Annotated in this window: 52 protein-coding genes and 1 tRNA gene (1 of these 53 only partly in view); 25 read left to right on the forward strand and 28 right to left on the reverse strand. The window is 73.1% G+C overall.

The annotated features are described in order from the left end of the window. Together IE217_RS29685 and IE217_RS29690 are read right to left on the reverse strand one after the other, a co-directional pair. Window positions 1-357 carry the 5' portion of an ArsR/SmtB family transcription factor gene (locus IE217_RS29685; protein WP_190181044.1) on the reverse strand. 354 nt of this gene lie to the left of the window's left edge, so the window shows 357 of its 711 coding nt (coding positions 1-357); its start codon is at window positions 355-357; its stop codon lies beyond the left edge, outside the window. A gap of 46 nt (window positions 358-403) precedes the next feature. Continuing rightward, window positions 404-1,054 (reverse strand): TetR/AcrR family transcriptional regulator, encoded by a 651-nt coding sequence (locus IE217_RS29690; protein WP_190181045.1) that lies wholly within the window; start codon window positions 1,052-1,054, stop codon window positions 404-406. A gap of 68 nt (window positions 1,055-1,122) precedes the next feature. Between IE217_RS29690 and IE217_RS29695 the strand changes: the two genes are divergently transcribed. The 3 genes from IE217_RS29695 (at window position 1,123) to IE217_RS29705 (ending at window position 3,367) form a co-directional block, all read left to right on the forward strand. Beyond that, window positions 1,123-2,274 (forward strand): acyl-CoA dehydrogenase family protein, encoded by a 1,152-nt coding sequence (locus IE217_RS29695; RefSeq protein ID WP_190181046.1) that lies wholly within the window; start codon window positions 1,123-1,125, stop codon window positions 2,272-2,274. A gap of 60 nt (window positions 2,275-2,334) precedes the next feature. After that, a complete protein-coding gene (locus tag IE217_RS29700) occupies window positions 2,335-2,622 on the forward strand; it encodes a YiaA/YiaB family inner membrane protein (protein WP_190181047.1) in 288 nt (95 codons plus the stop codon). 97 nt (window positions 2,623-2,719) lie between these two features. Further along, window positions 2,720-3,367 carry a TetR/AcrR family transcriptional regulator gene (locus IE217_RS29705; RefSeq protein ID WP_190181048.1) on the forward strand — a complete coding sequence of 216 codons (648 nt, stop codon included), beginning with the start codon at window positions 2,720-2,722 and terminating at the stop codon, window positions 3,365-3,367. Here the strand turns inward: IE217_RS29705 and IE217_RS29710 are convergent. The 3 genes from IE217_RS29710 to IE217_RS29720 all read right to left on the reverse strand — a co-directional run bounded on the left by IE217_RS29710 (window position 3,358) and on the right by IE217_RS29720 (window position 5,379). Then, window positions 3,358-3,819: a MaoC family dehydratase gene (locus IE217_RS29710; RefSeq protein WP_190181049.1), complete on the reverse strand. Its 462-nt coding sequence runs from the start codon at window positions 3,817-3,819 to the stop codon at window positions 3,358-3,360. The genes IE217_RS29705 and IE217_RS29710 overlap by 10 nt on opposite strands. A gap of 789 nt (window positions 3,820-4,608) precedes the next feature. Next, entirely contained in the window at window positions 4,609-5,211 is a 603-nt protein-coding gene (locus tag IE217_RS29715; RefSeq protein ID WP_190181050.1) for a hypothetical protein, read from the reverse strand. A 15-nt stretch (window positions 5,212-5,226) separates the two neighbouring features. Beyond that, a complete protein-coding gene (locus IE217_RS29720; protein WP_190181051.1) occupies window positions 5,227-5,379 on the reverse strand; it encodes a hypothetical protein in 153 nt (50 codons plus the stop codon). 91 nt (window positions 5,380-5,470) lie between these two features. On the opposite strand from IE217_RS29720, the gene IE217_RS29725 reads away from it, so the two are divergent. Next, window positions 5,471-8,272 (forward strand): penicillin acylase family protein, encoded by a 2,802-nt coding sequence (locus IE217_RS29725; protein WP_190181052.1) that lies wholly within the window; start codon window positions 5,471-5,473, stop codon window positions 8,270-8,272. Window positions 8,273-8,307: 35 nt separating this feature from the next. Here the strand turns inward: IE217_RS29725 and IE217_RS29730 are convergent, their stop codons facing one another. Both IE217_RS29730 and IE217_RS29735 read right to left on the reverse strand, forming a co-directional pair. Next, window positions 8,308-9,630, reverse strand: coding sequence for a serine-threonine protein kinase (locus IE217_RS29730; protein ID WP_190181053.1), 1,323 nt, complete (start codon window positions 9,628-9,630; stop codon window positions 8,308-8,310). Between the two features lie 84 nt (window positions 9,631-9,714). After that, a complete protein-coding gene (locus tag IE217_RS29735; protein WP_190181054.1) occupies window positions 9,715-10,959 on the reverse strand; it encodes an exo-beta-N-acetylmuramidase NamZ family protein in 1,245 nt (414 codons plus the stop codon). A gap of 197 nt (window positions 10,960-11,156) precedes the next feature. On the opposite strand from IE217_RS29735, the gene IE217_RS29740 reads away from it, so the two are divergent. From IE217_RS29740 to IE217_RS29750, 3 genes are read left to right on the forward strand one after another with little or no spacing between them, the layout of a single operon-like run. Further along, window positions 11,157-11,921 carry an SDR family oxidoreductase gene (locus tag IE217_RS29740; RefSeq protein WP_190181055.1) on the forward strand — a complete coding sequence of 255 codons (765 nt, stop codon included), beginning with the start codon at window positions 11,157-11,159 and terminating at the stop codon, window positions 11,919-11,921. Next, on the forward strand, window positions 11,918-13,612 hold the full coding sequence (locus IE217_RS29745; protein WP_190181056.1) for a class I adenylate-forming enzyme family protein: 1,695 nt from the start codon (window positions 11,918-11,920) through the stop codon (window positions 13,610-13,612). Before IE217_RS29740 ends, IE217_RS29745 begins: the two co-directional genes overlap by 4 nt. Window positions 13,613-13,660: 48 nt before the next feature. Continuing rightward, on the forward strand, window positions 13,661-14,254 hold the full coding sequence (locus IE217_RS29750; RefSeq protein ID WP_190181057.1) for a TetR/AcrR family transcriptional regulator: 594 nt from the start codon (window positions 13,661-13,663) through the stop codon (window positions 14,252-14,254). Between the two features lie 98 nt (window positions 14,255-14,352). Here the strand turns inward: IE217_RS29750 and IE217_RS29755 are convergent, their stop codons facing one another. The 6 genes from IE217_RS29755 to IE217_RS29780 form a co-directional block, all read right to left on the reverse strand. Further along, a complete protein-coding gene (locus IE217_RS29755) occupies window positions 14,353-15,567 on the reverse strand; it encodes an acyl-CoA dehydrogenase (protein WP_190181058.1) in 1,215 nt (404 codons plus the stop codon). Window positions 15,568-15,573: 6 nt separating this feature from the next. Beyond that, complete coding sequence (locus IE217_RS29760; RefSeq protein ID WP_190181059.1) at window positions 15,574-16,608, reverse strand: phosphotransferase family protein; 1,035 nt, start codon at window positions 16,606-16,608, stop codon at window positions 15,574-15,576. A 103-nt stretch (window positions 16,609-16,711) separates the two neighbouring features. Continuing rightward, the gene (locus IE217_RS29765; protein WP_190181060.1) at window positions 16,712-17,071 is read right to left on the reverse strand and encodes a DUF202 domain-containing protein; all 360 of its coding nucleotides are present in this window, start codon (window positions 17,069-17,071) and stop codon (window positions 16,712-16,714) included. Continuing rightward, on the reverse strand, window positions 17,068-17,460 hold the full coding sequence (locus tag IE217_RS29770) for a YidH family protein (protein WP_190181061.1): 393 nt from the start codon (window positions 17,458-17,460) through the stop codon (window positions 17,068-17,070). The genes IE217_RS29765 and IE217_RS29770 overlap by 4 nt, the downstream gene beginning before the upstream one ends. A 129-nt stretch (window positions 17,461-17,589) precedes the next feature. Then, window positions 17,590-18,126 (reverse strand): NUDIX domain-containing protein, encoded by a 537-nt coding sequence (locus IE217_RS29775; protein WP_190181062.1) that lies wholly within the window; start codon window positions 18,124-18,126, stop codon window positions 17,590-17,592. Between the two features lie 53 nt (window positions 18,127-18,179). Beyond that, a complete protein-coding gene (locus IE217_RS29780; RefSeq protein WP_190181063.1) occupies window positions 18,180-19,073 on the reverse strand; it encodes a DMT family transporter in 894 nt (297 codons plus the stop codon). A 502-nt stretch (window positions 19,074-19,575) separates the two neighbouring features. Between IE217_RS29780 and IE217_RS29785 the strand changes: the two genes are divergently transcribed. The 4 genes from IE217_RS29785 (at window position 19,576) to IE217_RS29800 (ending at window position 23,559) form a co-directional block, all read left to right on the forward strand. After that, entirely contained in the window at window positions 19,576-20,526 is a 951-nt protein-coding gene (locus tag IE217_RS29785; protein WP_190181064.1) for a hypothetical protein, read from the forward strand. Between the two features lie 22 nt (window positions 20,527-20,548). Then, the gene (locus IE217_RS29790) at window positions 20,549-22,114 is read left to right on the forward strand and encodes an APC family permease (protein ID WP_190181065.1); all 1,566 of its coding nucleotides are present in this window, start codon (window positions 20,549-20,551) and stop codon (window positions 22,112-22,114) included. 64 nt (window positions 22,115-22,178) lie between these two features. Then, window positions 22,179-22,946 (forward strand): molybdopterin-dependent oxidoreductase, encoded by a 768-nt coding sequence (locus tag IE217_RS29795; RefSeq protein ID WP_190181066.1) that lies wholly within the window; start codon window positions 22,179-22,181, stop codon window positions 22,944-22,946. Next, window positions 22,930-23,559, forward strand: coding sequence for a cytochrome b/b6 domain-containing protein (locus IE217_RS29800; protein ID WP_190181067.1), 630 nt, complete (start codon window positions 22,930-22,932; stop codon window positions 23,557-23,559). Before IE217_RS29795 ends, IE217_RS29800 begins: the two co-directional genes overlap by 17 nt. Before the next feature lie 34 nt (window positions 23,560-23,593). On the opposite strand, the gene IE217_RS29805 is transcribed toward IE217_RS29800, so the two are convergent. The 4 genes from IE217_RS29805 to IE217_RS29820 form a co-directional block, all read right to left on the reverse strand. Continuing rightward, entirely contained in the window at window positions 23,594-24,619 is a 1,026-nt protein-coding gene (locus tag IE217_RS29805) for an L-idonate 5-dehydrogenase (protein WP_190181068.1), read from the reverse strand. 14 nt (window positions 24,620-24,633) lie between these two features. Further along, on the reverse strand, window positions 24,634-25,398 hold the full coding sequence (locus IE217_RS29810) for an SDR family oxidoreductase (protein ID WP_190181069.1): 765 nt from the start codon (window positions 25,396-25,398) through the stop codon (window positions 24,634-24,636). Window positions 25,399-25,433: 35 nt separating this feature from the next. After that, a complete protein-coding gene (locus IE217_RS29815) occupies window positions 25,434-26,831 on the reverse strand; it encodes a GntP family permease (RefSeq protein WP_190181070.1) in 1,398 nt (465 codons plus the stop codon). 131 nt (window positions 26,832-26,962) lie between these two features. Next, on the reverse strand, window positions 26,963-27,508 hold the full coding sequence (locus IE217_RS29820) for a gluconokinase (RefSeq protein WP_190181071.1): 546 nt from the start codon (window positions 27,506-27,508) through the stop codon (window positions 26,963-26,965). A 143-nt stretch (window positions 27,509-27,651) separates the two neighbouring features. Here IE217_RS29820 and IE217_RS29825 point away from each other — a divergent pair, with 143 nt between their 5' ends. Beyond that, window positions 27,652-28,353 (forward strand): FadR/GntR family transcriptional regulator, encoded by a 702-nt coding sequence (locus tag IE217_RS29825; RefSeq protein WP_190181072.1) that lies wholly within the window; start codon window positions 27,652-27,654, stop codon window positions 28,351-28,353. A gap of 147 nt (window positions 28,354-28,500) precedes the next feature. Here IE217_RS29825 and IE217_RS29830 read toward each other — a convergent pair whose 3' ends face one another. After that, window positions 28,501-28,875 carry a YchJ family protein gene (locus IE217_RS29830; RefSeq protein ID WP_190181073.1) on the reverse strand — a complete coding sequence of 125 codons (375 nt, stop codon included), beginning with the start codon at window positions 28,873-28,875 and terminating at the stop codon, window positions 28,501-28,503. Window positions 28,876-28,978: 103 nt separating this feature from the next. On the opposite strand from IE217_RS29830, the gene IE217_RS29835 reads away from it, so the two are divergent. Continuing rightward, on the forward strand, window positions 28,979-29,290 hold the full coding sequence (locus IE217_RS29835) for a dsRBD fold-containing protein (protein WP_190181074.1): 312 nt from the start codon (window positions 28,979-28,981) through the stop codon (window positions 29,288-29,290). 10 nt (window positions 29,291-29,300) lie between these two features. Continuing rightward, window positions 29,301-30,656, forward strand: coding sequence for a phosphoribosyltransferase (locus IE217_RS29840; RefSeq protein ID WP_190181075.1), 1,356 nt, complete (start codon window positions 29,301-29,303; stop codon window positions 30,654-30,656). A 98-nt stretch (window positions 30,657-30,754) separates the two neighbouring features. On the opposite strand, the gene IE217_RS29845 is transcribed toward IE217_RS29840, so the two are convergent. Further along, window positions 30,755-30,842: transfer RNA gene (locus IE217_RS29845), tRNA-Leu, on the reverse strand. 217 nt (window positions 30,843-31,059) lie between these two features. Between IE217_RS29845 and IE217_RS29850 the strand changes: the two genes are divergently transcribed. From IE217_RS29850 to IE217_RS35290, 3 genes are all read left to right on the forward strand, one after another. Then, window positions 31,060-32,385, forward strand: a complete 1,326-nt coding sequence (locus IE217_RS29850; protein WP_190181076.1) for a M20/M25/M40 family metallo-hydrolase — start codon at window positions 31,060-31,062, stop codon at window positions 32,383-32,385. A 156-nt stretch (window positions 32,386-32,541) separates the two neighbouring features. Further along, a complete protein-coding gene (chpH, locus tag IE217_RS29855; protein WP_190181077.1) occupies window positions 32,542-32,775 on the forward strand; it encodes a chaplin ChpH in 234 nt (77 codons plus the stop codon). 149 nt (window positions 32,776-32,924) lie between these two features. Then, window positions 32,925-33,761: a chaplin gene (locus IE217_RS35290; protein ID WP_190181078.1), complete on the forward strand. Its 837-nt coding sequence runs from the start codon at window positions 32,925-32,927 to the stop codon at window positions 33,759-33,761. 69 nt (window positions 33,762-33,830) lie between these two features. On the opposite strand, the gene IE217_RS29865 is transcribed toward IE217_RS35290, so the two are convergent. Then, the gene (locus IE217_RS29865) at window positions 33,831-34,019 is read right to left on the reverse strand and encodes a DUF5703 family protein (protein ID WP_030244084.1); all 189 of its coding nucleotides are present in this window, start codon (window positions 34,017-34,019) and stop codon (window positions 33,831-33,833) included. Between the two features lie 47 nt (window positions 34,020-34,066). Here IE217_RS29865 and IE217_RS29870 point away from each other — a divergent pair, with 47 nt between their 5' ends. Next, window positions 34,067-34,756 carry a hypothetical protein gene (locus IE217_RS29870; RefSeq protein WP_190181079.1) on the forward strand — a complete coding sequence of 230 codons (690 nt, stop codon included), beginning with the start codon at window positions 34,067-34,069 and terminating at the stop codon, window positions 34,754-34,756. A gap of 64 nt (window positions 34,757-34,820) precedes the next feature. Here IE217_RS29870 and IE217_RS29875 read toward each other — a convergent pair whose 3' ends face one another. Beyond that, on the reverse strand, window positions 34,821-37,082 hold the full coding sequence (locus IE217_RS29875) for a helix-hairpin-helix domain-containing protein (RefSeq protein WP_190181080.1): 2,262 nt from the start codon (window positions 37,080-37,082) through the stop codon (window positions 34,821-34,823). Next, window positions 37,079-38,062 (reverse strand): aldo/keto reductase, encoded by a 984-nt coding sequence (locus IE217_RS29880; RefSeq protein ID WP_190181081.1) that lies wholly within the window; start codon window positions 38,060-38,062, stop codon window positions 37,079-37,081. Before IE217_RS29880 ends, IE217_RS29875 begins: the two co-directional genes overlap by 4 nt. Before the next feature lie 177 nt (window positions 38,063-38,239). Here IE217_RS29880 and IE217_RS29885 point away from each other — a divergent pair, with 177 nt between their 5' ends. Together IE217_RS29885 and IE217_RS29890 are read left to right on the forward strand one after the other, a co-directional pair. Further along, the gene (locus IE217_RS29885; RefSeq protein WP_190181082.1) at window positions 38,240-39,295 is read left to right on the forward strand and encodes an LLM class F420-dependent oxidoreductase; all 1,056 of its coding nucleotides are present in this window, start codon (window positions 38,240-38,242) and stop codon (window positions 39,293-39,295) included. A gap of 284 nt (window positions 39,296-39,579) precedes the next feature. Further along, window positions 39,580-40,368, forward strand: a complete 789-nt coding sequence (locus IE217_RS29890) for a ferritin-like domain-containing protein (protein ID WP_190181083.1) — start codon at window positions 39,580-39,582, stop codon at window positions 40,366-40,368. A 28-nt stretch (window positions 40,369-40,396) separates the two neighbouring features. On the opposite strand, the gene corA is transcribed toward IE217_RS29890, so the two are convergent. Beyond that, window positions 40,397-41,398: a magnesium/cobalt transporter CorA gene (gene corA, locus IE217_RS29895; protein ID WP_190181084.1), complete on the reverse strand. Its 1,002-nt coding sequence runs from the start codon at window positions 41,396-41,398 to the stop codon at window positions 40,397-40,399. Between the two features lie 62 nt (window positions 41,399-41,460). Between corA and IE217_RS29900 the strand changes: the two genes are divergently transcribed. The 4 genes from IE217_RS29900 (at window position 41,461) to mshC (ending at window position 45,086) form a co-directional block, all read left to right on the forward strand. Beyond that, window positions 41,461-42,147: a histidine phosphatase family protein gene (locus tag IE217_RS29900; RefSeq protein WP_190181085.1), complete on the forward strand. Its 687-nt coding sequence runs from the start codon at window positions 41,461-41,463 to the stop codon at window positions 42,145-42,147. 109 nt (window positions 42,148-42,256) lie between these two features. Then, window positions 42,257-42,847, forward strand: coding sequence for a DUF3090 domain-containing protein (locus IE217_RS29905; protein ID WP_190181086.1), 591 nt, complete (start codon window positions 42,257-42,259; stop codon window positions 42,845-42,847). Beyond that, the gene (locus tag IE217_RS29910; RefSeq protein ID WP_190181087.1) at window positions 42,811-43,653 is read left to right on the forward strand and encodes an SCO1664 family protein; all 843 of its coding nucleotides are present in this window, start codon (window positions 42,811-42,813) and stop codon (window positions 43,651-43,653) included. Before IE217_RS29905 ends, IE217_RS29910 begins: the two co-directional genes overlap by 37 nt. Window positions 43,654-43,856: 203 nt before the next feature. Next, the gene (mshC, locus tag IE217_RS29915; RefSeq protein ID WP_190181088.1) at window positions 43,857-45,086 is read left to right on the forward strand and encodes a cysteine--1-D-myo-inosityl 2-amino-2-deoxy-alpha-D-glucopyranoside ligase; all 1,230 of its coding nucleotides are present in this window, start codon (window positions 43,857-43,859) and stop codon (window positions 45,084-45,086) included. 85 nt (window positions 45,087-45,171) lie between these two features. Here the strand turns inward: mshC and IE217_RS29920 are convergent, their stop codons facing one another. From IE217_RS29920 to IE217_RS29940, 5 genes are all read right to left on the reverse strand, one after another. After that, complete coding sequence (locus IE217_RS29920) at window positions 45,172-46,188, reverse strand: PAC2 family protein (protein ID WP_190181089.1); 1,017 nt, start codon at window positions 46,186-46,188, stop codon at window positions 45,172-45,174. 216 nt (window positions 46,189-46,404) lie between these two features. Then, a complete protein-coding gene (locus IE217_RS29925) occupies window positions 46,405-48,021 on the reverse strand; it encodes a glycerol-3-phosphate dehydrogenase/oxidase (RefSeq protein ID WP_190181090.1) in 1,617 nt (538 codons plus the stop codon). A gap of 9 nt (window positions 48,022-48,030) precedes the next feature. Next, complete coding sequence (glpK, locus tag IE217_RS29930; protein WP_190181091.1) at window positions 48,031-49,569, reverse strand: glycerol kinase GlpK; 1,539 nt, start codon at window positions 49,567-49,569, stop codon at window positions 48,031-48,033. A gap of 103 nt (window positions 49,570-49,672) precedes the next feature. Beyond that, the gene (locus IE217_RS29935) at window positions 49,673-50,467 is read right to left on the reverse strand and encodes an MIP/aquaporin family protein (RefSeq protein ID WP_190181092.1); all 795 of its coding nucleotides are present in this window, start codon (window positions 50,465-50,467) and stop codon (window positions 49,673-49,675) included. Between the two features lie 729 nt (window positions 50,468-51,196). Continuing rightward, complete coding sequence (locus tag IE217_RS29940; RefSeq protein WP_190181093.1) at window positions 51,197-51,961, reverse strand: IclR family transcriptional regulator; 765 nt, start codon at window positions 51,959-51,961, stop codon at window positions 51,197-51,199. Between the two features lie 297 nt (window positions 51,962-52,258). On the opposite strand from IE217_RS29940, the gene IE217_RS29945 reads away from it, so the two are divergent. Beyond that, the coding region (locus tag IE217_RS29945) for a homocysteine S-methyltransferase family protein (RefSeq protein WP_190181094.1) at window positions 52,259-53,395 on the forward strand (1,137 nt) is incomplete at its 3' end.

Genomic DNA, 53,395 nt, shown 5'->3' on the forward strand with positions numbered 1-53,395 from the left:
GGTGCGTCCCCGCGCCATCGCCGATCCGGCGCTCGCCTCCCGCAGACCGCGCGGCGGCCGGACCGCCCCTGGCGCGACCTGCGCGGCGAGGTCCTCCACGAGCTGGGCCACCCGCGCGTCGGCCAGCCGCACGTACCGGTGCCGCCCCTGCCGTTCCTCGACGAGCAGCCCGCCCGCGACCAGCTTGCCCAGGTGCTCGCTCAGCGTGGACGCGGCGACGCCCGCGTGCCGGGCCAGTTCACCGGCCGTCCACGCCCGCCCGTCGAGCAGCGCCAGCAGACAGGCGGCCCGCGTCTCGTCGGCGATGAGAGCGGCGAGGGCGGCGAGTCCGGGCGCCTGGGGGTTCTTGGCGGTCATGCGACCAGCATGCGGCACGCACGCTTCGGCGCCCGCCGAAGTGTCCTTACGCCTGCTGCCCGGCCCGCTCGTACTGCCGCGCCAGCCCGTCGAGCAGCGCCGTCAGACCCGCCTCGAAGGCCCGCTCGTCGATCTTCTCCTGCTGCTCGGCCAGCAGGTGCGCCTGCCCGAGGTGCGGATAGTCGGCCGGGTCGTAGGCGCTGGCGTCGTCCACGAAACCGCCGGCGAAGGAGCCGAGCGCGGAGCCCATGATGAAGTACCGCATCAGCGCGCCGATGGAGGTCGCCTGGGCCGGCGGCCAGCCCGCCTCGACCATCGCGCCGTAGACCGCGTCGGCCAGCCGCAGCGCGGCGGGGCGGCGGCCGGGGCCACGGGCGAGCACCGGCACGATGTTCGGGTGGTCGCGCAACGCGGCCCGGTAGGAGACCGCCCAGTCGTGCAGCGCGGTCCGCCAGTCCCGGCCGTCCTCGAACATCGACAGGTCGACCTGCGCGCTCACCGAGTCCGCGACCGCCTCCAGGATCTCGTCCTTGGTGCGGAAGTGGTTGTAGAGCGACGGGCCGCTCACCCCCAGTTCGGCGGCGAGGCGGCGGGTGGAGACGGCCGCCAGGCCCTCCGCGTCCACGAGGTCCCGCGCCGTGACGACGATGCGGTCGGTGCTCAGCAGGGGCTTGCGCGGTCGGGCCATGGCGCACATAGTAGGGCTGCGGCATTAAACTAGCAGTGCTAATTTAAAGGTTCAGCGTTCAACAGGGGTGATCCGTCATGAATCTCGAACTCAGCGAGGAGCAGGCCGCGGTCCGCCGGCTCGCCCGGGACTTCGTCGAGCGCGAGATCGCCCCGAACGTCGTCGCCTGGGACCGCGCCGAAGAGGTCGACCGGTCCCTCGTGAAGAAGCTCGGCGAGGTCGGCTTCCTCGGCCTGACCGTCGACGAGGAGTACGGCGGCTCGGGCGGCGACCACCTCGCGTACTGCCTGGTCACCGAGGAGCTGGGCCGCGGCGACTCCTCCGTGCGCGGCATCGTCTCCGTCTCGCTCGGCCTGGTCGCCAAGACCATCGCCGCCTGGGGCGACGAGGAGCAGAAGAGGCGCTGGCTGCCCGGCCTGACCTCCGGCGAGTACGTCGGCTGCTTCGGCCTCACCGAGCCCGGCACCGGCTCCGACGCCGGCAACCTCGCCACCCGGGCCGTGCGCGACGGCGACGACTACGTCATCAACGGCACGAAGATGTTCATCACCAACGGCACCTGGGCCGACGTCGTCCTGCTCTTCGCCCGCTCCACCGACGCGCCCGGACACAAGGGCGTCTCCGCCTTCCTCGTCCCCACCGACACGCCCGGCCTGACCCGCAGGACCATCCACGGCAAGCTGGGCCTGCGCGGCCAGGCGACCGCCGAGCTGGTCCTGGAGGACGTGCGCGTGCCGGCCTCGGCGATGCTGGCCCCGGAGGGCAAGGGCTTCTCGGTGGCCATGTCCGCGCTGGCCAAGGGGCGGATGTCGGTGGCCGCAGGCTGCGTCGGCATAGCCCAGGCCGCCCTGGACGCGGCGGTGCGCTACGCGGGGGAGCGCGAGCAGTTCGGGAAGACCATCGCCCACCACCAGCTCGTACAGGAGCTGATCAGCGACATCGCCGTCGACGTGGACGCCGCCCGGCTGCTGACCTGGCGGGTCGCCGACCTCGTCGACCGGGGGCAGCCCTTCGCCGTGGAGTCCTCCAAGGCCAAGCTGTTCGCCTCCGAGGCCGCCGTGCGCGCCGCCAACAACGCCCTCCAGGTCTTCGGCGGCTACGGCTACATCGACGAGTACCCGGCGGGCAAGCTGCTGCGCGACGCGCGCGTGATGACCCTGTACGAGGGCACCAGCCAGATCCAGAAGCTGGTGATCGGCCGCGCGCTGACCGGGGTCTCGGCTTTCTGAGTACGTCCCTGAGTATTCCGGCGGATGTGGCGGGGGCCACGTCCTCCGATGATCGGTGCCATGAGTGACACACCGGTCAAGCAGCAGAACACGGCCGCCTTCTACGGCCAGGCCGTCGCCTCCTTCGCCATCGCCATGGTGGCCACCGCGATCGGCATCTTCCGGCTGAGCGCCGACGCCTGGGTGCGGTCCTTCCTGGCGATCGCCGTCCTCTACCTCGTCACCTCGGCCTTCACCCTCGCCAAGGTCGTACGGGACCGCCAGGAGGCCGGGCAGATCGTCAGCCGGGTCGACCAGGCCCGGCTGGAGAAGCTGCTCGCCGAGCACGACCCCTTCGAGAAGCTGTGAGAAAGTGACGCGATCGCCCCGCTGCCGGGCGATCGCGCTAAGCGCTCGCTCACCCATCCCGGTATGGTGTTACTCCTGCCAGTGAATGAGGTGAGCGATGAGTATGGCGGAGGAGACGGCCGGCACCGAGGCGTCGCCGTGGGGTGAGGTCACGCCCGACGCGGCCCGGCGGCTGCTGCTCGCCGCGGTGGAGGCGTTCGCGGAGCGCGGCTACCACGCCACGACGACCCGTGACATCGCGGGCCGCGCCGGCATGAGCCCGGCCGCGCTCTACATCCACTACAAGACCAAGGAAGAGCTGCTCCACCGCATCAGCCGGATCGGCCACGAGAAGGCGCTCGACATCCTGCGCACGGCGGCCCGCGCCGAGGGCAGCCCCGCCGAGCGGCTCGCCGAGGCCGTCAGCTCCTTCGTCCGCTGGCACGCCGGCGGACGCACCACCGCGCGGGTCGTGCAGTACGAACTCGACTCGCTCGGCCCCGAGGCGCGCGCCGAGATCCTGGCGCTGCGCCGGCAGGTCGACGCCGAGGTGCGCGGCATCATCGAGGAGGGCGTGGCATCGGGGGAGTTCGACGTCCCCGACGTGCAGGGCACCACGCTCGCCGTGCTGTCCCTGTGCATCGACGTGGCCCGCTGGTTCAACGTCGACGGCCCCCGCACCCCCGAGGAGGTCGGCGCGCTGTACGCCGATCTCGTCCTGCGGATGGTGGGCGCGGGGGAGCCGTCCGGGACCGCTCAGAGGTAGTAGCGGGCCACCGACTCGGCCACGCACACCGGCTTGTCGCCGCCCTCGCGCTCCACGGTGAACGCCGTGGCGACCTGCACGCCGCCCGGCACCTCGTCCACGGCCGAGATCGTCGCGGTGGCGCGCAGCCGCGAGCCGACCGGCACGGGCGCCGGGAAACGGACCTTGTTGGTGCCGTAGTTGACGCCCATCTTCACGCCCTCGACGCTGATCAGCTGCGGTCCGAACAGGGGGAGCAGCGAGAGGGTCAGATAGCCGTGGGCGATCGTCGTGCCGAAGGGACCGGAGGCGGCCTTCTCCGGGTCGACGTGGATCCACTGCTGGTCGCCGGTCGCCTCCGCGAACAGGTCGATCCGCTTCTGGTCGATCTCCAGCCAGTCGGTGTACCCCAGCTGCTCGCCCACCGCCGCCTTCAGCTCGTCGGCGGACGCGAAGATCCTCGGCTCTGCCATGTCCCCGGCCTCTCCCATCGCAAGTCAACATCCCTAAGCAACTGCTTAGCATGGTCTCCGGGACGGCCTCTGTCAACGGGACACGACCCGATGGCGGCACGCCCTCGCCGCCGCGTGAGCCCGGTTCGCCCTGCCCGCGTCCGGCGCCGGCGTGTCCGCGCGGCGCGGCCGTCGGCAACTCGGCGTCGGCCGGGGCGCGTTGGCCGTCGGGGGGGGGGTGGAGGGTGTCCGCCAGGCCGATGCGGGCGGTGAGTCCCAGGCTTTCCGCCAGGCGCGGGACAGGCCAGGCGGTGGCGTCCTCACTGTGGGGCGGGAGCGGGCGGCCGTGGGCGTCGCCGAGCGCCGACAGGCTGCGTACGCGGACCGCTCGGCCGTATCCGGTCAGGCGCCCGTCACCCCGTATCCGGTCAGGCGTCCGTCACCTTCGCCGCCACCCGCCGCCCCCTCGCCCCCAGCGGCGAGGCCGCGAACCGGGCCGCACCGTCCGTGCCGGAGCGGACTGCCGACGGGCGTCGCCGCGACCACGCGCGGGAACAGGCTCTCCCGGTCGCACGGCGTCCTCGGACGGACGTGGACCAAAGTGGCCCCGGCCGTGACGGCCCCGGCGGCGAACTTTGCGAGGGCCGCGGGCGTCAGCGGCACCACCGCGCCGTCGGTGGCCCGCCGGGACCCGTGCGGGCACGCCCGCACCACCGTAAAGCCCCCGTTCGATCGTGAAGCCCCCCGTTGTCGATCGTGAAGCCCCCGTTGAGAGGGGTGCGGCATCCCCCAGCGCACCCCTCGCCGTTCTCAGGCGGACACCAGCAGTCGCCCCCGCCTGGCGTACGCCAGGGCCTCGGGGGTGAGGACGGGACGCGGCACCAGGATCCCGCAGTCCGCGCAGACCGGACCGGACGAGGGCTCGTGGTCCAGGTCGTACCGCCAGACCAGGCGCTCCCCGGCGCACACCGGGCAGGACGCGCCCGGGTCGCGCTCCAGCGCCGCGATCAGCCGGCGCAGCACCTCCGCCAGCGGCTCGCCGGGGTGCACGCGCGGGTCGTCGCACCAGGCGACCCCGAATCCGCCCCAGGTCAGCCGGTGCCAGTCGTCCACGCTGCCGGGCCTGCGCAGCCCGTCGTGCTTCTCCTTCCTGCGGCGCCTGGCGAACTCGACCTCGTAGTCGAGCCACACCGAACGCGCCTCCTCGAGCTCCTCCAGCGCGGCCACGAGCCGCACCGGATCGGGGGACCTGTCCTCCGGGCCGAACCCGGCCCGTGAGCACAGATGGTCCCAGGTGGCCCTGTGCCCGTAAGGGGCGAAGCGCTCAAGGCACTTGCGCAACGAGTAACGCCGCAGCGCCAGATCGCACCGCGGGTCGCGCACCTGTCTCGCCAGACTCCGGAAACCGGCCATCGCCCTGCACCTCCGTCACACCTGCACCTGTACTCCGGTCACTTCGGTCACTTCGGCGTCGTCGTGCGGAGTCGTCGTAACGACGTCGCCGAGTAGACGTATCGACATGCGATCCGGCTCCATCCGTTTTCCGATGGCCCCCATAACGCCTCCCTTGCCGACCTCCACGAGGCAACTCCAAAAAGTGACGCATGTTCATCTTCCAACTCGGGGATACCGGCGGTAACGTCCCGCACCACCACCGTCGGGAGGAGCTGCCATGCCACGGCGCACCCCACAGTTCGCGCTCGACAGACTGAGAACTCCCCGCAGATTCCACGGGTTCCTGAAGACGGCATCCGTATGCGTCCTCATTGCCGGTCTTTTGTCGCCCTTTTCCCAGGCGATGGCCGCCGAGGCCGCCCCTGTGAACGCGGCCGCGGCCGCCAACGACTACTGTGGCGGCCAGTGTTCGGACATCCTGCCGCCCGGCGAGAACGGCAACGCCACCCTTGCCCAGATCCTCCTCAACCAGGCCTTCGGCACCCAGCCCGGCCATGCCGAGGACCAGCTCGGACCGTACGCCGGACTCCCCACCGGCTACTCCTCGCTGACCGACGCGAAGATCAACGACTTTTTCAACGACGCCTCCTTCGGGGTCCCCTCCGACCAGGTCGCGTCCACCGAGAAGCCCGCCGGCCGCGGCGACGTCACGATCGTCCGCGACAAGAAGAGCGGTGTGCCGCACATCACCGGCACCACCCGCTACGGCACCGAGTTCGGCGCCGGGTACGCGGCCGCCGAGGACCGGCTGTGGCTCATGGACGTCTTCCGGCACGTGGGCCGCGGGCAGTTGACCGCCTTCGCCGGCGGCGCGGCCTCCAACCAGGGCCTGGAGCAGGAGTTCTGGCGCAACGCGCCCTACACCGAGGCCGACCTCCAGGGGCAGATCGACAACGCGGTGGCCAAGGCGGGCCCGCGCGGTCGGCAGGCCCTCGCGGACGTCAACGCCTACCTCGCCGGCGTCAACGCCTACATCGACGCCTCCGACTCCGGCCGCTACTTCCCCGGCGAGTACGTCCTGACCGGCCACAAGGACGCCATCACCAACGCCGGCACCATCGAGCACTTCAAGGTCACCGACCTGGTCGCGCTGGCCTCCGTGATCGGCTCGCTGTTCGGCTCCGGCGGGGGCGGCGAGGTCAACAACGCGCTCTCCCTGCTGGCCGCGCAGGCCAAGTACGGCGTGCAGGAAGGCACCAAGGTCTGGGAGTCCTTCCGTGAGCGCAACGACCCCGAGGCCGTCCTCACCGTCCACGACGGCCGCAGCTTCCCCTACGCCACGAAGCCGGACAGCGCCCAGGGGGAGGCCCTGCCCGACGCCGGCTCGGTGACCCAGGAACCCCTGGTCTACGACCGCACCGGCAGCGCGGCGACCTCCGCGGCCAAGGGCGCCTCCACGACCGCCGCGAAGACCTCCCTGTCCTCGGCCAGGCGCGGGATGTCCAACGCCCTGGTGGTCGGCGGCAAGTCCACCGCGAGCGGCCACCCGGTCGCCGTCTTCGGCCCGCAGACCGGCTACTTCGCCCCCCAGCTCCTCATGCTCCAGGAGATCCAGGGCCCGGGCATCAGCGCCCGCGGCGCCTCCTTCGCCGGCCTGAGCATGTACGTCGAGCTCGGCCGCGGCCAGGACTACTCCTGGAGCGCCACGACCTCCGGCCAGGACATCATCGACACCTACGCCGTCGAGCTGTGCCAGGACGACTACCACTACCTGTACCACGGCGCCTGCACGGCGATGGACAAGGTCGAACAGACCAACTCCTGGAAGCCCACCGTCGCCGACGGCACCGCGGCCGGCTCCTACACGATGCGCGTGTGGCGCACCAAGTACGGCCCCGTCGAGTACCGCGCCACCGTCGGCGGCAAGAAGGTCGCCTACACCACCCTGCGCTCGTCGTTCCTGCACGAGGCCGACTCGATCATCGGCTTCCAGATGCTCAACGACCCGGACTACGTGAAGGGCCCGCAGGACTTCCAGCAGGCCACCCAGCACATCAACTTCACGTTCAACTGGTTCTACGCCGACTCCTCGCACGTCGCGTACTACAACAGCGGCGACAACCCGGTGCGCGCGAGCGGTGTCGACGCCGAGTTCCCGGTGTGGGCGCGGCAGGGCTACGAGTGGCGGAACTGGGACCCGGCGACCAACACCGCCGACTACACCCCGGCTTCGGCCCACCCCAACTCCGTCGACCAGGACTACTACGTCTCCTGGAACAACAAGCAGGCCCTGGACTACGCGACCGCGTCCTGGGGCGACGGCTCCGTGCACCGCGGGAACCTGCTGGAGGACCGGGTGAAGAAGCTGGTCGCGGCCGGCGGGGTCACCCGCGCCTCCCTGACGCGGGCCATGGCGGACGCGGCCCTCGCCGACCTCAGGGCGGAGGACGTGCTGCCCGAGCTGCTGAAGGTGATCGACAGTTCGGCGGTCACCGACTCCACGGCGGCGGCCGCGGTGAGCAAGCTCCAGGCCTGGGTCACCGCGGGCGCCAAGCGCACCGAGACCTCGGCGGGCTCGAAGGCGTACGCGAACGCGGACGCCATCCGCATCCTGGACGCCTGGTGGCCGTTGCTGGTGAAGGCCGAGTTCGAACCGGGCCTCGGCAGCGACCTCTACGCCGCGATCACGAACAATCTGCCCATTGACGAGTCGCCGTCCGCCGGGCACGGCCCGACCGGCTCCCACGCGGGCAGCGCCTTCCAGTACGGCTGGTGGAGCTATGTCGACAAGGACATCCGCACGGTGCTCGGTGAACAGGTGAGCGGCCCGCTGGCGCAGAAGTACTGCGGCGGCGGCAGCCTGAGCGCCTGCCGGGACGTCCTGATCAGCACCCTGAAGCAGGCGGCGGGCATGACCGCGGCCCAGGTCTACCCCGGCGACGACCAGTGCTCGGCGGGCGACCAGTGGTGCGCCGACTCGATCGTGCAGCGCGCCCTCGGCGGCATCAAGCACGGGAAGATCAGCTGGCAGAACCGGCCGACCTTCCAGCAGGTGGTCGAGTACACCAGCCACCGCTAGAGCACCAGAGCGGTGACCTGCTGCGGCGGGCCGTGTCAGTGGACGCGGCCCGCCGCCAGCACGACCCGGGCCAGTTCGGGGTGCACGATGTCGCTGTGGGCGCCGCTCGGCGGACCGCCGCGTCTGACCACCTCGGCCGCGTCCACGTTCACGCAGCCCGTGACGGGCAGGGGCGCTGCCAGCGCCTCGGTGAGGGTGCACGCGCGCGTGCCGGGCACGGCCTGCACGCCGTTGTGCCCCATCGCGCCCCACCGGTCGCCGAGCAGGCTCCCCACGTCGACGCCGAGCACCGACCGGTCGTCGTCCGCCATCCGCGAGGCCAGCGGGTACAGCGTGCCGAGCGCCGAGTCGTAGCGGGAGTAGCAGCACACCAGGGGGCCGTCGACGCGTCCCTCCTGGCCCTGGAGCACACCGCACGCGCCCGGGTCGCCGGGCACCCGGGCCGCGAACGCGTAGTGGGAGAAGGCCCCTTGGAACAGGGTCACCGACTTCACGGCCCGCACGCCCTCGGGCAGCCCGCGCAGCGCGAACGACACCAGCCGGCCGCCGAAGCTGTGCCCGACCAGATGGACCCGCAGACCGGGCGCCGACCGCGCGAGCAGGCCGACCACCGGTCCGAGGCCGCGCTCGCCGACCGTGCCCGCGCGGCGCTTCATCGCGTAGTACGTCGCCTGCCGCAGCAGCTCCTTGGCGCCGTCCCACGGGTTCGGCAGGCTGAACGACTCCTGCCCGTCCGGGGCCCGGAGTCCCGCCACGGCCCGCGCGAACTCGCCGCACACCTCCCGCGCGGGCCGGGCGAACATCTCCGGTTCGCCCTCCGGCACCCCTTCCGCCTCGGTGTCCGCCGAGAACAGCGCCTGCGGCCCGGGCGGCACCTCCTCCACCAGCAGCCGCACCAGCCGCCCGAACTCGTCCAGACCGCCCTCGTCCTCACTGCCGGGGCGCTCGTCCAGCAGTCGCGCGATCCGGTCCACGACCGTGGCCCGTCCGGGGAAGCTCTCCAGCAGCGCGTGCCGGGTGTCCTTGTCGAGCGCGGGGGCCGGCACGGGCCCGGCCGCGGTGGAGCGCGGGAAGTCGGGGATCGGCTCGTCGCAGAACCGCATCGACGGCCAGATCACGCCCACGTACCCGATCCGGGCGGTGGGCGCGAGGCGCGGGACGGGCGCGAAGAAGTGACTGTAGAGCGCGGTCGCGCCCGAGCGGTCGTTGTTCCATCCGTGCGCGAAGACGATCAGGTCGCGCACGCCCCGCGCGGTGACCTGGGCCAGCAGCCGGTCCCGCTCGGGGCCGTCCACGTCGCCGTCCGCGTCGAAGGTCAGCTCCCAGTAGGGAGCCACGCTCACCGCCGGATCCGCCATGACCGACCCCCTCGAGGCGCTTTCAGTGGTGCGATGTGTCCCGCATCGTCCTGCCAACGGGGGAAGTTGGCCATAGGTCACGGCTCATCCGTAGAGCAGATATTCCTTCCGTACTTTCCGGAACGCGGCCAGTTCCTCCCGCCAGGCGGCCACCACCTCGTCGGCGCCCGCCCCGGCGTCGATCATCGTGCGCACGCGCGTGGAGCCGGTGAGCTTGTCGATCCAGTCGTCGGAGCGCCAGGCGAAGCCGCTCCACACCTGCCGCGCGGTCACCAGCAGCGCGATCCCCGTCCGCACGGGGTCGAAGGCGGCCCGGTCGTGCACATGGAGCTGCACGCCGCCGACGGTCCTGCCCTGGAACTTGGAGAACGCGGGCGCGAAGTACGCCTCCCTGAAACGCACGCCAGGCAGCCCGAGGGCGTTGGCCGCGGCCGCCCAGCGCCCGTCGATCCCCTCCGCGCCGAGCAGTTCGAAGGGCCGGGTGGTGCCCCGCCCCTCCGAGAGGTTGGTGCCCTCGAACAGACAGGTCCCCGAGTACACCAGCGCGGTGTCGGGGGTCGGCATGTTGGGGCTCGGCGGCACCCAGGGCAGTCCGCTCGCGTCGTAGAAGTCCGACCGCTTCCAGCCGCTCATCAGGACCGTGTCCAGGCGTACGGGGGTGGTCAGGAACTCGCCGTTGAACAGCCGCGCGAGCTCGGCGACCGTCATGCCGTGCGCCTGGGCGACGGGCTGCCGCCCGACGAAGGTGGCGAACTCCTTGTGCAGCACCGGTCCGAGCGCCTCGCGCCCGGTCACCGGGTTGGGGCGGTCGAGGACCACGAACCGCTTGCCGGCCAGGGCGGCCGCCTCCATGCAGTCGTACAGCGTCCAGATGTACGTGTAGAAGCGGGCGCCCACGTCCTGGATGTCGAAGACGACCGTGTCCACGCCGGAGGCAGTGAAGACGTCGGCGAGCGGCTGCCCGCTCTTGAGGTACGTGTCGTACACGGGCAGCCCGGTGGCCGGGTCGTCGTAGCGGCCCTCGGAGCCGCCCGCCTGCGCGGTCCCGCGGAAGCCGTGCTCGGGGCCGAAGACGGCGGTCAGGCGCACGCGCCGGTCGGCGTGCATCACGTCCACGATGTGACGCACGTCCCGGGTGACGCCGGTGGGGTTGGTGACGATGCCGACGCGCTGCCCGGCGAGCGCGGCGTAGCCCGTGGCGGCCAGGCGCTCGAAGCCGGTGCGCAGGGCGGGGGAGCGCCTCGGCGCGGCCTGGGCGGAGGCGGCGGGTGCGGTGGCGGCCGCGACCGCGGCCGTGGTGGCGAGCAGGCTCCGTCTGGACAGCTTCATGCGGTGACCTCCGTGATCGCGGCGGGTGTCATGCCCACGCACGCTAGCGTGCACGGGGGCGGTGCGGAACGAACCGCGCGCGTCCGCCGCCGCGACCCCTCTTCCGCACCACATACCGACCGGTTAGTCTGACGCCGCAGCGCGGGGTAGCGGCCGGGAGGCGGCCGGTCCCGTCACGCCGGAGCCGAAGGAGACCGATGGTGGAAGCCGTTCAGGGTGCGGGAGTCGTCGTCACCGGGGCCGGGGGTGGCATCGGGGCCGCGCTGGCCCGCCGGTTCGCCGCCGAGGGCGCGAGGGTCGTCGTCAACGACCTCGACGCCGGCCGGGTCCGGGCCGTCGCCGAGGAGATCGGCGGCATCGCGCTCCCCGGCGACGCCTCCACGGTCGTCGCCGACGCCCGCGAAGCGCTCGGCGGCACGGTCGACGTCTACTGCGCCAACGCCGGCCTGGGCTCGGGCGGTTCCGAGGCGGCCGGCGAGGACGTCTGGGCGCGCGCCTGGGACGTCAACGTCATGGCGCACGTGCGCGCCGCCGAGGCGCTGGTCCCTCACTGGCTGGAGCGCGGCGGCGGACGCTTCGTCTCCACCGTCTCCGCCGCCGGGCTGCTCACCATGATCGGCGCCGCCCCCTACAGCGTCACCAAGCACGGCGCCTACGCCTTCGCCGAGTGGCTGTCGCTGACGTACCGCCACCGCGGGATCAAGGTCCACGCGATCTGCCCGCAGGGCGTGCGCACCGACATGCTGGCCGCCACCGGCAGCGCGGGCGACCTGGTCCTCAGGCCCACCGCGATCGAACCGGAGGACGTGGCCGACGCCCTGTTCAAGGGCATGGCCGAGGACCGCTTCCTGATCCTGCCGCACACGGAGGTGGCGGGCTTCTACCGGGCCCGCGCCACCGACCCCGACCGCTGGCTGACCAGCATGAACCACATCCAGCAGAGGTGGGAGGAGAACCAGTGACCGACCCCCGCCCCGAGGCCGTCCGCCCGGACGCCTCCCGCTACGCGGCCAAGCCCTGGCTCGCCCTCCTCGACGAGGCCCAGCGCGCCCCCGTCGACCCCGCCGCATCCCTGGTGCACGCCCTGCGCCGCTCGGCCGCCGAGGCGCCCGACCGCACCTTCCTCGCCTACTTCGACGCCCGTCTGACCCACCGCGAGACCGACGAGCTCAGCGACTCGGTCGCCGGCCACCTCGCCGCGCGCGGGCTGAAGCGCGGCGACCGGGTGGCGGTCATGCTCCAGAACTCCCCGCACTTCGTGCTCGCCGTGCTCGGCGCCTGGAAGGCGGGCGCCGTCGTCGTGCCCGTCAACCCGATGTACAAGTCCGGCGAGGTCGCCCACGTCCTGAACGACGGCGAGGTGGCCGCGCTGATCTGCTCCGACCGGGCCTGGGAGTCGTACCTGCGCGAGACGGCCGCCGGGTCCCCGGTGCGGATGGTGCTCACCGGCTGCGAGCGGGACTTCCAGACCCGCGACGACCCGCGCGTGCTGAGCTTCGAGCGGCTGCCGCAGGCGGCCGACGCCGACGACCTGGTGACCGTCGCCCGCGCGGGCCACCCGGCGCCCGAGGGCCGCGACCCCGCGCCGGACGACACCGCGCTGATCAGCTACACCTCGGGCACCAGCGGCATCCCGAAGGGCGCCACCAACACGCACGCCAACATCATGTACAACGCCGAGCGGCAGCGCACCGGCCTGGGCCTGCCCGAGGCGCCGGTCTACTTCGCGCTGGCGCCGCTGTTCCACATCACCGGCATGGTCTGCCAGTTCGGCGCCTGCCTGAACAGCGCGGGCACGCTGGTGCTGGCGTACCGCTTCGAGCCCGGGGTCGTCCTGGAGGCCTTCGCCGAGCACCGGCCGCACTACACCGTCGGGCCCTCCACCGCCTTCATGGCGCTGGCCGCACACCCGGCCGTCACCCCCGGCCACTTCTCCTCCTTCACCGTCATCTCCTCCGGCGGCGCCCCGCTGCCGCCCGCGCTGGTGGAGAGGTTCCGCGCCCGCTTCGGCCCGTACATCCGCAACGGCTACGGCCTCACCGAGTGCACCGCCCCCTGCGCCTCCGTGCCGCCCGGCCGCGAGGCCCCCGTCGACCCGGTCTCCGGGACCCTGGCGGTGGGCGTGCCGGGACCCGACACGGTCGTGCGGATCGTCGACGACGCCGGCGCCGAGGTGCCCTTCGGCGAGCAGGGCGAGATCGTCGTACGCGGCCCCCAGGTCGTGCCCGGCTACTGGCGGCGCCCCGACGCCACCGCCGAGACCTTCCCCGGCGGCGAACTGCGCACCGGCGACATCGGGTTCATGGACGAGCAGGGCTGGCTCTACGTCGTCGACCGCAAGAAGGACATGATCAACGCCTCCGGCTTCAAGGTGTGGCCGCGCGAGGTCGAGGACGTCCTCTACACCCACCCCGCGGTGCGCGAGGCGGCCGTCGTCGGCGTGCCCGACGGCTACCGCGGCGAGACCGTCAAGGCCTACATCAGCCTGCGGCCGGGCGCCGAGACCGACCCCGGGGAACTCGCCGCCTACTGCAAGGAGAGACTGGCCGCCTACAAGTACCCGCGCCGGGTCGAGATCCTGCCGGAGCTTCCCAAGACGGCGAGTGGGAAGATCCTGCGGCGGGAACTGCGTTCCCGCACCGACGACCATTAGCAGCAGCGAGCGACACACAGCAGCAGCACGGAAAGGCAGGTGGCGACAGTGCCCAGGACGACGGACTCGGACGGGACGCCCGTCCCGCAGCGACTGCTGAACGCCGCCACCCGCCTCTTCGCCGAACAGGGCTACGACCGCACCTCGGTGCAGGAGATCGTCGAGGCGGCCGGCGTCACCAAGGGGGCGCTGTACCACTACTTCGGCTCCAAGGACGACCTCCTGCACGAGGTGTACGCGCGCGTGCTGCGCGTCCAGCAGGAGCGGCTCGACGCCTTCGCCAACGCCGACGAGCCCATCGAGAAGCGGCTGCGCGGCGCCGCCGCCGACGTCGTCGTCACCACGATCGACAACCTCGACGACGCGATGATCTTCTTCCGCTCGATGCACCACCTGAGCCCGGAGAAGAACAAGCAGGTGCGCGCCGAGCGCCGGCGCTACCACGAGCGCTTCCGTGCGCTCATCGAGGAGGGCCAGCAGCAGGGCGTCTTCTCCAAGGCCACCCCGGCCGACCTGGTGGTCGACTACCACTTCGGCTCCGTCCACCACCTGTCCACCTGGTACCGCCCGGACGGCCCGCTCGGCCCCCAGGAGGTCGCCGACCACCTGGCCGACCTGCTGCTGCGCGCGCTGCGGCCGTAACGGCTCCCCGGCCCACGGCCCACGGCCGACAGGTAAGGGGCGGTCGCCCATGGCGACCGCCCCTTACTACGTCCTGTCACGAACTCACAGGGACGGACTCACAGGTACTTCTTCAGCTCCCGCCGCGCCAGCGACCGCTGGTGCACCTCGTCCGGGCCGTCCGCGATCATCAGCGTGCGCGCGCCCGCGTACAGCTCGGCCAGCGGGAAGTCCTGGCTCACCCCGCCCGCGCCGTGCAGCTGGATGGCCCGGTCGATGATGTCCACCACCGCGCGCGGGGTGGCGATCTTGATGGCCTGGATCTCGGTGTGCGCGCCCCGGTTGCCGACCGTGTCCATCAGCCAGGCCGTCTTCAGCACCAGCAGGCGCAGCTGCTCCACGGTCACCCGGGCGTCCGCGATCCAGTTGTGCACCACGCCCTGCTGGGCCAGCGCCTTGCCGAAGGCCTGCCGGGACACCGCGCGCCGGCACATCAGCTCGATCGCCCGCTCGGCCATGCCGATCAGCCGCATGCAGTGGTGGATGCGGCCCGGGCCGAGGCGGGCCTGGGCGATGGCGAAGCCGCCGCCCTCCTCGCCGATCAGGTTGGACACCGGCACGCGCGCGTGGTCGAAGACCACCTCGGCGTGACCGCCGTGGAAGTGGTCCTCGTAGCCGAAGACCTGCATCGGACGGGTGATCGTGACGCCCGGTGTGTCGCGCGGCACCAGCACCATGGACTGCTGGCGGCGGATGTCCGCGCCGTCCGGGTCGGTCTTGCCCATCACGATGAAGACGGTGCAGTCGGGGTGCATCGCCCCGGAGATGTACCACTTGCGGCCGGTGATGACGTACTCGTCGCCGTCCCGCTCGATCAGCGTGGTGATGTTGGTGGCGTCCGAGGAGGCCACCTCCGGCTCGGTCATCGCGAACGCCGAGCGGATCTCACCGGCCAGCAGCGGCTCCAGCCACTGCTTCTTCTGCGCCTCGTCGCCGAACTGGGCCAGCACCTCCATGTTGCCGGTGTCCGGGGCCGCGCAGTTGGTCACGGTGGGCGCGAGCTGCGGGGAGCGGCCGGTGATCTCCGCCAGCGGGGCGTACTGGAGGTTGGTCAGGCCGGCGCCGTACTCCGTGTCGGGCAGGAACAGGTTCCACAGGCCCTGCCGGCGTGCCTCGGCCTTCAGCTCCTCGACCACCGGCGGGTTCTCCCAGGGCGAGGCCAGGCGTGCGCGCTGCTCGTGCACGGTCCGCTCGGCCGGGTACACGTGCTCGTCCATGAAGGCGAGGAGCTTGGCGCGCAGTTCCTCGGTGCGCGCGTCGTACGCGAAGTCCATGTCGGATCAGCCCTCCTGAAGGCCTTCGTGAAGAGTGGTCAGGCCGTGCTCGATGAAGACGGGAACCAGGTCGCCGATGCGGTCGAAGCCGCGGCCGACGGTCTGGCCGAGCGTGTACCGGTAGTGGATGCCCTCGAGGATCACGGCGAGCTTGAACCAGGCGAACGCCGTGTACCAGGAGACGGCCGACACATCGCGCCCCGACGCGGCGGCGTACCGCTCGATCAGCTCGGCGGGCGAGGGGTGCCCGGGCGCGGCGGCCGTGGTGGAGACGGGGGAGTGGGGCAGGTCGAGCGGCGTGCTGTACATCACCAGCAGACCGAGGTCGGTCAGCGGGTCGCCGAGGGTGGACATCTCCCAGTCCAGGATGGCCCGGATGGAGTCGTCGGCGCCGATCAGCACGTTGTCCAGGCGGTAGTCGCCGTGGACCACGGCCGGCGCGGGGGAGGCGGGCAGTTCGCGGCCGAGGGCGGCGTGCAGCTCGTCGATGCCGGCCAGCTCGCGGTTGCGGGAGGCGTCGAGCTGCTTGCCCCAGCGGCGCAGCTGGCGGTCCAGGAAGCCCTCGGGGCGGCCGAAGTCGGCCAGGCCCACCTCGGCGGGGTCCACCGCGTGCAGCCGGACCAGGGTGCCGGTCAGCGACAGCACCGCGTCGCGGGTGCGTTCCGCGCCGAGCGCGGCGAGCTGGTCCGCCGTGCGGTACGGGGTGCCCTCGACGAACTCCATGACGTAGAACGGCGCTCCGAGCACCTCCTCGTCCTCGCACAGCAGGACCGGGGCCGGGACCGGCACGTCGGTCGGGTGCAGGGCGCTGATCACCCGGTGCTCGCGCTTCATGTCGTGCGCGGTGGCGAGCACGTGCCCGAGCGGCGGCCGGCGGACCACCCACTTCGAGATGCCGTCGGAGACCGCGTACGTCAGGTTCGACCGTCCGCCCTCGATCAGCCGGCCGGTCAGCGGGCCCTGGGCCAGGCCGGGCCGCTCGCGCTCCAGCAGGCCGCGCAGCCGGTCGAGATCCAGTCCGGGCGGGTGGTCGGGGCTCATCATCGCTCCTACGGGCGGGTCAACGGGACGCGACCATCATGCCGACCAGTCGGTATGTAGTCCAGAGGGCGGACCGGACGTGATCGGGCCCACGATAACGCCGTCAGAACACCAGCACGGCCGCGCACACGGCCAGGGCCACCGTGCACAGCACGGCCACGGCCGCCTGCCGCACGGCGAGCACGGGCGGCACCCGCGCGGGCCCCGCCCCGCTCTCGAGGGTGCGGATGCGGAGGTGGGCGACGCGCAGGAAGCCCAGCCAGAGCGCGCAGCACAGCGCGCAGACCACGATCCCGGCGGCGGTGGCCCCGCCATGGAGCGCCGTCCGCACGGCGAGCACGGCGGCCACGGTGCTCGACAAGGTCGTACGCCGCCAGGCCAACCGGGTCCGCTCGGGCTGCAGCCCGGGGTCACGTCCGGCGTCCGCACCGCCGCCCGCGCGGTCCGCCGCGCCGTCGGTCATCCCGCCCACCCCGCGAGCACGACCACGACCATCGCCACCGCGACCACCGCCACGACGATGCTCAGCAGGGCCGGGAAGCGCGAGGCCGGGAGGTCCTCGCCCCGGCGCATCGCTCGTTCGCAGCGGACCCAGTGGTTGACCGCGCGCAGGGAGCACAGCACGCCCGCGGCGAGCAGCGCGAGGGCGAGGCCGATCCGCCAGGCCCAGCGCAGGTGCGGCAGGAACTGGTCCACCGCGAAACCGCCGCCGATCAGCGCCAGGGCGGTGCGCAGCCACGCCAGGAAGGTGCGCTCGTTCGCCAGCGAGAAGCGGTAGTCGGGCGTGTGCCCCTCCCGCCTGACCTCCTCGGGGGCGAACCAGAGGCGGACGTTCCGTACGAAGTCGATCACGCGAGCGACCTTACCCAGCCCCGCTCACTCGATGCCCGCCCACCGTCGGCCCGGCCGCCGAGAGCCCACCCACCGTCGGCCCGGCCGCCGAGAGCCCACCCACCGCCGGCCCGGCCGCCGAGAGCCCGCTCACCGCCGGCCCCGGCCGTCTCGCCCCGCCGAGCGGTGCGCCTTCAGGCGCTCGTACGCCGCGAGGCCGTCCGGCGTCCACTCCCACTCGGCCAGCCGGCGCTCCACCTCCTCGTCGGTGAGGAAGGCGTGCCAGTCGATCTCCTCGGCCTGCGGACGCACCGGCAACTCGCAGCGGACCTGGTACACCGCCGACCACCAGGACCGCCCGGCGCCGTCGTCGGAGAGGAACTTGAAGAGGAACTCCGGGCGGGGCAGTCCGCTCACCCCCAGTTCCTCCTCGGCCTCGCGCAGCGCCGCGTCGTCGTAGGACTCGCCCGCGCCGACCACACCGCCCACGAACACGTCGTAGAACGACGGGTACACCAGCTTCGTCGGCGTGCGCCGGTGCACGAAGACGCGGCCCTCGGCGTCCCGGACCTCGATGAAGGCGCAACGGTGGCGCAGCCCTTCGGCGTAGGCCGCACCGCGCGGTGACCGGCCGACGACCCGGTCCTGCTCGTCGACGATGTCGAGAATCTCCTCAGCAGCGCTCATGCCGCCCATCCAAGCAGGCGCCGCCGGCAACGCCCCCCGGCCGGTCCGGCGCCTCAGTGCGGCTGGAGGTCCCGCTCCGGCTCGCGGACCGCCGCGCCGCAGGGCATGGCCGGATGGAGGCCGAGCAGCACGATGCCGCCGACGATCGCGGCCAGAGCCGCCGCCTCCCAGGCGAGCGCGCCGGTGTCGGTGCGCAGCCGGTCACCGAGGAAGCCGACGCCACAGGCGATGCCGGCCAGCGGCTCGGTCGCGGTCAGCGCGGGCAGCGACATGCGCAGCGGCGCCGTCTCGAACGCGCTCTGCACCAGGACCAGTCCGCTCGCGCCGATCACCAGCAGCGCGTACGGCTGCCAGCCGGTGAACAGCTCGGTCCAGCCGCCCGCCGAGAACCGCTGCCCGCTCACCCGTGTGAGCGCGTCCTGCACGCCGTACAGCAGCCCGGCGGCCACCGCGAGCAGCACCGGACCCCAGCTCAGCCGGGACCGCTTGGCATACGTGGTCAGCAGCAGCGCGAGGCCCACCATGACCCCGATGATCAGCCAGTGCCGCAGCGGATCGGTCACCGCGCTGCCCGCGCGCGGCTCGCCCGCCACGATGAACGCGGTCACGCCCCCCGCCAGCAGGGCGAGTCCGACCCACCCCTGGCGGCCCAGCGGCTGCCGGGTCTGTCTGCGCGACAGGGCGAGGGCGAACAGCAGGTTCGTCGCCAGCAGCGGTTCCACGAGCGAGATCTCGCCCCGCCCGAGCGCGACCGCGCCCAGCACCATCCCGGCGATCATCAGTGCGAGGCCGCCCAGCCAGCGGGGCACCCTCATCAGGTCCAGCAGCAGCCGGGGGGAGAGGAAGTCGCTCAGTGGCGCCTGCTGGGCCGCGTTCTGCTGAAGCACGAATCCGAAGCCCAGGCAGCAGGCGGCGCTCACGGCGAGAGTCAGAACCAGAACCGACACGCTGCGTACCTCGTTCATCCGGCCGGGCCACGGGGTGCGTAATGGCCGACTGTAGCGTCCCAGGGCGCTGTGTGCCGCTGGGAGTACCCGGAATCCGGGCGGTCGACTCCGTCACGACGCCCTGCGGTCAGGGGCGATGGCACGGCCGCACCGCCATGGTGGAGCGTGCCGCTCCGCCGCGCCATGGCGTACGCCACACCTACGCCGCGCAGGTGACGCCACATCCGTGAGGTCCGCGCTCCGGCCGGCCGCACCATCCGCCGCGTACTACCACAAGTGCCCCTGAAATCCGCGTAGTTGACGGCTGAATCGCTTGACCCGCCCTTGACGTGAAGCAATGGCTGGGGGTTTGCTGTCCGTGATCGGATGATGGCGGGCCGATGACGTGACCCGGCCGATCCGGCCTGACCGACCGAAGAGCGAGCCGGGCGAGTGAGCGGACGGGGCAGCCCGCCCCGGCGCGGCGAGCCACGAACACGAGAGCGCGTGAGGAAGACCCGCGGTGCCCCCACCCCCGCCTCCCCTCGGCCGCGGCCGCAGACGCGCGGCCCACACCTTCGACGCCGCTCTCGACGACGACGAACTCGTGGCCGCGCGCGCCGCGTTGGCACAGGGCCGCTGGCAGGCGGTCAGGTCGCTGCTGGTGCGCACGGGTGACGACCCCGACCGGCGCGGGCACCGCGTCACGGTCCTCGCCCAGGAGCCCCACGCCGCCGCCTGGACCCGCGACTGGCTGCTGGCCGAGCCCGAGTCCGCCGACGCCTCCGTGCTCCTCGGCGTGTCGCTCGTCGAACGCGCCCTGCGCGGCAAGGAGAAGCCGGACCCCGCCCGCGAGGCCTGCCGGGCGGCGGCCGGCCGCGCTCCCGCCGACCCCACCCCGTGGCTCGGCCTGCTCCTGCTGGAGCGCACCCTCGGCACCGAGGAGGACGTGGTGCGCCTCTTCGACGAGGTACGCCACCGCCACCCCGACCACCACCACGCCCACCACCTGATGGTGGCCCGCCTCGCCGAGCGCCGCGCCGCCGCCGGCCCCGACCCGCTCCACGAGGTGTACGACTTCGCCAACTGGGCCGCCGAGCAGGCACCCGCCGACTCCCCGCTGGCCATCCTGCCCGTGGTGGCGCACGCCGAGCGCTACCGCGCCCTGGCCCGCGCCGGCCACGCCCGCGCCGACCCCTACTCCAGCGGCCACTGGGCCGACCGCAGGGCACGGCAGGTGATGAAGGCCGCCTTCGACTGGTGGCTGGAGTGGGGACAGGAGGGCCACCCCCGGCGGCTGGTCGACCTGAACTACCTCGCCCACGCCAAGTACTGCGAGGGCCGCGCCGCCGAGGCCGCCGCCCTCTTCCACCGCATCGGCGACCACCCCACCCCCGCCCCCTGGTCCTACCCCGACCGCGACCCGTACACCGCCTTCCGCACCGCCCGCGCCGGCGCCCTGGGCACGGCCTGACTGCCGAAAGGACGACTTCCCGATGACGACGGGCAGTTCGAGCACGAGCAGACCCACCGCCGGCGACGGCGCCATCAGCACCTTCAAGGGGCAGGAGCGCGCCCTGCGCGCCGACCGCCTCGGCACGGGGGGCCTGCTGCTCTCCGTGCTCGCCGCGACCGCCCCGCTCATGGTGGTCGCCGGCGTGATGCCGACCACGTTCGCGGTGATGGGCATCGTCGGCCAGCCGCTGCTCTTCGTTGCCCTCGGCGCGGTGCTGATCCTCTTCAGCGTCGGATACGCCGAGATGAGCCGCCACGTGCACAACGCGGGCGCCTTCTACGCGTACATCTCCCGCGGCCTGGGCGGTACGGCCGGCGCGAGCGCGGCCCTCGTCGCCCTGGTGGCCTACAACGCCCTCCAGGCCGGCATCTACGGCATCTTCGGCTTCGAGGTCTCCAACCTCTTCGCCACCTACGCCGACACCACCGTCGCCTGGTGGATCCCGGCCCTGGCGGCCGTCGCCGCGGTCGGCGCGCTCGGCTGGCTGAAGATCGACGTCAACGCGCGCGTGCTCGGCGTGCTGCTGGTGATCGAGGTGGCGCTCGTCGTCGTCTTCGACGTGGCCGCGGTCTCCGACCCCGGCAGCCAGGGCCTGTCCCTGCACGCCTTCGACCCGGGCACGCTTTCCGGCGCCGGCATCGGCACCGCGCTGTGCTTCTGCATCGCCGCCTTCCTCGGCTTCGAGCAGGCCCCGGTGTACGCCGAGGAGACCAGCCGCCCGCACATCCTGGTGCCGCGCGTGATGTTCCTCGCGGTCGGCGGGGTCGCCGTGTTCTTCGCGATCAGCTGCTGGGCCCTGACCGTCGCCACTGGCCCCTCGGCGATCGTGGCCACCGCGCAGAAGGAGAGCGCCGGGCTGCTGTTCACGCTGACCGAGTCCCGGCTCGGCGGCACCTTCACCGACGTGCTGCACGTGCTGTTCGTCACCGGCATGTTCGCGGCCATGCTCAGCTTCCACAACGTCGTCGCCCGGTACGCCTTCGCGATGGGCCGCGAGGGACTGCTGCCCGCCGCCTTCGGGCGCACCTCCAGCAGCAGCGGCGCCCCCGCGGCCGGCTCCCTGTCCCAGACGGCCGTGTCGCTGGTGATCGTGCTCGCCTTCGCCCTCACCGACGGCAAGCCCACCGGCGACCCGACCGCGCCGGTGCTGCACCTGTTCACCTGGGGCGGCAACATCGGCGCGCTCGGTGTCATCGTGCTGATGGCGGCGGCCTCCCTGTCGGTGATCGTCTTCTTCGTGCGGCGCGGCGCGGCCGGCGCCCAGGCCTGGCGGCTGATCACCTCCGCCCTCGCGGGCACGGCCCTGCTGGTGATCGCGGTCTACACGGTGAAGGACTTCGACATCCTGGTCGGCACCGGCCCCGACTCGGCGCTGAGCTGGGTGCTGCCCGGCATCATCGGCCTCTCCCTGGCCGCCGGCCTCGTGCAGGGCGCCGTACTGCGCTCGCGCAGGCCCGCCACGCACGCCCGCATCGGGCTCGGCAACGAGGCGTTCCAGCTGGAGAAGGCGGCGGAGGCGGAGGCGGAGAGCGCGGGGGAGAGATGACGGAAATCTGACGAGCACCCGCGATCCCTGGCCCGCCGGGGGGCGCGGGTGCTCGAATGAAGGGGTGACCTCCGTACCACCCGAACCGCCGGAATCGCGACCCGCGGAACCCCATGCCCCCTCCGAGGAGGCCGGCCGCCCGATAGGCCGCCGCGTCCTGCTCGGCACCCTCGGCCTGGGCGCCCTCGGCGTGCTCGCGGCGCCCACCCTGCAACGCGGCCTGGAGGGCTTCCTCGGAGCCGCCGCCGACAAGGACCCCACCGGCCTGACGGGCCTGCTCCCCAACGGCGGCGGCTTCCGCTACTACTCGGTCGCCGCCTCCGTCCCGCACAAGGACGCCACGGACTACCGCCTGACCGTCGACGGCCTGGTCGACCGCCCGGCGGCGTACACGCTGGACGACCTCAGGTCGATGCCGCAGACACGCATGACGCGCGACGTGCAGTGCGTCACCGGCTGGCGGGTCCCCGGCACCCCCTTCGAGGGCGTACGGCTGTCCCGGCTGCTGGACGCGGCGAAGGTGCGGCCCACCGCGAAGGCCGTCCGCTTCACCTGCTTCGACGGCACCTACACCGAGAGCCTCACCCTCGGCCAGGCCCGCCGCGCCGACGTACTGGTCGCGCTGCGCATGCAGGACAAGGACCTCGGCCACGACCACGGCGGCCCGGTCCGCCTCTACGTCGCCCCCATGTACTTCTACAAGTCGGCCAAGTGGCTCTCCGGCATCACCGTCACCGACGAGGTACGGCCCGGCTACTGGGAGGAGCGCGGCTACGACGTCGACGCGTGGGTCGGCCGGTCGAACGGACGCAGCGATGACCCTACGAGCTGACCCCGCCGCCCCGCCCGGCGCGCGGGCCGTACGCCGCTTCACCCGCGCCGAACGCTGGGTGCACCGCGCCACGGCCGCGCTGATGGGCGTCTGCGTCGTCACCGCCGCCTGCCTCTACATCCCGCAGTTCGCCGAACTCGTCGGCCGCCGCGAGCTGGTCGTGCGCGTCCACGAGTGCGCGGGCATCGCCCTGCCCGTGCCCGTCCTGCTGGGGCTGGCCTCCCGGGCCTTCCGCGCCGACCTGCGCTTCCTCAACCGCTTCGGCCCGCACGACCGGCTCTGGCTGCGTGCCGCCCTGCGCCGCGACCAGCGGCCCGCGTCCCGCCCCGCGGGCAAGTTCAACGCCGGCCAGAAGGTCTACGCCGCCTGGATCGCCGGCGCCGCCCTGGTCATGCTCGGCACCGGCCTGATGATGTGGTTCACGCACCTCACCCCGCTGGTGTGGCGCACCGGCGCGACGTTCGTGCACGACTGGCTGGCCCTGACCGTCGGCATAGTCCTGGCCGGGCACATCGGCATGGCCATCGGCGACCCGGAGGCCCGGCGCGGCCTGCGCACGGGGTGGGTGACCCGCGACTGGGCGGACTCCGAGCACCCGCTGTGGCGGCCCTGAGGACGCGCCCCGTACCCGGCGAGGTCCGCCGGCGTCAGCCGCCGAAGTCCAGCAGCACCTTGCAGGACCGGCCGCGGTCCGCCGCCAGCGCGAACGCCGACTCCGCCTCCCGCACCGGGACCACCGCGCTCACGAGCGCGTCCAACGCCGGCTCGGCGGCCAGCAGCCGCAGCGCGTCGTTGAACTCGGTGTCGAAGCGGAACGCCCCGCGCAGCTCGATCTCCCGGCTCACCACCAGGTTCCCGGCGAACGGCACCTGTCCCGGCGGCAGCATCCCGAGCTGGACGACGGTCCCGCCGCGCCGCACCAGCCGCAGGCAGGCGCCGAGTCCGGCGGCCACGCCCGAGGCCTCCACGGCCACGTCCACCTCCTGCGGCCATCCGGCGTCCTCGGGATCGTCGGCCCGTACGACGGTGCCCGCGCCCACGGCGCAGGCGTACTCCAGTGCCCGCGGCAGCAGGTCCGTGACGGTCACCCGGGCCGCGCCCGCCGCCCGGGCCGCCGCGACCACCAGGCAGCCGATGGGGCCGGCGCCGGTCACCAGCACATGCCGGCCCGTCACGTCCCCGGCCCGCCGCACCGCGTGCAGCGCCACCGACAGCGGCTCCGCCAGGGCCGCCCGGCGCAGGCCGAGACCGTCCGGCAGCGGCCTCAACTGCTCGGCGGGGACGGCCACCCGGGCCGCGAAGCCGCCCTGTACGTGCGGGAAGCGGGCCGCGCTGCCCAGGTAGCGGGTGTCCCGGCAGACGTTGCGGCGCTCCCCGGCGCACTCCGGGCACACCCCGCACGGCGTCGCCGGGTGCACGGCGACCGGGGTGCCCGGGGCCGGGCCCCGTGCTCCGGCGCCGTAGGAGACGATCGTGCCGACCACCTCGTGGCCGAGCAGCATCGGCTCGCGCAGCCGGAAGTCGCCGACCCCGCCGTGCCGCCAGTAGTGCAGGTCGGAGCCGCACACCCCGCCGTAGCGGACGGCCACCAGGGCCTGTCCCAGCGCGGGTTCGGGCACCGGCAGCTCCTCGACGCGCAGGTCGCCCTGCCCGCGGATCACACAGCCCAGCATGCGCGCCGCCCCTTTCACAGCACGCTCGTCATGCCGCCGTCGACGTACAGCACCTGCCCGGAGACGAAGTCCGCGGCCGGGGAGGCGAGGAACAGCAGCCCGCCCACCAGGTCCCCGGTACGGCCCCAGCGGCCGGCCGGGGTGCGGCGGCGCACCCAGGCGCTGAACTCCCCGTCCTCGACGAGGGGCCGGGTCAGCTCGGTCTCGATGTAGCCGGGGCCCAGGCCGTTGACCTGCACGCCGTGCGGGCCCCAGTCGGCGCACATGCCCTTGGTGAGCATCTTCAGCGCGCCCTTGGTCGCCGCGTACGGCGCGATGCCGGGGCGGACCACCTCGCTCTGCAGCGAGCAGATGTTGACGATCTTGCCGTGGCCGCGTCCGGTCATCCGGCGGGCGGCCTCACGGCCCACGAGGAAGGCGCTGGTCAGGTTGGTGTCCAGGATCCGGTGCCAGTCGGTGTCCGTGAACTCCAGCAGTGGCGCGCGCAGTTGCATGCCCGCGTTGTTGACCAGGATGTCGAGCGGGCCCACCCGCTCCTCGACGTCCGCGATCCCGGCGGCCACCGAGGCGCCGTCGGTCACGTCGAACGCGGCGGTGTGCACGCGGCCGCCGGGCAGCCCGGCGGCCGCCTCGGCGAGGGTGTCCTCGTCGCGTCCGTTGAGGACGACCGTGCAGCCGGCCTCGGCCAGGCCCCGGGCCAGTGCCAGGCCGATACCGCGGCTGGAACCGGTGACCAGGGCCGTGCGGCCGCCGATGTCGAAGAGCGGGTGAGCCGCCAACTCCGTACTCCTGTTACTTGTGGTGACGAGTGCCGCTAGACGACCAGGGACAACAGCAGCACCAGACCGCCCGCGACCACGGAGATGATCGTCTCCATGACGGACCAGGTCTTGACCGTTTGCCCGACGCTCAGCCCGAAGTACTCCTTCACCAGCCAGAAACCGGCGTCGTTGACATGGCTGAAGAAGAGCGAGCCGGCGCCGATGGCCAGGACCAGCAGGGCGGCGTGGGTCGTCGACATGTCCGCCGCGAGCGGGGCGACCAGACCGGCCGCTGAGACCGTCGCCACTGTCGCCGAACCGGTCGCCAGCCGGATCGCCACCGCGATCAGCCAGGCCAGCAGCAGCGCCGGGATCGACCAGTCCTTGGAGATGTCCAGGATCATCTGGCCCACACCGCAGTCGATCAGCGTCTGCTTGAAGCCGCCGCCGGCGCCCACGATGAGCAGGATGCCCGCGATGGGCATGAGGCCCTTCTCGACGGTGGAGGAGATGCGCTCCTTGCTGAACCCGGCCGGGCGGCCCAGCGTGAAGATGCCGACGAGCACGGCGGCGAGCAGGGCGATCAGCGGGGAGCCGACGACGTCGAAGACGCGCTGCGTCATGTTCGCGCTGTCGTCCACGACGATGTCGACCAGTGCCTTGGCCAGCATCAGCACGACCGGCAGCAGCACCGTGAACAGCGTGGCGCCGAAGCCCGGGCGCCGCTCGAGTTCCTCGGAGGCGCGCTGGGGAAGCATGCGGTCGGGGGCGGGCACGTCCACCCAGCGGGCCGCCACCTTGGAGAACAGCGGACCGGCGATGATCACCGTGGGGATGGCGACCAGGATGCCGAACGCCAGCGTCACGCCCAGGTTGGCCTTGACCGCGTCGATCGCGACCAGCGGGCCGGGGTGCGGCGGGATGAGGCCGTGCATCACGGACAGGCCGGCCAGCGCCGGGATGCCGATGCGCATCAGCGAGTAGTTGCCGCGCTTGGCGACCATCAGCACGACCGGGATCAGCAGCACGATGCCGACCTCGAAGAACAGCGGCAGGCCGACCACGGAGGCGATCAGCACCATCGCCCACGGCATCGCGCGGCCCCCCGCCTTGGCGAGGATCGTGTCCACGATCTCGTCGGCGCCGCCCGAGTCGGCCAGCATCTTGCCGAGGATCGCACCGAGCGCGATCAGCACGCCGACGCCGGCGACCGTCGAGCCGAGGCCCGTGGTGAAGCTCGTGATCGCCTTGTCCAGCGGCGCCCCGGCGATCGCGCCGAGGACCAGTGACCCGATGGTCAGGGACAGGAAGGCGTGCAGCTTGAACTTGGTGATGAGCAGGACGATGACGGCTATGCCCGCCAGGACGGCGATGCCCAGCTGAGCGTGTCCGGCCGAGGTGATCGGCGGGGGCGCGTCCGCTGCCAGCATCTCGACGCTGAGTCTGGTCACGGTGTTCCCTTGCAGAAGAAGAGGGATATTTGGGGAGAAATGAACAGGCCGCGCGGGGCGCGGGGGTGGTGCCGCAGTCGGCGACCGTGGGGGAGAGGCGGCCGGGTCCTGTCACCAGAACCGGAGGGGACCTAGCGCGGGGACGGCCCGGCCTCGTCGGACTGCGTGGAGCTGTCGAGGGCGTCCAGCGCGGCCTCGGCGCGCGCGGTGATCTCCTCCGGGGAGCCGGAGACGTCCACCGCGACGCCCCGCTCGTCCGCCTCGAGCGGCTGGAGCGTGGCGAACTGGGAGTCCAGCAGGGCCGTCGGCATGAAGTGACCCCGGCGGTGCGCCATGCGGTCCTCGATCAGCTTCCGGTCGCCCGTCAGGTGGACGAAGGCGATCCCGGGAGCCGCCGCCCTGAGCCGGTCACGGTAGGACCGCTTCAGGGCCGAGCTGCTCACCACCCCGCCGAGCCCCGCCCGCTCGTGCGCCCAGGCGCCGATGGCGTCGAGCCACGGCCACCTGTCCTCGTCGTCGAGCGGGACGCCGGCCGACATCTTGTCGATGTTGGCCTGCGGGTGGAAGTCGTCGCCCTCGGCGTACGGGACGCCGAGCCGGGCCGCGAGCAGGGGACCGATCGTGGTCTTGCCCGTGCCGGCGACGCCCATCACCACGACGACGTGGGGGGTGCGCATCACTGCCTCGCTGTCTTCCTCGACATGCGACGCCGACATCCGGCGTCGGGCACATGAAACCTATTAGGTACGACAAATACAAGAGTCTGTGATGTATAAGTCTGACTTTTTGGTTGCCGTGATCCACCCCGTACGCTGAGTGCATGACCACACCGGGCCGGGGGCTGCACGGCCATGTACTGGACACCCTCGGGCCCGCCATCACCGCGGGTGAGTACCCGGCGGGCAGTGTTCTGCGCACCGACGAACTGGCACAGCGTTTCGACGTCTCACGCTCCGTGATGCGCGAGGCGGTCCGCGTCCTTGAGTCCATGCACCTGGTCGAGTCCCGCCGCCGCGTGGGCGTGACCGTGCTGCCCGCGTGCGAGTGGAACGTCTACGACCCCCAGGTCATCCGCTGGCGACTGGCCGGCGCCGACCGGCCGCGCCAGCTGCGCTCGCTCACCGTGCTGCGCTCGGCCGTCGAACCCGTCGCCGCGGGCCTCGCCGCGCGCCACGCCACGCCGGAGCAGTGCGCCGAGCTCACCGAGTGCGCGCTCGGCATGGTCGCCAACTCACGCGGCCACCGCCTCCAGGGGTACCTGGTCCACGACATGGCCTTCCACCGCGTGATCCTCACCGCGTCCGGCAACGAGATGTTCGCCCGCCTCGGCGACGTCGTCGCGGAGGTCCTCGCCGGGCGCACCCATCACGAGGTCATGTTCGAGGACCCCGACCCTGCCGCCGTCACCCTGCACGTCCAGGTCGCCGAGGCGGTCCGCGAGGGCGACGCGGACCGCGCCGAGCGCCTCACCCGCGAGATCACCGTCGGCGCCCTCCAGGAACTGGACATCCTGGCGCCGTAGCGCGACGGGCGGTCACGGGGCACGTACGGCGCGGCGTGCGGTCACGGGGGCACGTACGGCGCGACGGGCGGTCACGGGGGCACGTACGGCGCGACCGGCGGGCAGCCATGGGGGGGCGCGCACGGCGCGACGGGCGCCCCGGCCCGGCTACTCCAGGAAGTCCCCGTCCACGTACACCCACGCCCCGTCGACCCGCTCGAACCGGCTCCGCTCGTGGAGCGAGCCGCCCCGGTAGGAGGCCCGGAACGTCACGGTCCCCGTGGAGTGGAAGGCCGACCCGTCCGAGGTGTCCAGGATCTCCAGCCCCGTCCACCGCGGCCCCGGATCCAGCTCCAGCCGGGCGGGCCGCGTCCGCGGATGCCAGGTGCGCAGCAGATACCCCGCCTCCCCGCGCACGAACGCGCTGTAGCGCGACCGCATCAGCGCCTCGGCGGTGGGCGCGGCCCCCTCACCGCGGTGGAAACGCCCGCAGCAATCCTCGTACCGCGCACCCAGCCCGCACGGACACAAACCCTTGGTCATGGGGGCCATTGTGCCCATGCGGCGCGAGCGCCGCGGAGGCACAGTGGAAGTGGGTGTCGCGGCCCGCGAGTTGCGCCGCGCCGGAGTCGAGGAGGGACCGACGATGACCCGACCCGTCGGCAACCGGCTTCCGTCCGCCAAGGAGTGGCGGCTGAACCTGTACCTGTCCGAGCACGATCCGGACACCACCGCCCGGATCGTCCTGGACACCGGGGACAACGTCCTGGAGAGCTGCGCCGAGGCCCGCCGCAACCCCTACGACCGGGACGTGCCCGAGATCGGCGACGAACTCGCGGCCGGCCGCGCCCTCATCGCCCTCGGCCGCGAACTGGTGCGCGCCGCCGCCGGGGACATCAAGGCGATGGGCGCCCCCGAGGCGACACCGCCCACCCCGCTGTGGTCCCCCCGCGAGTGAGGCGATCGCGGTGCTCTTCACGGACCGCGTCCAGGCCGGACGGCAGCTCGGCGCGCGCCTCGCGCACCTCGCGGGGCAGGACGTCGTGGTCCTGGGACTGCCCCGGGGCGGGGTCCCGGTCGCCGCCGAGGTCGCGGACGCCCTCGGCGCGCCCCTGGACGTCTGCCTGGTGCGCAAACTCGGCGTGCCCGGCCAGCCCGAACTGGCCATGGGCGCGATCGGCGAGGACGGCGTGCGCGTACTGAGCGAGGACGTGCTGCGCGAGACGGGCGTCCCGCCGCACGCCCTGGCCCGCGTCGAGGAGCGCGAGCGCCGGGAGCTGCTGCGCCGCGCCGAGCGCTACCGCGGCGAGGGCCCCCCGGCCGCCGTCGCCGGACGGACCGTCGTCATCGTCGACGACGGAGTCGCCACCGGCTCCACCGCGCGGGCAGCCTGCCGCACGGTACGGGCCAGGGGTGCGGCCCGCACCGTCCTCGCGGTGCCCGTCGCACCGCCGGACTGGACCCGGCGGCTCGCCGGGGAGGCCGACGAGCTGGTCAGCCTGGCCAGCCCCCACGGCTTCTTCGCGGTCGGCCAGTTCTACGACGACTTCGCCCAGCTCGAGGACACCGACGTGATCGCCGTGCTGCGGCGCGCGGAGCGGCGCCCGAGCCGCCCGAGCCGCCCGAGCACCCCGAGCACCCCGGACCCGGCCCCGGACCCGCCGGACGGCGGCGGCCCCGGCCTGGACCAGGAGGTCGGGATCACGGCCGGGACCGTACGGCTCGGCGGACGGCTGACCGTGCCCGCGGGCGCGGCCGGCGTCGTGCTCTTCGCGCACGGCAGCGGCAGCGGACGGCACAGCCCCCGCAACCGCTTCGTGGCCGAGGGCCTGAACCGGGCCGGCCTCGGCACCCTGCTGTTCGACCTGCTCACCGAGGAGGAGGCGGGGGATCGGGCCAACGTCTTCGACACCGGACTGCTGGCCGCGCGGCTCACCGAGGCCACCGGCTGGCTGCGCGCCCGGCCCGGGACCGGTCACCTCGCCGTCGGGTACTTCGGCGCCAGCACCGGCGCGGCCGCCGCCCTGCGGGCCGCCGCCGCTCCCGGCGCGCGTGTGGCCGCCGTCGTCTCCCGCGGCGGCCGCCCCGACCTCGCCGGACCCACGCTCGGGGACGTCACCGCACCCACCCTGCTGATCGTCGGCGGCGCCGACCGGACCGTACTGGAACTCAACCGGCAGGCCCAGGCTCGGCTGCGCTGCGAGAACCGGCTGTCCGTCGTGCCCGGCGCCACCCACCTCTTCGAGGAGCCCGGCGCCCTGGAGACGGTGACCGCCCTGGCCCGCGACTGGTTCACCGACCACATGGCGGCGGCGCACGTGTGAGACCGGAACCGGCCCCTGCGGCCTGGAGGAACAGGCCGGCGGCCTGGAGAAAGACGAAAACGGTGCCCGCCTGTGAAGGCCGGCACCGCTTTTCGGTGTGGTGTCCGAGGGGGGACTTGAACCCCCACGCCCGATAAAGGGCACTAGCACCTCAAGCTAGCGCGTCTGCCATTCCGCCACCCGGACGGGGTGTGTACCGCGTGGTTCCCCTCGCGGCGACGAAGGAAACATTACCAGGCTTTCGGGTGTGCCCGATCACCTCCCGTCCCCGCGCGAACGGCGTGTGACGGGCCGGGGGCTCCCTTGGGGCCCGACCCGGTCGGGGGGAGGATGAGGGGACCAGCGGCACACCAGGCGGACCGCCCAGGAGGCGGGCCGCCAGCACACAGCGGGAGGAAGCAGCGTGAGCGAGACGGACACGGCCAGGGGCGTCACCGGCGAGGACGAGGTCGTGGACCTCTGCCGCGAGCTGATCCAGATCGACACCAGCAACTACGGGGACCACTCGGGCCCGGGCGAGCGCAAGGCCGCCGAGTACGTCGCCGAGAAGCTCGCCGAGGTGGGTCTCGAGCCGAAGATCTTCGAGTCGCACCCCGGCCGCGCCTCCACCGTGGCCCGCATCGAGGGCGAGGACCCGTCCCGGCCCGCGCTGCTCATCCACGGCCACACCGACGTCGTACCGGCCAACGCCGTCGACTGGACCCACCACCCCTTCTCCGGCGAGGTCGCGGACGGCTGCGTGTGGGGGCGCGGCGCGGTCGACATGAAAGACATGGACGCCATGACCCTGGCGGTCGTGCGCGACCGGCTGCGCAGCGGGCGCAGGCCCCCGCGGGACGTCGTGCTGGCCTTCCTCGCCGACGAGGAGGCGGGCGGCACGTACGGCGCCCGGTACCTGGTCGACAACCACCCGGACCTCTTCGAGGGCGTCACCGAGGCGATCAGCGAGGTCGGCGGGTTCTCCTTCACCGTCAGCGAGCAGCGGCGGCTCTATCTGATCCAGACGGCCGAGAAGGGCATGCACTGGATGAAGCTCACCGTGGCCGGCACCGCCGGGCACGGCTCGATGATCCACCGGGACAACGCGATCACCGAGCTGTCGGAGGCCGTCGCGCGGCTCGGGCGGCACCGGTTCCCGGTGCGGGTGACCAAGACCACCCGGGCCTTCCTCGACGAACTCGGCGACGCGCTCGGCGTCCGGCTCGACCCGGAGGACATGGACGGCACCATCGCCCGGCTCGGCGGCATCGCCAAGCTCATCGGCGCCACCCTGAGCAACACCGCCAACCCCACGCAGCTGGGCGCCGGTTACAAGGTCAACGTCATCCCCGGCGAGGCCACGGCGCACGTCGACGGCCGGTTCCTGCCCGGCTACGAGGAGGAGTTCCTCGCCGACCTCGACCGGATCCTCGGGCCGCGGGTCAAGCGCGAGGACGTCCACTCCGACAAGGCCGTGGAGACCACCTTCGACGGGGCGCTGGTGGAGGCCATGCAGTCCGCGCTGGTCGCCGAGGACCCGGCCGCCAAGGCCATCCCGTACATGCTCTCCGGCGGCACCGACGCCAAGTCCTTCGACGACCTCGGCATCCGCGGCTTCGGGTTCGCGCCGCTGAAGCTGCCGCCGGAGCTGGACTTCGCCGGCATGTTCCACGGCGTGGACGAGCGGGTGCCGGTGGACGGGCTGAAGTTCGGCGTGCGCGTGCTGGACCGGTTCCTCGACGCCTCCTGACCGGTCATCAGTCAATTGACTTCGGAATTCGACAGCACGTGCGGGAATGACTGAGAAGGGTGAATGCGACCATAAGCTCGTAGCTGTATTACTCCGTCCTCGTTACAGGTAATGCGATCAGCAAGACGGGATCGCGTTTGCCAACTAGGAGGAATAATGATCAAGAAGGTCGTCGCTGCCGCTGTTGCCACCGGTGGGCTCGTTCTCGCGGGCGCGGGCATGGCCGCTGCCGACTCCGGTGCCCAGGGTGCCGCCGTGCACTCCCCGGGTGTCCTGTCCGGCAACGTCGTCCAGGTGCCCGTCCACGTCCCGGTGAACGTCTGCGGCAACACGATCTCGGTGATCGGGCTGCTGAACCCCGCCTTCGGCAACACCTGCATCAACAAGTGACGTTGTGCCCCGCCCCGTGAGGGTCCGGCTCCGTCGACTCCGTGGCGGGTTCTGAACCAGTCGGCCCCGGAGCGCACGCCATGCGCTCCGGGGCCGCCCGGTTTTCCGCGAAGTTTCCCCGAAAAAGTCGAAGGCAGGAATTCATCACTATGCGACAGGTCACCCGCAAGGGCCTGATGACCATGGCGGCGGCCACCGGCGTGCTCGCCGCCGCGGCCGGCGCCGCCCACGCCGACGCGGGCGCGGCCGGTGCCGCGTCGGGCTCCCCGGGCGTGCTCTCCGGCAACACCGTGCAGGTCCCGGTGCACGTGCCGGTGAACGTCTGCGGCAACACCGTGAACGTCGTCGGGCTGCTCAACCCGGCCGTAGGCAACAGCTGCGCCAACGAAGGCGGCGGCAGCGGCTCGTCCGGCGGGTACGGCGACTCCGGCCACGGGGATCACGGCCACGGCGGCGCCCACGCCGGCGGCCACACCGGCGACTCGCCCGGCGTCGGTTCGGGCAACCACGTCCAGGCGCCGGTCGACGTGCCCGTCAACGTCTGCGGCAACAGCGTCAATGTGATCGGCGTGGGCAACGCCGCCGTGGGCAACGACTGCGCGAACACGGGCGGCGGCCACCACAACCCTCCGGGCGGCCACGAGAACCCGCCCGGCACCCCGGGCCAGCCCGGTCACCCGGGACACCCCGGTCACCCCGGCACGCCCGGTCACCCCGGCCAGCCGGGCCATCCCGGAACCCCCGGTCACCCGGGCACGCCCGGCCACCCCGGCACGCCCGCGACGCCGCCCTCCACCGGAGGGAAGACGCCCGGCGGCTCCTCGCGCGTGAGCACGCCCGGCACGCAGACCGTCGCCGTGCCCGGCGGCCGGGCACAGCTCGCGCACACCGGCAGTGACCTGCCCATGGGCCTCGTCCTCCCGGCGGGCGCGGGCGCGCTGCTCGCCGGCGCCGTGCTGTACCGCAGGGCGCGCGCCTCGGCCTGACCCGGCGCATACATGACAGAGCGGGCCCCGCGTCCGGCGGGGCCCGCCGCTCGTCGGGACCGTCTCAGCTCACCACGTGGCGCGCACCTGGCGGATGATCCGCCGGCGCAACCGCACCCTGCGGCTGCCGTCGCGCAGCAGGCTCAGACGGTACAACTCCCAGTGACCGTACTCGGCGTGGTCCGTCAGCAGGCGTGCCGTCTCCTTGCGGGACACCCCGCGCGGTACGTACACGTCGACAAATTCGTATTCCGGCATCGCATCTATTGTGCGGTCCGGGGCCCGGTACGGATAGCGTCTGCACTATGTCTGATGCTGCGCAGCCCACCGCTGCCGAGGTACGCGCCGCCGCCGAGGCGGTCAAGACCGCGCTCGACCGCCACCTGGCCGCGGTCGAACGCAGGTCGGGGGAGGACGACCCGGCCGTCTACGAGGCGTTCAACCAGCTGGCGGCGGCCGCCGAGGCCTACGACGAGCTGCTCTACGACCGCTACGACGAGGTCACGCCCTTCGAGATCCCCGGTGACGACACGCTGCCGCCGTACACGGGCCCCGAGGAGCCGCACGCGATCAGCGTGCTGATCCGCCGCGACTACACCGTGGCCGAGCCGCAGCGGCTGCTGGCCCAGGCCGAGCGGGTGGAGGCCGCGGACTCCGAGGCCGGCGTGGGCGCGGGCGGGGACGCCTCCGGCACGGTGCCCGGGGCGCTCGGCGTCCTCTTCGGCGAGTTCGAACCGGACGAGATCGCCTCACGGCACAAGGAGTTCGGCCTGGAGGAGGCCGACTCCACCCTGTGGGTCACGGCTTCGGACGAGCCCTCCGACCCCGGCGAATGGCTGGAGACGCCCTTCGAGCACGTCGACCCCGACCGGGTGGTCTGCCGCTTCGACGTGAGCGCCGTCTTCGACGACGAGGAGGACGAGGAGGACGACCTCGACACCGACCTCGAGGAGGAGGACGAGGACCTGGAACCGCTGGACGCGACCGACCACTGAGCGGGCGCTGAGCGGGGCCGCCCTCGCCCGCTCCGCCGCCCTCCCCTCAGACCTCGGACCCGGCCTAGCCCGCCGCCTGCTCGCTCGCCTGTGTGCGGAGCAGGACGGGCAGGCGGGTCGTACGGGGTCTGGCCGCGACCTCGGCCACGGCCCGGGGGAGTGCCTGGTCCACGCCGTGCACCACGGACAGGTGCCGGCTCGCCCGCCCGAACGCCGTGTAGACCCACGGCCGGCTGAGGGCCTGCGCCGCGTCCCCGGGGAGCACCACGACCACGGCGGGCCACCGGCCGCCGGCGGCCTGGTGCGCGGTCAGCGCCCACCCGTGCCGCACCGAACCCTCCACCCGGTCCCTGGGTACGACGACCGTCTCGCCCGGGCAGGACAGGCGCAGCCCCTCGGCCTCGGCGCCCACCACCTCGCCCGGCACCGTACGGCCGGGGGCGGGGGAGTAGGCGATCCGGTCGCCCGGGTCGAACCCGCCGAAGCGGCCGGGACCCGGGTTGAGCCGTTCCTTGAGCGCCGCGTTCAGCACCCGGGTGCCCGCCGCGCCGCCGTGGCCCGGAGTGATCACCACGGTCTGCGCGGCCGGGACGCCGATCGCCCGCGGCACGGAGTCCGCGACGAGCTGCACGGTCCGGTGCACGGCCTCGCCGGCGTCCCGCACCGGCACGATGACGACCTCCTTGCCGGGCGCCTCCACCTGGGTCAGCTCGCCGATGCCGATGCCGGAGACCAGCTCGCCCAGCGGACCCGGGTCGGGCACCCGGGAGGCGACCTGCGGGCACACCCGCGCCGCCAGCAGGTCCGCGAAGACCCGGCCAGGACCCGCCGACCACAGCACCCCCGGATCCCCCGCGCACACCAGGCGGGCCCCGTCCGGCAGCGACTCCACCAGCAGCGCCGCGGTCTCGACGTCCAGCTGGGGCGCGTCGAGCACGACGAGGAGGTCCAGGGCGAGCGCCCCGTCGCCGTCCCGCCCCGGGCCCTCGGCCCCGGACAGCAGCCCGGCGACCGTGACCACACCGGGCTGCCCGGAGCTCCCGGTGCCGGGGTCGCCGCCGGGGTGGCCGGCGGGCCGTGCGTCCCGCAGCAGTGCGGCGAAGTCGTCCCGGCCCAGCGGGCTGTGCGCGGCGGCCCAGGCCCGCAGCCCGAGGGCGCTCGCCTCGGCGAGCAGCCGCGCCGGCTCCACGCGGGAGGCCTCGCCGCCGGTGTGCAGGACCAGGCCGTGTCCGGCGACCGCGCGGATCAGCTCGGCGGCGGAGCCGCGCGCCGAGGCCGCGGCCCGCTCCCAGCCCTCGGCCGAACCACTCTCCTTCGGCACGGAGTTGAGCAGCCGGGCCAGTCCGTCGGCGAGGCTCTCCTCGGCGAGCGCGTACCGTTCGAGGCCGACCAGGACGCGGACCGGGCGCCGCGGGCCCTCGGCGTCCCCGTCCTCGCCCTCTTCCTCGTCCGTGGGCTCGGCGACGGGGGCCCCGGGCTCCTCCAGGGCGTCCTGGAAGACCAGTGCCTCGCCCTCGGTGAGCGCGCTGCTCAGCGCGGCCTCGGGGTCGGGCACCCCGCGCTGGGCCAGGGCGGCGGTCAGCGCGGGCGCCTCCAGGGCCGTATGCCCGGCGAGGGCCGCCTGTTCGAGAAGCCGGACCGTGAAGGCGCGGCCGCGCCGCTCGTCGTCCGGGCCGCACTCCGCGCCGAGCAGGCCCCGCGCGAAGGTGTCGGCCTGCTCGAGGCGTACGCCGGTCACGCGCAGCAGCAGCCAGGGGTCCGCGCGCAGCCGCTGCGCGGCGCCCTCGCCGAGGACCGCGGCGGCCTGCGCGGCGAGCGCTTCGGGTGCGCCTCCCTCGGCCAGGACGCCGCGCACCGCCTGGACGGCCTCCGGCGCGGGCCCGGCGGGGGCGGGCGCCGTCTCGGCGGGCACGGGCGCGGGCCGCCGCACCGGCTCCGGGGCGGGTCGGCGGCGGGCCGGCTCCGGCTCGGCGAACAGGTCGGCCGTGGGCTTGGCACCGCTCTCCACGGCACGCACCGCGGCGAGCAGATCGGCCGCCGTGCCGGTCAGCTTGCCGCCGCTCTCGACGGGTCGGGCCTTCTCCGCCTTCCGCTGCTCGATCCGCTCCCGCTCGATCCGCTGAGCAGCGAGCTCGGCCTCCGCCTCGGAAAGCCCGCCGCCACCGGCGTCACCGCCGTCACCCGCACCACCGCCGGCGGCACGGGCCTCACCGGTGCCACCCGCAGTGGCATCCGCCTCACCGGCGTCGCCCGGGCCGCCCCCGTCGGACGGAAGGTCCGGGGTCCCCGGCTCGGCCTGCTCCGTGGTCTCCGGGTCCGTGCTCACAGCGTGCTCCAGTCGTGATCGGGATAGCGGTGCAGGGGCGCCGACACGTCGTCGAGCGCCCGGCAGATCTCGTCAGGAAGACTAAGCGCCTCCACTGACAACGCCGCCGTGAGCTGCTGCGCGTTGCGCGCGCCGACGATCGGGGCGGCCACGCCCGGCCGGTCGCGGACCCAGGCGAGGGCGACCTGGAGCGGGGTCACCGCCAGTCCGTCCGCGGCCGTGGTCACCGCGTCCACGATGCGGCTCGCGGTGTCGTCGAGGTACGGCTCCACGAACGGCGCCAGGTGCTCGGAGGCGCCCCGCGAGTCGGCCGGGGTCCCGTTGCGGTACTTGCCGGTCAGCACCCCGCGCCCCAGCGGGGAGGAGGGCAGCAGGCCGATGCCCAGGTCGACCGCGGCGGGCAGCACCTCGCGCTCGACGCCGCGCTGGAGCAGGGAGTACTCCATCTGCGTGCTCGCCAGCCGGGTGCGCGCGCCCGGCGCCGCGAGCTGCCAGGTCGCGGCCTTGGCCAGCTGCCAGCCGCAGAAGTTGGACACCCCGGCGTAGCGCACCCGGCCGCTGGTGACGGCCAGGTCGAGGGCGTGGAGGGTCTCCTCCAGCGGGGTGAACGGGTCGTAGGCGTGGACGTGCCACACGTCGACGTGGTCCGTGCCCAGGCGGCCCAGGGAGGCGTCCAGTGCCGCCAGCAGATGCCCGCGGGAGCCGTCGAAGCGGCGGTCCGGGTCGGGGACGCTGCCCGCCTTGGTCGAGATGACCAGGTCACGGCGTGGCACCAGGCCGTCTATGAGCCGCCCCAGCAGATACTCGGCCTCCCCGTCGCCGTACACGTCGGCCGTGTCGACGAGGGTGCCGCCCGCCTCCCAGAACGCCTTCAGCATGTCCGCGGCGTCGTGCTCGTCGGTGTCCCGGCCCCAGGTGAGGGTGCCGAGGCCGATGCGGGACACGCGCAGGCCCGTACGGCCGAGATGCCTCTGCTCCATGAACGCCGAGATTACTGGCCAGGGATGAGGCGTGGGTTACCTGTGGACAACCGGATTTCCGGCCGGCGGGGCCGCCCCGCGAGGCGGCCGTCACACGCGCCGTGGCCTGCCACGACGGGCGCCCGCGCGCTAGGGTCTCCCGCACAAGGGACGTTACTGATCGGTAAGGGGAGCGGCATGCAGCTCGGGATCAACCTCGGCTACTGGGGTGCCGGGATGGACGCGGACAATCTGGCCGTCGCCAGGGAGGCGGACCGCCTCGGCTACGCCGTGTGCTGGGCCGCCGAGGCGTACGGCTCGGACGCGGCCACCGTGCTCGCCTGGGTCGCCGCGCAGACCGAGCGCATCGACGTCGGCTCGGCGATCTTCCAGATCCCCGCCCGGCAGCCCGCCATGACCGCGATGACGGCCGCGACGCTCGACTCGCTCTCCGGCGGCCGTTTCCGCCTCGGCCTCGGCGTCTCGGGACCGCAGGTCTCCGAGGGCTGGTACGGCGTCAAGTTCGACAAGCCGCTGGCCCGCACCCGCGAGTACGTCGAGATCATCCGCAAGGCCATGACCCGCGAGCGCCTCTCCTACGACGGCGAGCACTGGACGCTGCCGCTGCCCGGCGGCCCCGGCAAGCCGATCAAGCTGACCGTGCACCCGCAGCGCGAGCACATCCCGCTCTACATCGCCGCCATCGGCCCGAAGAACCTGGAGCAGACCGGCGAGATCGCCGACGGCGCGCTGCTGATCTTCCCCTCCGCCGACCACCTGGAGGACACGGCGCTGCGCCACCTGCGCGCCGGGCGCGAGAAGGCCGGCCTGACCATGGAGGGCTTCGACGTCTGCCCGACCCTGCCGCTCGCCGTCGGCGAGGACCAGGACGTGGGCCGCCTCGCCGACACCTTCCGCCCCTACACCGCCCTCTACGTCGGCGGCATGGGCAGCCGCAAGCAGAACTTCTACAACCAGCTCGCCTGCCGCATGGGCTACGAGAAGCAGGCCGCCGAGATCCAGGACAAGTACCTGTCCGGCGACAAGCAGGGCGCGGCGGCCGCCGTACCGCAGGAGCTCATCGACCAGACCACGCTGCTCGGCTCGGTGGACCGGATCGCCGACCGGATGCGGGCCTACGCGGCGGCCGGCGTCACCACGCTGACCCTGGCGCCCGCCGGCTTCACCCTGGACGAGCGGCTCGCCTCGCTCCGGGCGGGCACCGAGGCCCTGGAGCGCGCCGGACTGGCGTGACGCCGGCCCCGGCACGAGCGGCGACGCCGGACGGCCGGAGAGCCACCGCGAGTCTTCCGCGGCCGTGGTGGGGGCTCGGGGGTCTTCCCCGCCACGGCCGTCACGAGGAACAACGCGCCCGGCGCCCCGGGGTTACGCCCCTGGGACGCCGTCGTCGCACACCGGCCCCGGACCGCCGTTCCTCCGTTCGGCGCAGTGGTCCGGCACCCCTGTTGCGGCACCCCCGCACCCGCACTTGACTCGTCCCGTGCGGCGGTCCGGCGGTCCGGCAGGGAGGTGGCCCGATGCTTTCGCCCAGGAGCCTGTTCCAGGAGATCCTCGACCACGACGAGTCGTTCCGGCTGTTCTGCTCGATCGCGGCCGGCGGGGAGGCCCAGGGCGGCTGGGAGAACGGGCGCATCGCCGCCCTCGTACCGCCGCGGGAGCGCGCCCTCGCCCCGAAGATCGCGCGCCACGGGGCCGACGAGGACAAGCACGGGCGCATCTTCCGCGCCCTGCTCTCCAGGCGCGGTCTGGAGCCCGTCCCGGTGCCCCCGGAGACCGACTACACCATGCTCCTGGAGCGGCGGGGCATCGGCCTGGCGCACGAGCGGCTGCGCTCCGACGAGCCGCTCACCGTGGCGGACATCGTGGTCTACCTGGCGCACAGCCGGGTCACCGAACAGCGCGCCGCCGAGCAGATGCGGCTGCTGCGCCGGCACTTCGGCGACCACCCCGAACTCGGGCGCGCCGTGCGGATGATCGCCGACGACGAGGACAACCACCTCGCCTACTGCCACGAGGAGCTGCTGCGCCTGGCCGCCGCCGGGCACGGACGGCACATCCAGCGCACCCTGCGCGCCTGCGCGCTGGCCGAGATCCGCGTCCACCGGGACGTGAGCCTCGCCGTCATGGCCCGCATGGGCGGCATCCTCGGCTGGTCCCGGGCCAGGTCCGCGCTGCTCGCCGCCGGCATCCACGCCCTGCACGCCTACGAACGCCTCGCCGGCTGGCGGCGCATGGTCACCCTGAAGGCGCCCGCCCGCCGCGACCCCCTCGGCGGCCCGGCCACCCCGTCCCCGGAGTACGCCTGACCCCGGCGGCGCCCGGCCGCAGTGGGGACTACAGCCATCCCCGGCGCTTGAACGTGCGGTACAGGAGCACCTCCAGACCGGCCATCACGGCGATCACGGCCGGGTAGGACCACAGCCAGTGCAGCTCGGGCATGTGGTCGAAGTTCATGCCGTAGATGCCCGCGATCATCGTCGGGATCGCCGCCATCGCCGCCCACGCGGAGATCTTCCGCATGTCGTCGTTCTGCTGCACGCTGATCTGCGCCAGATGGGCCGACAGGATGTCCGAGACGAGGCGGTCCAGGCCCTCCACGGACTCGTTCACACGGGTCAGGTGGTCGCTGACGTCACGGAAGAAGGGCCGCGCCTTGTCGTCCACGAAGGGCAGGGCCGTGGCGAAGGACCCCGTGGTGGTGCCCGCGAGCCGGGACATGGGCAGCGCCAGCGGACCCGTGGCCCGCCGGAACTCCGTGATCTGGCGCTTGAAGTTGTAGATCCGCGAGGCCGTGTGCCGCGAACCGCCCCGGTCCGGGGTGAAGACCTCCGTCTCCAGCTCCTCCAGGTCCGTCTGGAGCTCGGTCGCCACGTCCAGGTAGTGGTCGACCGAGGTGTCCGCGATCGCGTACAGCACGGACGTCGGCCCCTTGCCCAGCATCTCCGGCTCCTGCTCCAGCCGGTGCCGTACGGCGGCCAGCCCGTCGCCCTCGCCGTGGCGCACCGTCACCACGAAGGAGTCGCCCAGGAAGATCATGATCTCGCCGGTGGAGACGGTGTCGCTGTGCGGCTCGTACATCACCGGCTTCAGCACCACGAACAGCGAGTCGTCGTAGATCTCCAGCTTGGGCCGCTGATGCGCCTTCAGGGCGTCCTCCACCGCCAGTGGGTGCAGCGCGAACTCCTGGCTGACCAGGCCGAACTCCTTCTCCGTCGGCTCGTGCAGGCCCACCCACACGAAGCCCCCGGCCGCCCGCGCGCCGGCCAGCGCGTCGGAGAAGTCCTCGGGGCCCTCCCTCCGGCGCCCGTCCTGGTAGATCCCGCAGTCGACGATCACGGAGTGTGTTCTCCCTTCGCCCGGCCGTCGCCGGGGTTGTCCGTACGCCTACCCTGGGCCGCATGCCCACGTTGATCCTCGTCAGGCACGGACGTTCCACCGCCAACACCGCCGGAGTGCTCGCCGGCTGGACCCCGCACGTGGCCCTCGACGAGCGCGGCGCCGAGCAGGCCGCGGCGCTGCCCGGCCGGCTCGAGGGGCTGCCCGTCGCCGAGGTGGTGACCAGCCCGCTCCAGCGGTGCCAGGAAACCGTACGGCCTCTCCTGGACGCCCGGCCAGGCCTTGTGGCTCACACCGACGAGCGGATCGGGGAGTGCCACTACGGCGACTGGTCCGGCCGCAAGCTCGCCGAACTCAAGGACGAGCCGCTGATGGAGGTGGTGCAGGCGCACCCCTCGGCGGCGGCCTTCCCCGGCGGCGAGTCCATGCGCGCCATGCAGACCCGCGCCGCCGAGGCCGTCCGCGAGTGGAACGCGCGCGTGGAGCGCGACCACGGCGCCGACGCGGTGTACCTCATGTGCTCGCACGGTGACATCATCAAGTCACTGGTCGCCGACGCACTCGGACTTCACCTGGACCTCTTCCAGCGGATCTCCGTCGAGCCCTGCTCCGTCACCGCGATCCGCTACACCCGGCTGCGGCCCTTCCTGGTGCGACTCGGGGACACCGGCGACTTCGCGTCCCTCGCGCCGCGCGAGGAGCCCGCGGGCGACGACGCACCCGTCGGGGGCGGCGCGGGCGCACCGTGATCGTCGGCCGCAGTAGGGTGAAGCGGTCGCCGACTTCCCGACTCCGCCGACCTCCCGACCCCCCGCTCTTCAGATCCAGTCGTTCCCCCGATCCCCATGGAGACAGGACGTGTCCCGTCAGGTGTTCCTCTACGACCCCCCGGACCGCTTCGTGGCCGGCACGGTCGGACTGCCCGGACGCCGTACGTTCTTCCTCCAGGCCACCGCCGGCGCCCGGGTGACCAGCGTGGCCCTGGAGAAGACCCAGGTCGCCGCGCTCGCCGAGCGCATGGAAGAACTGCTCGACGAGGTCGTGCGGCGCAGCGGGGGCAACGCCGCCGTGCCCGCCATGGCCCCCACCGAGATCTCCGACACCGGCCCGCTGGACACCCCCATCGAGGAGGAGTTCCGGGTCGGCACCATGGCCCTCGCCTGGGACGGCGAGGACCAGCGCATGATCGTCGAGGCGCAGGCCCTGGTCGAACTCGACGCCGAGTCCGAGGAGGACCTCGCCGAGGCCGAGGAAAAGCTGCTCCAGGACGAGGAGAACGGCCCCCCGATGCTGCGGGTCCGGCTCACCGGCGCCCAGGCGAGAGCCTTCGCCAAGCGCGCCCTGGACGTCGTCAACGCCGGGCGGCCGCCGTGCCCGCTGTGCAGCCTCCCGCTCGACCCGGAAGGACACGTATGCCCGCGCCAGAACGGATACCGCCGCGGGGCGTGACACCCGGCGGGACCGCGGACGCGGCGGTCGCCGGGCTGCTCGCCCGCGGTGAGCTCACCGTGCGCGGCCGCATCCGGGACGCCTCCAACGCGGCGCTGTTCTGCACGGTCGCGCACGAGGGCCGGGAGGTGTCCTGCGTCTACAAGCCGGTCGCCGGGGAGCGCCCCCTGTGGGACTTCCCCGACGGCACCCTCGCCGGCCGCGAGGTGGCCGCCTACGAGGTCTCCGAGGCGACCGGCTGGGGCCTGGTGCCACCCACCGTGCTGCGCGACGGCCCCTACGGCGAGGGCATGGTCCAGCTGTGGATCGAGGCCACCCCCGAGGCCGAGCTGCTCGCGCTGCTCGACGCCGAGGAGCCCGGCCCCGGCTGGAAGGCGATCGGTTTCGCCGAGGCCGGCGAGGGCCGCACCGCCCTGCTCGTGCACGCGGACGACGAGCGGCTGCGCCGGCTGGCCGTGCTCGACGCGGTGATCAACAACGCCGACCGCAAGGGCGGCCACCTGCTGCCCACCGCCGACGGGCGGCTCTACGGCATCGACCACGGCGTCACCTTCAACACCGAGGACAAGCTGCGCACCCTGCTGTGGGGCTGGGCGGGCGAACCCCTGCCGCCGGAGGCCACCGGGGTCCTCAAGCGCCTCAGGGACGCCCTGGGCGACGGCGGCACGCTTGCCGCGCGGCTCGCGAGCCTGATCACCCCGGCCGAGGTCGACGCCACGCGCGCGCGGGTGGACGCCCTGCTCGCCTCCGGCACGCACCCCGAGCCCGGCGGCGACTGGCCGGCGATCCCCTGGCCACCGGTGTAGGGCCTGCCACGGCGGTGCGGGGGCTGCCACGGCGGTGCGGGGCCTGCCACGGCGGCGCGGGGGCTGCCACGGCGGCGCCGGGTCTCGCGCGGCGGCGGGCGGCGGCCCGCGGCACACTCGCGAAGATCACGCAAGAGCGCCTTCCCGGACATGTGCGGCCGTCCGGTTCGTAGACGGGACCACGGTCCGGTTACGCTCATGACATGCATGCCTGGCCCGCTTCCGAGGTCCCCGCCCTGCCTGGTCAGGGCCGCGACCTGAGGATCCACGACACCGCGACCGGCGGCCCGGTCACCCTCAGCCCCGGTCCCGTCGCCCGTATCTACGTCTGCGGCATCACCCCGTACGACGCGACCCACATGGGTCACGCGGCGACCTACAACGCGTTCGACCTCGTCCAGCGCGTGTGGCTCGACACCAAGCGGCAGGTGCACTACGTCCAGAACGTCACCGACGTCGACGACCCCCTCCTGGAGCGGGCGCAGCGCGACGACGTCGACTGGGTGCGGCTGGCCGAGCGGGAGACCGCCCTGTTCCGCGAGGACATGACCGCCCTGCGGATGCTGCCCCCGAGGCACTACATAGGCGCCGTGGAGGCCATACCCGGCATCGTCCCGCTGGTGGAGCGGCTGCGGGACCTCGGAGCGGCGTACGAGCTCGAGGGCGACGTCTACTTCTCCGTGGAGTCCGACCCGCACTTCGGCGAGGTCTCCCGGCTCGACGCCGCCGCGATGCGGCTGCTGTCCGCCGAGCGCGGCGGCGACCCCGACCGCCCCGGCAAGAAGAACCCCCTCGACCCGGTGCTGTGGCTGGCCGCCAGGGACGGCGAGCCCAGCTGGGACGGCGGCTCGCTCGGCCGCGGCCGGCCCGGCTGGCACATCGAGTGCGTGGCCATCGCCCTCGACCACCTCGGGATGGGCTTCGACGTCCAGGGCGGCGGCTCCGACCTCGCCTTCCCGCACCACGAGATGGGCGCCTCGCACGCCCAGGTGCTCACCGGCGAGTTCCCCATGGCCAAGGCCTACGTCCACGCCGGCATGGTCGCCCTCGACGGCGAGAAGATGTCCAAGTCCAAGGGCAACCTCGTCTTCGTCTCCCGGCTGCGGCGCGACGGCGTCGACCCCGGCGCCATCCGGCTCGCGCTCCTCGCGCACCACTACCGCGCCGACTGGGAGTGGACCGACCAGGTGCTCCAGGACGCGCTCGCGCGGCTGGGCCGCTGGCGCGCGGCCGTCTCCCGGCCCGACGGCCCGTCCGCGGCCGCGCTGGTCGAGGAGATCCGCGACGCCCTCGCCGACGACCTGGACGCCCCGGCCGCGCTGACCGCCGTGGACCGCTGGGTGGCGCTCCAGGAGGAGACGGGCGGCACGGACACGGGCGCGCCCGGGCTCGTCTCGCGCGCCGTGGACGCGCTGCTGGGCGTGGCGCTCTGACCCACGGGCCCCACGTGACCCCGGAACGTCTCAGGGGCGGTGCGCACGTCGCGCACCGCCCCTGACCGTCTCCGCCGCCGCCCTCTCAGTCGCCCGACGGCTCCTCGCCGTCCGGCTCGTCGCGGGCCTCACGGGCGTCCGGCTCCGCTTCGGGCCGGGGCGGTTTCGGCGGGCGCGTACGGCCGCCGCCGGGGCCCTCGCGCCGGTACGAGCCGCCGTCCCCGCCCTCCGCCGTGGCGTGGCCGCCGGGAGTGGGGCCGCCGCCGTCCCGGCGGCGCAGATACCGCTCGAACTCGCGCGCGATGGCCTCGCCCGACGCCTCCGGCAGCTCGGCGGTGTCCCGGGCCTCCTCCAGCGTCTGCACGTACTCGGCGACCTCGCTGTCCTCGGCGGCCAGCTGGTCCACGCCCACCTGCCAGGCGCGCGCGTCCTCCGGCAGCTCGCCCAGCGGGACGCGCAGGTCGAGCAGGTCCTCCAGGCGGTTCAGGAGCGCCAGCGTCGCCTTCGGGTTCGGCGGCTGGGAGACGTAGTGCGGGACCGCCGCCCACAGGGAGACCGCGGGGACGCCGGCGTGCGTGCAGGCCTCCTGGAGGACGCCCACGATGCCGGTCGGGCCCTCGTACTTGGTCTCCTCCAGGTCCATCCGGCGGGCCAGGTCCGCGTCCGAGGTGGTCCCGCTGATCGGGACCGGGCGGGTGTGCGGGGTGTCGCCGAGCAGGGCGCCCAGGATGACCACCAGCTCCACGCCCAACTCGTGGGCGAAGCCGAGCAGTTCGTTGCAGAACGAGCGCCAGCGCATCGACGGCTCGATGCCGCGCACCAGCACCAGGTCGCGCGGCTTGTCGCCGCCGACGCGCACCACCGACAACCGTGTCGTCGGCCAAGTGATCTTGCGCGCTCCGGCTTCCATGAACACCGTGGGGCGGTTCACCTGGAAGTCGTAGTAGTCCTCGGCGTCCAGCGCCGCGAACACCTCGCCCTTCCACTCCCGTTCCAGGTGCGCGACCGCGGTGGAGGCGGCGTCACCGGCATCGTTCCAGCCCTCGAACGCGGCCACCATGACCGGGTCGATCAGCTCGGGAACCCCCTCGAGCTCGATCACCCAGCGCCTCCTTCCGACGTGCCCTCGCCTGACCCACCAACCTTACGGCGTCCGGCGGGGGCGCCCGCGACCCCCTTGCACGGGGGAGTGAACGGATGACTGCCCCGTTCCCCGGGCCCGGACACCCATGATCACAGAAGCGGCCGGCCCCAGTGCGGTGGGAGCCGGCCGCCCGTTCACTGCGCGGTGACCGCTGCCCCGGTCACCGTCGCGCGGTCACTTCCCGTCGAGGACGTCCCGCACCTTCGCGCGGACCTCGTCGGTGGCGAGACCGCGGATCGTCAGCGTCGTACGCCGGCGCAGCACGTCGTCCTCCGTCTCGGCCCACTCGTGGTCGCGGGCCCACACGACCTGCGCCCAGATCTCCGGGGCGTCCGGGTGCACCCGCTCGCCCAGCTCCGGGTTCTCGTTGGCCAGCCGCGCGATGTCGAAGGCCAGCGAGCCGTAGTGGGTGGCCAGGTGCCTGGCCGTGTCGGCGGCCATCCGCGGGCCGGGCGCCGGGCGGTCCACCAGCAGGCGGTGGGCCACCGCGCGCGGGTTGGCGATGCCCGGCAGCGGCAGCTTCCTCGGCAGCGAGGAGATCGGCTCGAAGTCCTCGCCCAGCGGGGCGCCCGGCAGCGACTCCAGCTTCTGCATCACCGTACGGCCGATGTGCCGGAAGGTCGTCCACTTGCCGCCGGCGACGGACAGCATGCCGCCCCTGCCCTCGGTCACCACCGTCTCGCGCTTGGCCTTGGCGGTGTCGCCGGGGCCGCCCGGCAACACCCGCAGACCGGCGAAGGCGTACGTGATCAGGTCACGGTCGAGCTGCTGGTCGCGGATGGAGAACGCGGCCTCGTCGAGTATCTGGGCGATGTCCTTGTCGTTGACCGCGACCTCGGCCGGGTCGCCCTCGTACTCCTCGTCGGTCGTGCCGAGCAGCAGCATGTCCTCCCAGGGGAGGGCGAAGGTGATGCGGTACTTGTCGATCGGCGTGGCCAGCGCGGCCTTCCAGGGGGAGGTCCGCTTGAGGACCAGGTGCGCGCCCTTCGACAGGCGGATGGACGGCGCCGCGTTCGGGTCCTCCATCTTGCGCAGATGGTCGACCCAGGGGCCGGTCGCGTTGAGCACCAGGCGGGCGCCCACGCCGAACTCCTCGCCCGAGAGCCGGTCCTTCAGCTCGGCGCCGGTGACCCGGCCCTTGGTGAAGCGCAGGCCGGTGACCTCGGCGTGGTTGAGGACCACCGCGCCCGCCTCGACGGCCGCGCGGACCGTCATCAGCGCCATGCGCGCGTCGTTCATCTGGTCGTCGCCGTAGACGGCCACGGCCTTCAGGTTCTCGGTGCGCAGCTCGGGCACGTCCTGCGCGGCCTTGGAGGGGCTGAGCAGGTGGCCCACGCCGTCACCGAAGGCGGAGAGCGCGGAGTAGGCGAACACGCCCGCCCCGAGCTTCGCCGCGCCGTGCGGCCCGCCCTTGTACACGGGGAGGTAGAACGTGAGCGGGTTCGCCAGGTGGGGGGCCACCTGGCGGGAGACCGCACGGCGCTCGAAGTGGTTCTCCGCCACCAGCTTCACCGCGCCGGTCTGCAGGTAGCGCAGACCGCCGTGGAGGAGCTTGGAGGAGGCGGAGGAGGTGGCGCCGGCGAAGTCGCCGGCGTCGACCAGAGCCACCCTGAGGCCGGACTGCGCGGCGTGCCAGGCGGTGGAGATGCCCAGGATGCCGCCGCCGATCACGAGGAGGTCGTACGTCGCCTTCGAGAGCTGCTCCCGGGTCTCGGCACGGCTCGGACCAACGCCGAAGGCCGGGCGCGTTCCCAGGGCAGGCACGGACTGCAGGGTGGACTGACTGGTCATTGGGGTTTCTTACTCCTCGTCCTCGAGCCAGCCCATGGTCCGCTCGACGGCCTTGAGCCAGTTCTTGTACTCACGGTCGCGGGTGTCCGCGTCCATGCGGGGGGTCCATTCCGCGGCCCGGCGCCAGTTCTGGCGCAGGTCGTCGGTGGAGGCCCAGAAGCCGACGGCGAGGCCGGCGGCGTAGGCGGCGCCGAGGCAGGTGGTCTCGGCGACCATCGGGCGCACCACCGGCGCGTCCAGGAAGTCCGAGAGCGTCTGCATCAGCAGGTTGTTGGAGGTCATGCCGCCGTCGACCTTGAGGGCGGTGAGCTCCACGCCGGAGTCCTTGGTCATGGCGTCCGCGATCTCCCGCGTCTGCCAGGCGGTGGCCTCCAGCACGGCGCGCGCGAGGTGCGCCTTGGTGACGTACCGGGTCAGGCCGGCGATCACACCGCGGGCGTCGGAGCGCCAGTACGGGGCGAACAGGCCGGAGAAGGCCGGCACGAAGTAGGCGCCGCCGTTGTCCTCCACCGAGAGCGCGAGCGTCTCGATCTCGGCGGCGGTGGAGATCAGGCCCATCTGGTCGCGCATCCACTGCACCAGGGAGCCGGTGACGGCGATCGAGCCCTCCAGGGCGTAGACCGGCTTCTGGTCGCCGATCTGGTAGCCGACCGTGGTCAGCAGGCCCGAGTAGGAGTTGATGATCTTGTCACCGGTGTTCATCACCATGAAGGTGCCGGTGCCGTACGTCGACTTGGTCTCGCCCTCGGCGAAGCAGGTCTGGCCGAACAGGGCCGCCTGCTGGTCGCCGAGCGCGGAGGCGACCGGGATGCCGCCGAGCAGGTCGCCCAGCCTGCCGCCCGTGATCTCGCCGTAGACCTCGGCGGAGGAGCGGATCTCGGGCAGGATCGCCGTCGGCACGCCGATCGACTCGGCGATCTTCTCGTCCCACTCCATGGTGTGCAGGTTCATCAGGAGGGTGCGCGAGGCGTTGGTGACGTCGGTGACGTGCTTGCCGCCGTCGACGCCGCCCGTCAGGTTCCAGATGACCCAGGTGTCCATGGTGCCGAAGAGGATGTCGCCGGCCTCGGCGCGCTCGCGCAGGCCGTCGACGTTGTCCAGCAGCCAGCGGGCCTTGGGACCGGCGAAGTAGGAGGCGAGGGGGAGGCCGGTCTCGCGGCGGAAGCGGTCCTGGCCGACGTTGCGGCCGAGCTCGCGGCACAGGGCGTCGGTGCGGGTGTCCTGCCAGACGATGGCGTTGTGGACGGGCTCACCGGTGTTCTTGTCCCACAGCACGGTGGTCTCGCGCTGGTTGGTGATGCCGATGGCCTTGATGTCGTCGCGGGTGATGCCGGCCTTCTCGATGGCTCCGGCGACGACCTCCTGGACGTTGGTCCAGATCTCGGTGGCGTCGTGCTCGACCCAGCCGGGCTTGGGGAAGATCTGCTCGTGCTCCTTCTGGTCGACGGAGACGATCCGGCCGTCCCGGTCGAAGACGATGCAGCGCGAGGAGGTGGTGCCCTGGTCGATGGCGGCGATGAACGGGCCGGCGGTGTGGGCGTCGGTCACTGTGTGCTCCTGAGGAAGTCCGTGGTCAATGGGGCTGGGGCTGGGGGTACGGCGCGTGCCGGGACCGGGCGCTCCGTGCCGCGGGCACGGAGCGCGGCGGCCGTCAGGCGAAGGCGACGTTGTAGAGACCTGCTCCGATGGCGCCGCCGATCAGCGGGCCGACCACCGGGATCCAGGCGTAGCCCCAGTCCGAGCCGCCCTTGTTGGGCAGGGGCAGGAGGGCGTGGACGATGCGGGGACCGAGGTCGCGCGCGGGGTTGATGGCGTAGCCCGTCGGACCGCCGAGCGAGAGGCCGATGGAGACGACCACGAGCGCGGTGATCAGACCGCCGAGGATGCCGAGGCCGTTGCCCTTGTCGTTGAGGCCCTGGGTGAGGACGGCGAGGATCAGCACCACGGTGCCGATGATCTCGGTGAGGAGGTTCTGCACCGCGTTGCGGATCTCGGGGCCGGTGGAGAAGACACCGAGGACCGGACCGGCGCCCTGTTCCTGGGCCTCGACCGCCTTGGCGGCGGTGGCCTGGGCGCCCGGACCGCCGACGATCTCCTTGTCGGTGAGGTGGGCGTGGAACTGGCCGTAGTAGGCGACCCAGACCAGGGCCGCGCCGATCATGGCGCCGAGGAGCTGCCCGGCGATGTAGGTGGGGACGTTCGTCCAGTCGCTGTTCTTGATGGCGAGGGCGATCGTGACGGCGGGGTTGAGGTGGGCGCCGGAGAGCGGGCCCGAGATGTAGACGGCCGTCATGACGGCGAAACCCCACCCGAAGGCGATGGCGAGCCAGCCGGCGTTACGGGCCTTGGAGGCCTTGAGCGTGACGGCGGCGCACACTCCGCCGCCGAGCAGGATGAGTATGGCGGTACCGATGGTCTCGCCGATGAAGATGTCGGAGCTGGACACCCGCGACTCCTTTGTCCTTCGTCCAGGGGTAGCCGTACCCCGGGTCCCTCCGGGGGTCTGGCGCCCTCGGGGGATGAGAGCGATGCCGGCCCTTGGCGTTGCCACACTCTAACGCGAATTGCCGCAAGGTGTTCGACAATGCCGACCGATGGACGGGAGTCTCACCTTGCCGTCACACGGGCGTCAAGACTTCTGGTGCCGAAACCCCGATCGTTACTGATCGGCCACCACGCCGGGCCCCGGCACGGCCACGACCCGTACCCACTCGAACACCCGGGGACACACCCAGGGCCGGGTGAGGGCACGCCGAGGCGACGCCCGGCGGACGGTGAGGACGCCTCGGGGCGGTGGCGGTGAGGGGCGGTGCGGGTCGGTGACGCTCCGGAGCGGCGCCGGGGGCGCGGGGCCCTGGGGCCGGGAAACGGGGGACCGTACGGCGCCGGGGGAGGCGTGCCGTGTCGGGCGGGCCGGGGTGATGTGGGCGCCCGGGGATCCGGGGGCGTGAGGTTCCCGAGGGCCCGGCCCTTGGTGGCCTGGGGCGCGGGGTGCGGGGCCGGCGCGACGGGCGGGGTGCGGGGTGCCGGGTCCTTCGGGTACGGCCGGGGCCGGGGTGGTCACAGGTCGGGCCAGGGGCGGGGTGCCCACGGTCTGGGCCGGGGCCGGGGGCGCGCGCACGCCTGGCCGCGGCCCCGTGGGGCGTCGTGTCGTCGTACGGGGCCCGGCGGCGGGTCAGAAGCGGCCGGCGCCCAGGTCCCGCGAGACCGCGCGGGCGCAGTCGCGTACCGCCGCGATCAGTTCGTGCCGCAGTTCGCCGTCGCGGCACACGCGTTCCACCGCGCCGGTGATGCCGACCGCGCCGACCGGCATGCGCCGCCGGTCGTGGATGGGCGCGGCGATGGAGGCCACGCCCTCCCAGGTCTCCTCCACGTCGGCGGCGTAGCCCCGCGCGCGGGAGAGGTCGAGGATGCGCTCGAAGCCGTCCATGTCGCACACGGTCCGCTCGGTGAACGCCTTGCGGTCGGCCTCGATCGCCTCGCTGTGCGCCACCGGGTCGTAGGCCGAGAGCACTTTGCCGAGCGCCGTGGAGTGCAGCGGCTGCATCGCCCCGATCTCCAGCACCTGCCGGCTGTCGTCGGGGCGGAAGACGTGGTGCACGATCAGCACGCCGTGCTGGTGCAGCACGCCCAGGTAGACGCTCTCGCCGCTGGAGCGCGCCAGGTCGTCGGTCCACACCAGCGCCCGCGCGCGCAGTTCGTGGACGTCGAGGTACGTCGTGCCCAGGCGTAGCAGCTCCGCGCCGAGCTGGTAGCGCCCGGAGGCGTCGTCCTGTTCGACGAAGCCCTCCTGCTGGAGGGTGCGCAGTATGCCGTGGGCGGTGCCCTTGGCGAGGCCCAGTGACGAGGCGATGTCCGACAGGCCCAGTCGCCGCTCGCCGCCTGCCAGCAACCGCAGCATCGCGGCCGCCCGTTCGAGCGACTGGATGTTCCGTGCCATCGCCGTCCTGCCTCCGTCCCCTTGGGCCGTCGGCGGACGACCCGGTCTGCCGCCGTTCGGCAATGCCGAACACTACCGGTCGATGCCGACTCCCCGCCAATGTTCGGTCGACACCTGTTACGTGACCCGCCGCCGCGGACTGGAACGGGCGCCATCTTCGTCCGCGTGGTGGACGCCCTGACCATCCGGGGCCGGTCCCGGCTACCCTTGCGGCGTGCGCCCTCCTTGGGAAGCTCCCCGGGGCATTCCCGGGAGGACGCAAAGCCGACAGCCGTCGCACCTCAAGGGAGCCCCTTCATGGCCTCGTTGCCGCCGACCCCTGCCACCGACAGCCGGACCCGCGTGTCCGCCCTCCGCGAGGCCCTCGCCACCCGGGTGGTGGTAGCCGACGGGGCGATGGGCACGATGCTCCAGGCCCAGGACCCCACCCTCGAGGACTTCCAGAACCTCGAGGGCTGCAACGAGATCCTGAACCTCACCCGGCCCGACATCGTCCGTTCGGTCCACGACGCCTACTTCGCCGTCGGCGTGGACTGCGTGGAGACCAACACGTTCGGCGCGAACCACACCGCGGCCTCCGAGTACGAGATCTCCGACCGCGTGCACGAGCTGTCCGAGGCCGGCGCCCGCATCGCCCGCGAGGCCGCCGACGAGTACGCCGCCCGCGACGGCCGCACCCGCTGGGTGCTCGGCTCGATCGGCCCCGGCACCAAGCTGCCCACCCTCGGCCACGTCGGCTACACCGCCATCCGCGACGGCTACCAGGCCAACGCCGAGGGCCTGCTCGCCGGCGGCGCGGACGCGCTGATCGTGGAGACCACCCAGGACCTGCTCCAGACCAAGGCCTCCGTGCTCGGCGCCCGGCGCGCCATGGAGGCCACCGGCACGGACGTGCCCCTGCTGGTGTCGATGGCCTTCGAGACCACCGGCACCATGCTGCTCGGCTCCGAGATCGGCGCCGCGCTCACCGCGCTCGAACCGCTCGGCATCGACCTGATCGGCCTCAACTGCTCGACCGGCCCCGCCGAGATGAGCGAGCACCTGCGATACCTCACCCGCCACTCCCGCATCCCGCTGCTGTGCATGCCCAACGCGGGCCTGCCGGTCCTCACCAAGGACGGCGCGCACTTCCCGCTCGACCCCGAGGGCCTGGCCGACGCCCAGGAGAACTTCGTACGCGACTACGGGCTGTCGCTGGTGGGCGGGTGCTGCGGTACGACGCCCGAGCATCTGCGCCAGCTCGTCGAGCGGGTCCGGGAGGCGACCCCGGCGGAACGCGAACCGCGCCCGGAGCCGGGTGCCGCCTCGCTGTACCAGACGGTGGCGTTCCGGCAGGACACCGCCTACCTCGCCATCGGGGAGCGGACCAACGCCAACGGGTCGAAGAAGTTCCGCGAGGCCATGCTGCAGGGCCGCTGGGACGACTGTGTGGAG

This window comes from Streptomyces naganishii JCM 4654, assembly GCF_014650575.1.
Lineage (GTDB): Bacteria > Actinomycetota > Actinomycetes > Streptomycetales > Streptomycetaceae > Streptomyces > Streptomyces naganishii.

Coding starts and splice junctions, on each gene's coding strand:
- IE217_RS29690 (WP_190181045.1), bottom strand. CDS start 1,054: ATGTGCGCCATGGCCCGACCGCGCAAGCCCCTGCTGAGCACCGACCGC.
- IE217_RS29695 (WP_190181046.1), top strand. CDS start 1,123: ATGAATCTCGAACTCAGCGAGGAGCAGGCCGCGGTCCGCCGGCTCGCC.
- IE217_RS29700 (WP_190181047.1), top strand. CDS start 2,335: ATGAGTGACACACCGGTCAAGCAGCAGAACACGGCCGCCTTCTACGGC.
- IE217_RS29705 (WP_190181048.1), top strand. CDS start 2,720: ATGAGTATGGCGGAGGAGACGGCCGGCACCGAGGCGTCGCCGTGGGGT.
- IE217_RS29710 (WP_190181049.1), bottom strand. CDS start 3,819: ATGGCAGAGCCGAGGATCTTCGCGTCCGCCGACGAGCTGAAGGCGGCG.
- IE217_RS29715 (WP_190181050.1), bottom strand. CDS start 5,211: ATGGCCGGTTTCCGGAGTCTGGCGAGACAGGTGCGCGACCCGCGGTGC.
- IE217_RS29725 (WP_190181052.1), top strand. CDS start 5,471: ATGCCACGGCGCACCCCACAGTTCGCGCTCGACAGACTGAGAACTCCC.
- IE217_RS29730 (WP_190181053.1), bottom strand. CDS start 9,630: ATGGCGGATCCGGCGGTGAGCGTGGCTCCCTACTGGGAGCTGACCTTC.
- IE217_RS29735 (WP_190181054.1), bottom strand. CDS start 10,959: ATGAAGCTGTCCAGACGGAGCCTGCTCGCCACCACGGCCGCGGTCGCG.
- IE217_RS29740 (WP_190181055.1), top strand. CDS start 11,157: ATGGTGGAAGCCGTTCAGGGTGCGGGAGTCGTCGTCACCGGGGCCGGG.
- IE217_RS29755 (WP_190181058.1), bottom strand. CDS start 15,567: ATGGACTTCGCGTACGACGCGCGCACCGAGGAACTGCGCGCCAAGCTC.
- IE217_RS29760 (WP_190181059.1), bottom strand. CDS start 16,608: ATGAGCCCCGACCACCCGCCCGGACTGGATCTCGACCGGCTGCGCGGC.
- IE217_RS29765 (WP_190181060.1), bottom strand. CDS start 17,071: ATGACCGACGGCGCGGCGGACCGCGCGGGCGGCGGTGCGGACGCCGGA.
- IE217_RS29775 (WP_190181062.1), bottom strand. CDS start 18,126: ATGAGCGCTGCTGAGGAGATTCTCGACATCGTCGACGAGCAGGACCGG.
- IE217_RS29790 (WP_190181065.1), top strand. CDS start 20,549: ATGACGACGGGCAGTTCGAGCACGAGCAGACCCACCGCCGGCGACGGC.
- IE217_RS29800 (WP_190181067.1), top strand. CDS start 22,930: ATGACCCTACGAGCTGACCCCGCCGCCCCGCCCGGCGCGCGGGCCGTA.
- IE217_RS29805 (WP_190181068.1), bottom strand. CDS start 24,619: ATGCTGGGCTGTGTGATCCGCGGGCAGGGCGACCTGCGCGTCGAGGAG.
- IE217_RS29820 (WP_190181071.1), bottom strand. CDS start 27,508: ATGCGCACCCCCCACGTCGTCGTGGTGATGGGCGTCGCCGGCACGGGC.
- IE217_RS29825 (WP_190181072.1), top strand. CDS start 27,652: ATGACCACACCGGGCCGGGGGCTGCACGGCCATGTACTGGACACCCTC.
- IE217_RS29830 (WP_190181073.1), bottom strand. CDS start 28,875: ATGACCAAGGGTTTGTGTCCGTGCGGGCTGGGTGCGCGGTACGAGGAT.
- IE217_RS29835 (WP_190181074.1), top strand. CDS start 28,979: ATGACCCGACCCGTCGGCAACCGGCTTCCGTCCGCCAAGGAGTGGCGG.
- chpH (WP_190181077.1), top strand. CDS start 32,542: ATGATCAAGAAGGTCGTCGCTGCCGCTGTTGCCACCGGTGGGCTCGTT.
- IE217_RS35290 (WP_190181078.1), top strand. CDS start 32,925: ATGCGACAGGTCACCCGCAAGGGCCTGATGACCATGGCGGCGGCCACC.
- IE217_RS29865 (WP_030244084.1), bottom strand. CDS start 34,019: ATGCCGGAATACGAATTTGTCGACGTGTACGTACCGCGCGGGGTGTCC.
- IE217_RS29870 (WP_190181079.1), top strand. CDS start 34,067: ATGTCTGATGCTGCGCAGCCCACCGCTGCCGAGGTACGCGCCGCCGCC.
- IE217_RS29880 (WP_190181081.1), bottom strand. CDS start 38,062: ATGGAGCAGAGGCATCTCGGCCGTACGGGCCTGCGCGTGTCCCGCATC.
- IE217_RS29885 (WP_190181082.1), top strand. CDS start 38,240: ATGCAGCTCGGGATCAACCTCGGCTACTGGGGTGCCGGGATGGACGCG.
- IE217_RS29890 (WP_190181083.1), top strand. CDS start 39,580: ATGCTTTCGCCCAGGAGCCTGTTCCAGGAGATCCTCGACCACGACGAG.
- IE217_RS29900 (WP_190181085.1), top strand. CDS start 41,461: ATGCCCACGTTGATCCTCGTCAGGCACGGACGTTCCACCGCCAACACC.
- IE217_RS29910 (WP_190181087.1), top strand. CDS start 42,811: ATGCCCGCGCCAGAACGGATACCGCCGCGGGGCGTGACACCCGGCGGG.
- mshC (WP_190181088.1), top strand. CDS start 43,857: ATGCATGCCTGGCCCGCTTCCGAGGTCCCCGCCCTGCCTGGTCAGGGC.
- IE217_RS29925 (WP_190181090.1), bottom strand. CDS start 48,021: ATGACCAGTCAGTCCACCCTGCAGTCCGTGCCTGCCCTGGGAACGCGC.
- IE217_RS29940 (WP_190181093.1), bottom strand. CDS start 51,961: ATGGCACGGAACATCCAGTCGCTCGAACGGGCGGCCGCGATGCTGCGG.